Source organism: Sphingopyxis sp. TUF1, from assembly GCF_036687315.1.
Classification (GTDB): Bacteria; Pseudomonadota; Alphaproteobacteria; order Sphingomonadales; family Sphingomonadaceae; genus Sphingopyxis; species Sphingopyxis kveilinensis.
Genome location: NZ_CP144683.1, coordinates 682732 through 740402 on the forward strand (window position 1 = coordinate 682732; position 57671 = coordinate 740402).

General features: G+C 62.7%; 52 protein-coding genes (1 of these 52 running past the window's edge). 30 read left to right on the plus strand and 22 right to left on the minus strand.

The window, feature by feature from the left end:
- Window positions 1–53: the 5' end (the start) of a saccharopine dehydrogenase NADP-binding domain-containing protein gene (locus VSX77_RS03280; protein WP_338426240.1), read on the minus strand. 943 nt of this gene lie to the left of the window's left edge; 53 of the gene's 996 nt are visible here — the first part of the coding sequence; it begins with the start codon at window positions 51–53; its stop codon lies beyond the left edge, outside the window.
- Window positions 54–155: 102 nt separating this feature from the next.
- Between VSX77_RS03280 and VSX77_RS03285 the strand changes: the two genes are divergently transcribed.
- Both VSX77_RS03285 and VSX77_RS03290 read left to right on the plus strand, forming a co-directional pair.
- Window positions 156–731, plus strand: coding sequence for a TetR/AcrR family transcriptional regulator (locus VSX77_RS03285; protein ID WP_338426241.1), 576 nt, complete (start codon window positions 156–158; stop codon window positions 729–731).
- Window positions 732–822: 91 nt separating this feature from the next.
- Complete coding sequence (locus VSX77_RS03290) at window positions 823–1695, plus strand: AraC family transcriptional regulator (protein ID WP_338426242.1); 873 nt, start codon at window positions 823–825, stop codon at window positions 1693–1695.
- Here VSX77_RS03290 and VSX77_RS16430 read toward each other — a convergent pair.
- Together VSX77_RS16430 and VSX77_RS03300 are read right to left on the minus strand one after the other, a co-directional pair.
- A complete protein-coding gene (locus tag VSX77_RS16430; RefSeq protein WP_422397272.1) occupies window positions 1620–2027 on the minus strand; it encodes a VOC family protein in 408 nt (135 codons plus the stop codon). The genes VSX77_RS03290 and VSX77_RS16430 overlap by 76 nt on opposite strands.
- 1 nt (window position 2028) lies before the next feature.
- Window positions 2029–2484 carry a lipocalin-like domain-containing protein gene (locus tag VSX77_RS03300; protein ID WP_338426244.1) on the minus strand — a complete coding sequence of 152 codons (456 nt, stop codon included), beginning with the start codon at window positions 2482–2484 and terminating at the stop codon, window positions 2029–2031.
- Window positions 2485–2684: 200 nt separating this feature from the next.
- Here VSX77_RS03300 and VSX77_RS03305 point away from each other — a divergent pair, with 200 nt between their 5' ends.
- The 3 genes from VSX77_RS03305 to VSX77_RS03315 all read left to right on the plus strand — a co-directional run bounded on the left by VSX77_RS03305 (window position 2685) and on the right by VSX77_RS03315 (window position 4628).
- The gene (locus VSX77_RS03305; RefSeq protein ID WP_338426245.1) at window positions 2685–3245 is read left to right on the plus strand and encodes a DUF2867 domain-containing protein; all 561 of its coding nucleotides are present in this window, start codon (window positions 2685–2687) and stop codon (window positions 3243–3245) included.
- A 61-nt stretch (window positions 3246–3306) separates the two neighbouring features.
- Window positions 3307–3696, plus strand: a complete 390-nt coding sequence (locus VSX77_RS03310) for a DoxX family protein (RefSeq protein ID WP_338426246.1) — start codon at window positions 3307–3309, stop codon at window positions 3694–3696.
- A 110-nt stretch (window positions 3697–3806) separates the two neighbouring features.
- Window positions 3807–4628, plus strand: coding sequence for an amidohydrolase family protein (locus VSX77_RS03315; protein ID WP_338426247.1), 822 nt, complete (start codon window positions 3807–3809; stop codon window positions 4626–4628).
- A gap of 56 nt (window positions 4629–4684) precedes the next feature.
- On the opposite strand, the gene VSX77_RS03320 is transcribed toward VSX77_RS03315, so the two are convergent.
- Window positions 4685–5569, minus strand: coding sequence for a LysR substrate-binding domain-containing protein (locus tag VSX77_RS03320; RefSeq protein WP_338426248.1), 885 nt, complete (start codon window positions 5567–5569; stop codon window positions 4685–4687).
- A gap of 125 nt (window positions 5570–5694) precedes the next feature.
- Between VSX77_RS03320 and VSX77_RS03325 the strand changes: the two genes are divergently transcribed.
- The 6 genes from VSX77_RS03325 (at window position 5695) to VSX77_RS03350 (ending at window position 9720) form a co-directional block, all read left to right on the plus strand.
- Window positions 5695–6021 carry a cupin domain-containing protein gene (locus VSX77_RS03325; RefSeq protein ID WP_338426249.1) on the plus strand — a complete coding sequence of 109 codons (327 nt, stop codon included), beginning with the start codon at window positions 5695–5697 and terminating at the stop codon, window positions 6019–6021.
- Between the two features lie 33 nt (window positions 6022–6054).
- Window positions 6055–6855 (plus strand): MBL fold metallo-hydrolase, encoded by an 801-nt coding sequence (locus tag VSX77_RS03330; protein WP_338426250.1) that lies wholly within the window; start codon window positions 6055–6057, stop codon window positions 6853–6855.
- A gap of 128 nt (window positions 6856–6983) precedes the next feature.
- Window positions 6984–8027, plus strand: coding sequence for an aminotransferase class V-fold PLP-dependent enzyme (locus VSX77_RS03335; protein WP_338426251.1), 1044 nt, complete (start codon window positions 6984–6986; stop codon window positions 8025–8027).
- 20 nt (window positions 8028–8047) lie between these two features.
- Window positions 8048–8746, plus strand: coding sequence for an MOSC domain-containing protein (locus tag VSX77_RS03340; RefSeq protein ID WP_338426252.1), 699 nt, complete (start codon window positions 8048–8050; stop codon window positions 8744–8746).
- Between the two features lie 93 nt (window positions 8747–8839).
- Window positions 8840–9211: a DUF4440 domain-containing protein gene (locus VSX77_RS03345; RefSeq protein ID WP_338426253.1), complete on the plus strand. Its 372-nt coding sequence runs from the start codon at window positions 8840–8842 to the stop codon at window positions 9209–9211.
- An 80-nt stretch (window positions 9212–9291) separates the two neighbouring features.
- Window positions 9292–9720 carry a MarR family winged helix-turn-helix transcriptional regulator gene (locus VSX77_RS03350; RefSeq protein WP_338426254.1) on the plus strand — a complete coding sequence of 143 codons (429 nt, stop codon included), beginning with the start codon at window positions 9292–9294 and terminating at the stop codon, window positions 9718–9720.
- Window positions 9721–9816: 96 nt separating this feature from the next.
- Here the strand turns inward: VSX77_RS03350 and VSX77_RS03355 are convergent, their stop codons facing one another.
- The 12 genes from VSX77_RS03355 to VSX77_RS03410 form a co-directional block, all read right to left on the minus strand.
- Entirely contained in the window at window positions 9817–11484 is a 1668-nt protein-coding gene (locus VSX77_RS03355) for an MFS transporter (protein WP_338426255.1), read from the minus strand.
- A 73-nt stretch (window positions 11485–11557) separates the two neighbouring features.
- Window positions 11558–12457 (minus strand): SDR family NAD(P)-dependent oxidoreductase, encoded by a 900-nt coding sequence (locus VSX77_RS03360; protein ID WP_338427202.1) that lies wholly within the window; start codon window positions 12455–12457, stop codon window positions 11558–11560.
- A gap of 79 nt (window positions 12458–12536) precedes the next feature.
- Window positions 12537–13277 carry a TetR/AcrR family transcriptional regulator gene (locus tag VSX77_RS03365; protein WP_338426256.1) on the minus strand — a complete coding sequence of 247 codons (741 nt, stop codon included), beginning with the start codon at window positions 13275–13277 and terminating at the stop codon, window positions 12537–12539.
- A 5-nt stretch (window positions 13278–13282) separates the two neighbouring features.
- On the minus strand, window positions 13283–14842 hold the full coding sequence (locus VSX77_RS03370) for an AMP-binding protein (protein ID WP_338427203.1): 1560 nt from the start codon (window positions 14840–14842) through the stop codon (window positions 13283–13285).
- Window positions 14839–16476 (minus strand): carboxylesterase/lipase family protein, encoded by a 1638-nt coding sequence (locus VSX77_RS03375; RefSeq protein ID WP_338426257.1) that lies wholly within the window; start codon window positions 16474–16476, stop codon window positions 14839–14841. Before VSX77_RS03375 ends, VSX77_RS03370 begins: the two co-directional genes overlap by 4 nt.
- A gap of 28 nt (window positions 16477–16504) precedes the next feature.
- Window positions 16505–18772, minus strand: coding sequence for a TonB-dependent receptor (locus tag VSX77_RS03380; RefSeq protein WP_338426258.1), 2268 nt, complete (start codon window positions 18770–18772; stop codon window positions 16505–16507).
- A gap of 191 nt (window positions 18773–18963) precedes the next feature.
- A complete protein-coding gene (locus VSX77_RS03385) occupies window positions 18964–19659 on the minus strand; it encodes a 4'-phosphopantetheinyl transferase family protein (RefSeq protein ID WP_338426259.1) in 696 nt (231 codons plus the stop codon).
- Between the two features lie 101 nt (window positions 19660–19760).
- Window positions 19761–26198: an amino acid adenylation domain-containing protein gene (locus VSX77_RS03390; protein ID WP_338426260.1), complete on the minus strand. Its 6438-nt coding sequence runs from the start codon at window positions 26196–26198 to the stop codon at window positions 19761–19763.
- A 26-nt stretch (window positions 26199–26224) separates the two neighbouring features.
- Window positions 26225–29542 carry a non-ribosomal peptide synthetase gene (locus VSX77_RS03395; protein WP_338426261.1) on the minus strand — a complete coding sequence of 1106 codons (3318 nt, stop codon included), beginning with the start codon at window positions 29540–29542 and terminating at the stop codon, window positions 26225–26227.
- Window positions 29539–31440 (minus strand): alpha/beta fold hydrolase, encoded by a 1902-nt coding sequence (locus VSX77_RS03400; protein ID WP_338426262.1) that lies wholly within the window; start codon window positions 31438–31440, stop codon window positions 29539–29541. The genes VSX77_RS03395 and VSX77_RS03400 overlap by 4 nt, the downstream gene beginning before the upstream one ends.
- Window positions 31441–31519: 79 nt before the next feature.
- On the minus strand, window positions 31520–32011 hold the full coding sequence (locus tag VSX77_RS03405; protein ID WP_338426263.1) for a hypothetical protein: 492 nt from the start codon (window positions 32009–32011) through the stop codon (window positions 31520–31522).
- A 76-nt stretch (window positions 32012–32087) separates the two neighbouring features.
- Window positions 32088–32309 (minus strand): MbtH family protein, encoded by a 222-nt coding sequence (locus VSX77_RS03410; protein ID WP_338426264.1) that lies wholly within the window; start codon window positions 32307–32309, stop codon window positions 32088–32090.
- 420 nt (window positions 32310–32729) lie between these two features.
- Here VSX77_RS03410 and VSX77_RS03415 point away from each other — a divergent pair, with 420 nt between their 5' ends.
- From VSX77_RS03415 to VSX77_RS03450, 8 genes are read left to right on the plus strand one after another with little or no spacing between them, the layout of a single operon-like run.
- Window positions 32730–34031: a lysine N(6)-hydroxylase/L-ornithine N(5)-oxygenase family protein gene (locus tag VSX77_RS03415; RefSeq protein ID WP_338426265.1), complete on the plus strand. Its 1302-nt coding sequence runs from the start codon at window positions 32730–32732 to the stop codon at window positions 34029–34031.
- A gap of 8 nt (window positions 34032–34039) precedes the next feature.
- Entirely contained in the window at window positions 34040–35107 is a 1068-nt protein-coding gene (locus VSX77_RS03420) for an NAD(P)/FAD-dependent oxidoreductase (protein WP_338426266.1), read from the plus strand.
- Window positions 35104–37368, plus strand: coding sequence for a class I tRNA ligase family protein (locus VSX77_RS03425; protein ID WP_338426267.1), 2265 nt, complete (start codon window positions 35104–35106; stop codon window positions 37366–37368). Before VSX77_RS03420 ends, VSX77_RS03425 begins: the two co-directional genes overlap by 4 nt.
- Window positions 37365–40727: an amino acid adenylation domain-containing protein gene (locus VSX77_RS03430; protein ID WP_338426268.1), complete on the plus strand. Its 3363-nt coding sequence runs from the start codon at window positions 37365–37367 to the stop codon at window positions 40725–40727. The genes VSX77_RS03425 and VSX77_RS03430 overlap by 4 nt, the downstream gene beginning before the upstream one ends.
- Before the next feature lies 1 nt (window position 40728).
- Entirely contained in the window at window positions 40729–42240 is a 1512-nt protein-coding gene (locus VSX77_RS03435) for an AMP-binding protein (protein ID WP_338426269.1), read from the plus strand.
- Window positions 42237–42491: an acyl carrier protein gene (locus VSX77_RS03440; protein ID WP_338426270.1), complete on the plus strand. Its 255-nt coding sequence runs from the start codon at window positions 42237–42239 to the stop codon at window positions 42489–42491. Before VSX77_RS03435 ends, VSX77_RS03440 begins: the two co-directional genes overlap by 4 nt.
- On the plus strand, window positions 42448–43119 hold the full coding sequence (locus VSX77_RS03445; protein ID WP_338426271.1) for a GNAT family N-acetyltransferase: 672 nt from the start codon (window positions 42448–42450) through the stop codon (window positions 43117–43119). Before VSX77_RS03440 ends, VSX77_RS03445 begins: the two co-directional genes overlap by 44 nt.
- On the plus strand, window positions 43116–44150 hold the full coding sequence (locus tag VSX77_RS03450; protein WP_338426272.1) for a C45 family peptidase: 1035 nt from the start codon (window positions 43116–43118) through the stop codon (window positions 44148–44150). Before VSX77_RS03445 ends, VSX77_RS03450 begins: the two co-directional genes overlap by 4 nt.
- Before the next feature lie 43 nt (window positions 44151–44193).
- On the opposite strand, the gene VSX77_RS03455 is transcribed toward VSX77_RS03450, so the two are convergent.
- Complete coding sequence (locus VSX77_RS03455) at window positions 44194–45108, minus strand: hypothetical protein (protein ID WP_338426273.1); 915 nt, start codon at window positions 45106–45108, stop codon at window positions 44194–44196.
- 188 nt (window positions 45109–45296) lie between these two features.
- Here VSX77_RS03455 and VSX77_RS03460 point away from each other — a divergent pair, with 188 nt between their 5' ends.
- Both VSX77_RS03460 and VSX77_RS03465 read left to right on the plus strand, forming a co-directional pair.
- Window positions 45297–47462: an iron-containing redox enzyme family protein gene (locus VSX77_RS03460; protein ID WP_338426274.1), complete on the plus strand. Its 2166-nt coding sequence runs from the start codon at window positions 45297–45299 to the stop codon at window positions 47460–47462.
- Between the two features lie 14 nt (window positions 47463–47476).
- Window positions 47477–48634 (plus strand): acyl-CoA dehydrogenase family protein, encoded by a 1158-nt coding sequence (locus tag VSX77_RS03465; RefSeq protein WP_338426275.1) that lies wholly within the window; start codon window positions 47477–47479, stop codon window positions 48632–48634.
- 31 nt (window positions 48635–48665) lie between these two features.
- On the opposite strand, the gene VSX77_RS03470 is transcribed toward VSX77_RS03465, so the two are convergent.
- A complete protein-coding gene (locus VSX77_RS03470) occupies window positions 48666–49427 on the minus strand; it encodes an alpha/beta fold hydrolase (protein WP_338426276.1) in 762 nt (253 codons plus the stop codon).
- Here VSX77_RS03470 and VSX77_RS03475 point away from each other — a divergent pair.
- The 9 genes from VSX77_RS03475 to VSX77_RS03515 all read left to right on the plus strand — a co-directional run bounded on the left by VSX77_RS03475 (window position 49354) and on the right by VSX77_RS03515 (window position 55573).
- Complete coding sequence (locus VSX77_RS03475; RefSeq protein WP_338426277.1) at window positions 49354–50358, plus strand: TetR/AcrR family transcriptional regulator; 1005 nt, start codon at window positions 49354–49356, stop codon at window positions 50356–50358. The genes VSX77_RS03470 and VSX77_RS03475 overlap by 74 nt on opposite strands.
- A gap of 105 nt (window positions 50359–50463) precedes the next feature.
- Complete coding sequence (locus VSX77_RS03480; protein WP_338426278.1) at window positions 50464–50976, plus strand: hypothetical protein; 513 nt, start codon at window positions 50464–50466, stop codon at window positions 50974–50976.
- A gap of 7 nt (window positions 50977–50983) precedes the next feature.
- On the plus strand, window positions 50984–51583 hold the full coding sequence (locus VSX77_RS03485) for a LysE family translocator (RefSeq protein ID WP_338426279.1): 600 nt from the start codon (window positions 50984–50986) through the stop codon (window positions 51581–51583).
- A gap of 238 nt (window positions 51584–51821) precedes the next feature.
- Entirely contained in the window at window positions 51822–52646 is an 825-nt protein-coding gene (locus VSX77_RS03490) for a formylglycine-generating enzyme family protein (RefSeq protein ID WP_338426280.1), read from the plus strand.
- A gap of 153 nt (window positions 52647–52799) precedes the next feature.
- On the plus strand, window positions 52800–53573 hold the full coding sequence (locus VSX77_RS03495) for a hypothetical protein (protein ID WP_338426281.1): 774 nt from the start codon (window positions 52800–52802) through the stop codon (window positions 53571–53573).
- Window positions 53574–53791: 218 nt separating this feature from the next.
- Window positions 53792–54121: an ArsR/SmtB family transcription factor gene (locus VSX77_RS03500; RefSeq protein ID WP_338426282.1), complete on the plus strand. Its 330-nt coding sequence runs from the start codon at window positions 53792–53794 to the stop codon at window positions 54119–54121.
- Entirely contained in the window at window positions 54118–54576 is a 459-nt protein-coding gene (locus VSX77_RS03505) for an SRPBCC family protein (protein ID WP_338426283.1), read from the plus strand. The genes VSX77_RS03500 and VSX77_RS03505 overlap by 4 nt, the downstream gene beginning before the upstream one ends.
- A gap of 50 nt (window positions 54577–54626) precedes the next feature.
- Entirely contained in the window at window positions 54627–55322 is a 696-nt protein-coding gene (locus tag VSX77_RS03510; RefSeq protein ID WP_338426284.1) for a DUF899 domain-containing protein, read from the plus strand.
- Between the two features lie 11 nt (window positions 55323–55333).
- Window positions 55334–55573 carry a hypothetical protein gene (locus VSX77_RS03515; protein ID WP_338426285.1) on the plus strand — a complete coding sequence of 80 codons (240 nt, stop codon included), beginning with the start codon at window positions 55334–55336 and terminating at the stop codon, window positions 55571–55573.
- 25 nt (window positions 55574–55598) lie between these two features.
- Here the strand turns inward: VSX77_RS03515 and VSX77_RS03520 are convergent, their stop codons facing one another.
- From VSX77_RS03520 to VSX77_RS03535, 4 genes are all read right to left on the minus strand, one after another.
- On the minus strand, window positions 55599–56252 hold the full coding sequence (locus VSX77_RS03520) for a glutathione S-transferase family protein (RefSeq protein ID WP_338426286.1): 654 nt from the start codon (window positions 56250–56252) through the stop codon (window positions 55599–55601).
- Window positions 56249–56722: an SRPBCC family protein gene (locus tag VSX77_RS03525; RefSeq protein WP_338426287.1), complete on the minus strand. Its 474-nt coding sequence runs from the start codon at window positions 56720–56722 to the stop codon at window positions 56249–56251. The genes VSX77_RS03520 and VSX77_RS03525 overlap by 4 nt, the downstream gene beginning before the upstream one ends.
- 3 nt (window positions 56723–56725) lie before the next feature.
- Window positions 56726–57067 (minus strand): ArsR/SmtB family transcription factor, encoded by a 342-nt coding sequence (locus VSX77_RS03530; RefSeq protein ID WP_338426288.1) that lies wholly within the window; start codon window positions 57065–57067, stop codon window positions 56726–56728.
- A gap of 81 nt (window positions 57068–57148) precedes the next feature.
- Window positions 57149–57667: a PadR family transcriptional regulator gene (locus tag VSX77_RS03535; protein WP_338426289.1), complete on the minus strand. Its 519-nt coding sequence runs from the start codon at window positions 57665–57667 to the stop codon at window positions 57149–57151.
- Window positions 57668–57671 lie beyond the last annotated feature (4 nt).

The window sequence follows — 57671 nt, forward strand, 5'->3', positions numbered from 1 at the left end:
ACGAATCGGCCCGTGTGGCCGCCCGCGCCGAGCACGGCGATTCGAGGAGTCATCTGCAATTTTCATCTCCGCTACCGATCAGTATCGTTTTAGCGAGTGACACCGATCGGTATCGCTGTCAAGACGGAGCGATGCCGGACGCCACACACCAATCCATGACCCCCGTCGGACGCGCGCAGCGTGCCCGGACGCAGGCGCTCACCGTCGCGGCGTCGCTTTTCTATGCAAAGGGCGTGCGCGCAGTTGGCATGGAGGAGATTGTCGAAACGTCGGGGATCGCCAAAACGACGATCTACCGCCATTTCCCTACCAAGGACGCGCTGGTCGAGGCCTTCCTGGAAAAGGAAGACGCCGAATTCTGGCACCAATGGGACGCAGCGGTCGCCTCGGCACCGTCGGCCGACCGGGTGCTCGATTCCCTGGGCGACTGGATCGGGGCGCGCGTCGAACGGCCGGGTTATCGCGGCTGTCCGCAGATCAATGTCGCGGCCGAATTTGCCGACCCCGGCCATCCCGCGCGCACCATCGCGCGGCGGCACAAGGCCGAAATGCTCCGCCGACTGGAGGCGATCTGTCACGACGCGGGCGCGAAACCGGCGGTTCGTGTGGCAATGCAGCTCGCGCTCCTGATCGACGGGGCGTTCATGAGCGACGGGCGTTTGAGCGGACGCGACGCCGCCGCAATATTGAAAAGCGCCTTCCGCCGCATCGCTGCGCCTGCCGAAGTTTAGCCACGCGGGCGATGGCCCCGCCCGCTTCCTTGCGCACTTGCAGCCAAAATGTGAGCAGAATGCACGCCTCGATAGCGATCGCGGCACTAGCATGGGCAGCAAAGCAACCGTATCGATCACCGATGATCGACAAAAGCGCGTCATTCGTACCAGTTCGGCCGCGAACCTTCTTTGCAACCGAGTGGGTGAGGTGACGGGAAAAAGCCCTCTTTCCTGGTGTGCAAGCCCGCTTCGCATAGCGGGCGGGGCTGCCGTTCGCGCGCATCGCGGCGCAGTCGGCACGCTCTGGGTTGCCAGTCGCGGCGAGATCGAGGTGGCCGTGATCGGAGGCGCTGCCGCGCGAGGCGCTGCGGTGATGGTCGGGCCGAACCTGACGCACGCGGTCACCATCCACGCTCCAGCGGCAAGATGTTATTTCGGCGCTCCGCTGATCGCCGACGGGCGCCGCGTCGCTGCAGTGATGACCCCCGCGGGTACGGGATTGTGGACGACCCCAGCGGCGTGGTCTCCACGCGGCGGGTCAGGTGGAGAGGCGACCGCACCGAGCGCGATCGCTGCACGCATCGGCGATGCCGCGCGGCGCGACGGTTGCGACGTTGACCCTCGGGTTGTGGCCGCCATCATGGCGCTGCGGGCGACGCCCTGGCGTGCGCATCGCGCCCGCGATCTCGCGCGCATGACGCATCTCTCCGAATCGCGCTTTCGTCATATTCTGAAGGCCGAAACCGCCCTGACGCTGAAGCGACTCCGGGTCTGGCTACGCCTCGAATGGGCCCTCATGGCCGCGCAGCGCGGCTCGAATCTCACGGCGGCGGCGCATGACGCCGGGTTCAGCAGTTCGGCGCACTTCAGCTCGGCATGCCGCGACGGGCTGGGCCTCACGCCGAGTCAGATTGTTGCAGCACTGCGTCCGGGAGCCGTACAATCATTTAATGGCAGCGGAGCGAGAACCTCAAGCCGATGACCGCTGGGCCCGTCGAAATAGATGCCGCGCACATCTCCGGTTCGATAGACAGCGTCGGGATGGCGGTGAAAGGGGTCGCTCCAGAACATTTGACCGCGAGCGCAAAGGCGCGCGAGCAGCTCGTCGAAAGCCTCGCTGCCGATCCGGAATGCCAGGTGACGCGGTTCGATCGCCCCCCGCGTCGGGAGCAGGTCGATCGACGTCTCGCCCGCTCGTACAACCTGAAATGGCGGCTGGGGCGCCGCTCTCTCCAGCCCGACCACGTCGCACAGAAAGTCGGCAGCCAGATTGGCGTCGGCAACTTCCAGGATAAGATGATCGAGCATGACCATGTCAGCTGGCTTCGCGCTGCCAACGCAAAGTCGAACGGGTTCCGGCTCGCTCGGGCGGGCTGAGGAGAAGGAGCCCGTTCTCGAACCGGTAGTCGCGGCGATGCACGGTGCCGACCCAGTCGGGCAGCAAGGCAACGTCGACATGATGCGATATGATCGCGTTCGCTGTGTCGACCTCGTAGCGGCCCGCATAGCCGATGTAGCCCGCGGCTGCTGCGGTTAAGACAGCGGGCGGGACGTCCGCGATGCGCTCGGTTCCAAATGCCTGACGCCCCGAGCGCATCAGCTGCGCCGACATCCAGCCGTCCGCCGTGTAGATTCCCCACCCTTGCGGAGCGTCACCGAACGGCGCGATGCGGGCGCCATCGGCAAAGACGACCTCGAAGTCGACGAGGCGCCAGCGCCCGACAAGGGCAGCCGCGGTCCCGGAGTCGCTGTGTTGATGCTCGCTGCGCATGACCCTGCCTTACGCCCTCAGAGTGACTGCGCTATCATCGAGCGCCTGCGACGTCGGCAATCGGATAACAGCGACATTCCAAGACGCGTGAATCATCCAGGCGCGGTATAAGCCCTTCCGCGATAAACAGGCGCCTGATGAAAGCCTTTGCGCGCAAGCTCGCGCATAGCGGCGACCGCGCCCACCGGTGCGCTGGATGAGTGTTCGCCGCCAGGAATCCTGCGATGAAAGCCTGTAAAGTCGGTCGTGTCGCACTCCCCCCGGAAACGACCCTGTCGTTGTGGTTTGCCAACGCACAGCTCGCCGACGCCTATGCCATCCGCCTTCCGGCCGCCGCTTCCTCCGATCCGGCGGTCCTGGCTTCAGCCGCGCTGGGCAGCATGCCTCGCGGGGGCAGCGTCATCATGTCCGTTCGCGATATGCTGGTGCGGCCCCTTGGCATCAAGACCACGCCGGCGATCGCCCAAGCCGGGCGGGCGACGCGTCACGCGCTTATCGGCTTTTTTCCCATACTCGAGCGTCTTGAGGATGAGATAATTCTCGGCGAGGACGACCGGCATCTCGATTTCCGGATATCTTTCATGGTGCGCGAACGGGGCGGGCATCGCGAACTGGTATGGACATCGGTCGTCCGCACCCACGGCTTTTTGGGCAATGCCTATCTTGCCGCCGTCCGCCCCTTCCACCGCCTCGCCATCAATCTCTGCCTCATGATGGCTGCTTGGCGCGGATGGCCGGGCGAGCACGGCCGCGGACGCTAAGCCCGATTAACCGATCGTTCCAGACGATGCCCAATCCAACCCACCGCAACAGGAGATTTATATGTTCGACAGCAATGCCGCTATCTGGACGGGCCGGATCCTTTCCGGGTTGGCCATCGCATTTCTGCTGGCCGCTTCGGTCGCTCCCAAGCTCATGCAAGCCAAAACCGCTGCCGACACCTTTACACGATTGGGATGGTCAACCGATTATCTGCTGCTCATCGGGATGATCGAACTTGGCTGCATCTTGCTCTACGCGTGGCCCAAAACCAGCGTCCTCGGCGCCGTGCTGACCACGGGATTGCTCGGCGGCGCAATCGCCACCCAACTCAGGGTGGGCAGCCCGGTTTTCAGCCACACGCTATTCGGCCTTTATGTCGGGTTTTTCATCTGGGGCGGCCTCTGGCTGCGCGATCCGGCTTTGCGCGCGCTTTTTCCCTGGAAATATTGACCGGTCCTCGCACCGCTGCGGAGGAGCGGCGATAAGCACTCGGTGCATATATCGGCTTGCGCCACGACAATCCGCTCCTATACTTCATAGGTGAAGTATAGGAGCGGATTATGAACATCATCGACGTCTGGGCCCAGATCACCACCGAACGCATGGCGAGCCGGCCGTGGATGGAAACGCTGAACCGGTGGACCCGGCGCGACGAGGCCCGGCTCGAGACCGTGGAGACGACGATCGCGGCGATGGACGAGGCCGGGGTCGCGATAACGCTGCTTTCGGCATGGCATGGTCCCGAAGGAAGCCTGGTATCGAACGAAGAGGTGGCGGCTTATGTCGATGCAGCGCCAACGCGCCTGCGCGGGGTGGCGACCGTCGATCTCGAGCGCCCGATGGAAGCGGTGCGCGAGATCCGCCGCTGGGTCGATGGCGAACGCTTCGTTGCCGTTCGCGTCGTACCCTGGCTCTGGAATTTGCCGCCGAACGATCGGCGCTATTACCCCGTCTATGCCGCGTGCATCGATGCCGGCGTGCCGCTTTGTACCCAGGTCGGCCACACCGGACCGCTAAAGCGTTCGGAAAACGGACGGCCACTGCCTTACCTCGAAGATGTGATGCTCGACTTCCCCGAACTCACCGTCGTCGGCGGCCACGTCGGCTTCCCGTGGATCGACGAACTTACGACGATGGCAATCAAGTTTCCGAATTTCTACGTCGATACCTCCGCATACGCGGTGCACCGTCTGCCGCCCGCCTTCGTCGACTGGATGAAGGGGGTGGGCAAGAACCGCGTCATGTTCGGCACCAACTGGCCCATGCTGCGTCCATCGCAATGCCTGAAAGCTCTTCCCGACCTCGGGCTCGATGACGCGGGCGAAGCCGCCTTTCTTTTCGGCAACGCGCGCCGCGTCTTCAATCTCGGCGCCGCATCCTGACGCGTCGACGCGGAACGGGCGACCGAACGACAGGAAGGCGGCCTGCCGCTGCTCGTCTAACGCGGCTCGTCCTTCGCCAGCGTCTTCAACGCGGCAACGAGCGCAAGCACCCTGGGATTTGTTTCACCGGCGCGGGTGACAAGGTGATGGCCGCGATCGGAGACAAAGCCCGGGAGAGCCAGCGGCGTGAGCGACCCGTCTTCAATGGTCCGATATGCCAGCGGAAGGCGGAGCAGGACGATGCCAAGCCCCTGCCGCGCCGCCTCGACCGCAAGATCATAGTCAATGAACCTGCGGCGGGGACCCGCCTCGATATATTGCACCCCCGCGACGCGGCACCACTGCCGCCAGTCGGCGCCATCACCATCGACAATCAGGCTTTGTCCAAGCAGGTCAGAGAGCTCGCAACCCGCAAGCGACTTGGCGACGTCGGGCGCAGCGGCTGGAACGATGCGATCCGCAAAGAGCAGTTCGGATGTCACACCGGGCCAGGCACCCGTGCCATAGCGGATCGCGACATCGGCTTCGCGCTCATCGAGCCGCACGAGGCGATGCTCGGAGATGATTTCAACGATCCCCTGGTTCGTAAGGTCTTCAATATACGCCAGTCGGGGCATGAGCCACAGTCGCGCGATCGAGGGAAGCGCGGAGAGGCGAGCCGTCCCGCGCGATCGCTGCGTGCTGAGCTCGCCCCGCAGCGCAGCGAGCGATGCCAGCGACCTTTCAGCCCGCCGGACGAATATCTGACCCTGCGGAGTCAATCGGACCCCGCGGCCGACGCGCTCAAAGACCGGCGCACCGAGCCAATGCTCGACGGCGGCGATGCGGCGGCTGATCGCCCCATGCGTGAGGCCAAGCTCCGCCGCGGCCGCCGCCATTGAGCCGGTTCGCGCCGCCTCGATCGCCGCGACGACCGCATCCGAAGAAGGAATATCAAGCATATATGCGCTCCCCTTGCCACACAGAAGCCAACCATTCCCGTGATCCCTGTGCACAGCATCCTATCGATCGCTGGCATATCACCGAGCCCGCCCAGTCGATAGTCGAATAGCGATTGGAGGAAAGAATGACTGAACCCAAGGGCCTGACCCCCGTGACATTTGAAAGCTGCGCGCCCGTTGTCGTGGGCCCCGGATGTATCCGCCGCGACCTGCCCTCGCGGCCGGGCGTGCGGACCTGGGTGGTCGAAATGGAACCCGGGAGCGAATGGCCGCGCATCGACGAGCATGACGAGCGGGGCGAGGACGTCTTTGTCGTCGAAGGCGAATTGATCGAAGGCAGCGAGCGTTTCACCGCGGGCACCTATCTGCATTTCGGGCCAAACAGCAGCCACCGACCGCGCACCGAAACGGGTGTGCGGCTGGTCGGCTTCAACCTGATCGGTCAGCCCTAGATGGATGGATTTCGGATCAACCGGCGACACGTGTTGGGCGGTGGCATCGCGGCAGCCGCTCTAACCGCGGTTCCCGCCGTGCGTGCCGCTGCGCCGACGCTCAGGGTTCAGCGGCTGGCATGGGCCGGGATTCGTCTTCAGATCCCCGGCGCAACGCTCTTCATCGACCCGCTGATCGACGCTGGAATATGGGAAAATTCCCTTTCGGACCCACTCATTCCGGTCGACGACGGCCAAGGCGACGTGTTCGTGCTCGTGACGCATCGTCATCCCGATCACAGTGATGCCAAGGCGATCGCGGCTGCCCTGAATCGCGGCGGAACGATAGGGTATCCTGCCGGAACGCCGCCTTACAACGGCCTGGCGCCAAATATTCGCGAACGACCGTCGACATTATGGGAACCCCAGTTCTTCGGCGACTTTACCGCAACGCCGGTTCCGGCGTCGGACGGCTATGGCGACCCGCAAGTTTCCTGGGTGATCTCCGCAGGCGGTCGCCGCATTTTTCATGGCGGCGACACGATGATGCACGGGCACTGGTGGCGCATCGGCCGACAATTCGGAGGCTTCGATGCTGCGTTCCTGCCGATAAACGGCGCCCGCTTTTCCTGGCGCCAGCCGGCCAGCGACGCGCCGGCCGTTCTGACGCCACAGCAGGCACTGTCTGCCGCGACGATTCTGGGCGCCGAGCGGATCGTCCCTATCCATTACGGAATCAAGGGTGCCGAAGGCTATGCCGAGGTCGATAAGCCGCTCGAAACGCTCAAGGCTGTAGCCGGCCGCGGGGGCCCTGCAATCGCTGCACTCGCTCCCGGCGCCTGGCTCGAATGGTAGTGGATCGCGCACCGACGACCGTTCGGCGAGATCCGCAACACTTCGAGCCAGCTGCTTTCCCGGCCCGCACGCTTTTCGACATTCCGCGCGATATCGCATTTTTCAATGTTGCCGCCTTGGGGCCGGTCATGAAAGCTTCGACCGCCGCCGCGAACGAGGCGCTCGCGCGGCGGGGGCAGCCGTGGCGCGTTGCGGCGACAGACTGGTTCACCCTCGCAGAACGGCGGCGCGCGGCGTTCGGCGACTTGCTCGAGACGGCTGCCGACGACATCGCGCTGGTCCCCGCCGCGAGCTATGGCTTCGCCGTGGCCGCAGCCAATCTCCCTGTCGGTCCGCGCCAAGCCATCCTCTGCCTCGATGGCGATTTTCCATCCGGAATGAATATGTGGCGCCGCAAGGCGGCTGATTGCGGCGCCCGGCTCATCCTCGCTCGGCCGGAGAAAGGCGAAAGCTTGACCGAGGCGCTGCTCCGCCACTGGGAGCCAAGCGTCGCGATCGTCGCCGCAGCGCCGGTGCGGTGGACCGACGGCGCGTTGATCGATCTCGCCCGAATATCGGACCGGGCGCGGGCGAACGGCACCGCGCTCGTCGTCGATGCGACGCAGTGGATCGGCGCCGCCCCCTTCGATCTAAAGCGCATCGACCCCGACTTTCTCATATGCGCCCGCTACAAATGGCTGTTGAGTCCCTATGGCCTTGGCTATCTCTATGTCGCTCCCCGGCACCATAGCGGACGCCCGCTCGAAGAAAATTGGATCGCACGCATGGGCGCCGAAGATTTCGCCCGACTCGCCGATCACCACCCAACCTATCTTCCCGGAGCGCGGCGGTTCGACGCCGGCGAGCAGGTCGGCTTCGAACTGGGCGAAGCCGCTATCCACGCCCTCGGCCAGCTTCGCGCTTGGGGGAGCGAGCGAATTTCGGCTCATCTCGGTCGGATGACGGACCATATCGCTGGCCGCCTCGCCGCTCGGGGCTTCGCATTGGCGGCCGACGGTCCGCGCGCCCGGCATATCGTGGCGGTTCAGGCGGGGGACATGGGGGACCGCGATTCCGACCTCGCCGCATCGGGCGTGTTCCTTTCGAAGCGCGGATCGAACCTGAGGATTTCGCCGCACGTTCATATAGATGATGACGATATCGAACGGTTGGTTAGAGTGCTGCGGCCATGACGTTTCGGAGCGCTCCCCTGATGACAAGCGAAAGTGTCGCACCCTCATCCCAAACGACTTGGCCGATTCTGGCGGTCCTTCTGGGCCAGGTGAGACCATTCCGCGGCGATGACGAACCGAGCGCGATCGGCAAACTGCCCGTTGCGCATTCCGTCGACGTCGGCCCAATGGGCCTCGCCGGCGACGAACAGGCCGATCGCACCGTCCACGGCGGCATCGACAAGGCGATCCATCACTATCCAGCCGATCATTATGCGTGGTGGCGTCAGCATCTCGGCAATGTGCCGCTGCTCGATGCACCGGGCGCGTTCGGCGAGAATATCTCGACGAACGGTCTCGACGAAACCACCGTCTGCCTCGGCGACCGTTTCCGGCTCGGCACCGCACTGATCGAAGTCAGTCAGGCGCGCCAGCCGTGCTGGAAACTCGACCATCGCTTTGCGACCAAGGGCGTGATGGCCGCGGTGGTGAAGACGCGGCGAACGGGGTGGTATTACCGCGTGCTGGAGACGGGGCAGGTGCAGGCCGGCGACGCGCTCGACCTGGTCGAGCGCCGTTATCCCGAGTGGCCTTTGGCTTCGCTGTTTGGCCTGCTGATCGGCGGCGAAGCGAAGGATCGCCGCTCAGATCTCCGCGCGCTGCGCGAGGTGCCGGTGCTCGCCAAAACCTGGCAAGTGCGCCGTGCCAAGCTCGCCGAACAATATGGCGCGGATGATTAGAGGGCCTTTTGCGGGAGGCAGCTCCCGCCATTGTTCGCGCGCGGCGCGCAAAGGCCTTCGTACTATCGCCCACTATCCTGTTGGAGACATGAGATGACGTTCAGCGACGATGATATCTGGACCCTCGAAAAGCGGTTCTGGCTCGACGGCGAGCCCGCCTATCGCAAACATATGGCAGAATCGGCAGTGATGCTGTTTCCTGAACCCGTTGGCATTCTCGTCGGCGAAGCGATCCTTGCGTCGCTTGCCGAGGCGCCGCGCTGGTCGAGCATCGATTTGCACGAGCGCAAGCTTGTCCGCGCCGGCGATGCGATGCTCGTCACCGCCTACCGCGCCCAAGCGAAGCGGGACGGCCAAAGCTACCGCGCCATCTGCAGTTCGAGCTACGCGATCATCGACAGCGACTGGAAAATTGTGCACCATCAGCAGACGCCGATAGAGGACGAAGACAGCAGCTCGGCATAGCCGCCGACGGCCAATACGCGTCATCGCCGAGGTATTGGCCCCTATGGCCGCCGCGGCTCAACTGCTCTATCGCGCTGTTCATGTCTGCCGCGCAACTTCGCCTCTATCATCGGCTCCAGCTCGCCGCGCATCGCCTCAAAAAGGCGGCGGATCGAGCGCTCGTCGATGTCGAGGGGGTGACGGCCGCACAAGGCGCCGTCCTCGCGATAATCGCCGCCGAGGGTCGCCCGACGCAGCGGCGCGTGGCCACGCTGCTTGGCCTCAATGAATCGGCGATGACCGCGATGATCGGCCGTCTGCTGGCGCTGGGCGTGGTCGAACGCCTCCCCAGCGCAGACGACAGCAGAGCCTGGAGTCTGGGTCTTACAGAGGCGGGGCGGCTTGCGCTCGGGCGCATCGAGGCCAGCTTCACGGCTATCAGCCACGAACTCGATGCAATTCTCGACGAGACGGACGCAGCAGCGCTGGCCGAATATCTGACACGCATCGAGATAGCCTTCAGACGCTGACCCACAGCTATCGCCCGCACGCGCAGCGGCCTGTTTCGTGCCCGAAGACGGCACATCCTGTCTCGAAGCGTCGACGCCGCTGCTGCTCGCCGGCGCTCAGGCTTCGATGTCGCGCTTGTAGGTTTCGGGCAGAAAGAGGATGCCGACGACCGCCGTGATCGCCGCGATCGCCACCGCATACCACAGTCCCTGATAGATGTTGCCCGACGCCGCGACCATTGCGAAGGCAACCGTCGGCATGAAGCCGCCGATCCAGCCGTTGCCGATATGATAAGGGAGCGACAGCGAGGTATAACGGATGCGCGCCGGGAAGAGCTCGACGAGCAGCGCGGCGAGCGGGCCATAGACCATCGTCGCCAGCACGCCGAAAACGCAGAGGATCAGGATCACCTTGAGCTTGTTCACCTGCGCGGGATCGGCCTTGTCGGGATAACCCGCCGCGTCAAGCCGGGCCTTCGCCGCCGCCGCGAAGGCCGCGACCGCCGCGGCGCGGCTTTCCGCATCCAGCCCCGACGGGTCGGGGACGGCCAGCGTTTCATCGCCGATCCGCACCGTCGCCGCCGTTCCCGCAGTCGCATCCACATTGGCATAGCTGACCCCGGCCTTCGCCAGATAGGATTTGGCGATGTCGCAGCTCGTCCGGTCGAACGTGTTCTTGCCGATCGGATCGAACTGGAACGAACATTCGCCGTCGTGCGCGACGACTGTGACCGGCGCGCGCTCGACCGCGGCGGCCATCGCCGGGTTCGCCGCGACGACCAGCGCCTTGTATAGCGGGAAATAGACGAAGATCGCGATGACGCAGGCGGTCATCATGATCGGCTTGCGCCCGATCTTGTCGCTGAGCCAGCCGAAGAAAACGAAGCTGGGAATGATCAGCATCAGCGCGGTGGCGACAAGGAAATTGGCGGTCGCCCCGTCGACCCGCGCGATGCGCTCGAGAAAAAAGAGCGGGTAAAGGTGCGCGGCAAAGCCGATCACCGCCTGTCCCGCCACCGCGCCAAACAGTGCGATCAGCACGATCTTCAGATTTTTCCACTTGCCGAAGGCTTCTGTCAGCGGCGCCTTCGAGGTCGCACCTTGTGCCTTCATCCGCTGAAACACCGGGCTTTCTTCGAGCTGGAAGCGGATCCACAGGGTGACGGTGAGCAGCACGATCGAAAAGATGAAAGGAATGCGCCAGCCCCAGGCGAGGAAAGTTTCGGCATCCATGACGGTGCGCAGCCCTACGACAAGCGATGAGGCGAGGATCAGCCCCAGCATCGCCGTGGTCTGGATAAAGCTCGTATAGAAACCGCGTTTTCCGGGCGGCGCATGTTCGGCGACGTAGACCGCCGCGCCGCCATATTCGCCGCCGATCGCCAGCCCTTGCAGCAGACGGAGCACCATCAGGGCGATCGGCGCCGCGATACCGATGCTGTCATATCCGGGCAGAAAGCCCACCGCGAAGGTCGACAGGCCCATGATCGCCATGGTGACGAGAAAAGTGTTCTTGCGCCCGACGATGTCGCCGACCCGCCCGAACACGAGCGCCCCGAACGGCCGCACTGCGAACCCGGCGGCAAACGCCATCAGCGCCAGGATGAAACCCGTCGTCTCGTTCACGCCCGAAAAGAAATGGTACGACAGCGCGCTCGCGAGCAGGCCATAGAGGTAGAAATCATACCATTCGAACACCGTGCCCAGCGACGATCCGATGATGACCCGCCGTTCGGTCCGTGCCTTGTCCGCCGCGGTCGGCAGATCATTCGCTTCGCTAGCCATATGTCTCTCCCATTATGACCCGTTTGCGGCGGCGGGCTCTTGTCCGGCCCGCTCGCGACGCCCCCGGGGAATTTCAGTGCGCGACCGCCATCGTCGGCGCGGTAAAGCCCGCATTTGCGAGTTCGCGTTCGGCTTGTGTGAAGCCATAGGCGGGGGCGATCTCGCCGCGGCGATCGGTCACGCGTCCCCATTCGGCAGCCACGCGCGCGGTCGCATCGTCGCCGCGTCCGATGAACGCGCCTTCGGTCAGCGTGATGTGCGCGGCGGCGAAATGACCCGCGCCTGCGCAAAGGATCGCACGTGTCGGGGCGTTGTCGCCCACCAGCGCGAGCAGCCCGGGGCTCACCGCGTCGGGTGCGAGCTCGGCCAGCGCATCGGGGGCGAGCACGCCTTCGGTCATCGCCGTTGCCGCCGTCGGAGCCAGGCAATTGACGCGGACATTGTATTTCTCGCCCTCGATCGCCAGCGTTTGCATCAAACCAACGAGCGCCATCTTGGCCGCGCCATAATTGGCCTGCCCGAAATTGCCGTAGAGCCCCGATGAAGATGTGGTCATCACGATCCGGCCAAAACGCCGTTCGCGCATCTGGTCCCAAACCGCCTTCGAACAGACGGCCGCACCCATCAAATGGACGTCGACGACAAGGCGGAAGTCGGCGAGGTCCATCTTGGCGAAGCTTTTGTCGCGCAAGATGCCAGCATTGTTGACCAATATGTCCACCCCGCCCCAAGCGCGCGTTGCGGCATCGACCATCGCCGCCACCGCCGCCTCGTCGGTCACCGACGCCCCCGCGGCCAGCGCGCTGCCGCCGCCCGCCACGATCTCGGCCGCAACGGCTTCGGCTGCTTCGCCTTGCATGTCATTGACCATCACGTGCGCGCCATGGCGCGCCAGCAGCAGCGCGTGCGACCGGCCCAATCCCCCGCCCGCGCCCGTTACAATCGCGACCCGTCCCGCCAGTTCCACCCCCATCGCGTCTTCATTTTCCATATTAATAACTCACTTGTGAGTGAATATATTGATCGAGGTGATCGGCCTTGTCGCACTGAAATCAGCCCGCGCGGTCTTCGCGGCGCTGTTTGCAGATGTCGCGGAAGCCCGCGGCCATGAAGCGCGCCATGCGCGCCTTTACCGCTTCATAATCGTCCGACCGGCAAAGCCCGTGCGACAATTTGTCGATGCGCCCGGTCCGCGCCAGCGTGAGCATCAGCGCGCCCGTGACGAAATGATAGCCCCAGAAAATATCTTCTTCGGCAGCATCGGGCAGCGCCTTCTTCAATATCTCGATCAGGCGCAGCACGACGGGATCGAAATATTTGTCCATGAATTCGGCGCCTTCGGGGCTGTTCGACGCCTGCGCGCCGAACGCGCCGTAGTTTTTCCAGCCCTCGCCGCCCTGGATATAAAGATCGAGGTCGGTATCCAGGAACGCGTGCAGCGCGCCCTCGACGGTCGGATTGTCGCCCGCCGCGCGCTCATAATCGTCGAGCGCCTGCATCCTTTTGTCGATCGTCACCACCGCGCGGCGCGCAAAGACCGCGTCGAACAGCGTCCGCTTGTCGTCGAAATAATAGTTGAGCAGCGTGTGATGAACGCCGACCTGCTTGGCCACGTCCTTCAGCGTCACGCCGTGGAAGCCGTGCTTCGAAAAGAGCAGCTCGGCGGTGTCGAGGATTTGCTCCATCATCTCGGCACGCTGTTCGGCCTTGGTCGGCCGCTTTGCCGCGATCTTCGCCTTCGACGCCAAATTCGCTTCCTTCTGCACCAATATTTCCGCCGCCGCGCCTGTCATTCGGCCTACACCTGTCCGTATTCGGCCCGCAATTGCAATTTGTCGATCTTGCCCGTGGGCGCGAGCGGCATCGTGTCGAGACGGATGATCGCGTCAGGAACCCACCAAGACGCGACCCTGCCATTCAGCGGTGCGAGCAATTCGGTGTCGCTGACCGAGGGGTCGCAGGTTTCGACGAGCAGGATCGGCCGTTCGCCCCATTTGGGGTCCGATCGTCCGATCACCGCAGCGAGCGATACTTGCGGCAGCGCCCCGACTATGGCCTCGATCTCGGCCGGATTGATCCACTCGCCCCCCGATTTAATCAAATCCTTGGCGCGCCCGGTGATCGTCAGATTGCCCGCCGCATCGAGGCGCGCGAGGTCGCCCGTATCGAACCAGCCGTCGGCATCGGTCGCGGGCTCCGCCTGCCCGAAATAGCGTTCGACGACCGAGCCCCCGCGCACGCGCAAATGCCCTTCCCCGCCGCGCTGTTCGGCAAGCGCCGCGCCCTCGGCATCGGTCAGCAACAGGTCGATCCCCATTGCGGGACGCCCCGAAAGGCCGGGTTTGCGCGCGGGATCGCCGGGCAAAGCCGCGGTGCCGAGCGGCGACAATTCGGTCATGCCCCAGCTGGTCTGCACTTCGACGCCCAGCCGCTTTTCGATCCGGTCCATCAGCGCCGGCGGCATCGGCGATCCGCCGACAAGTATCCGCTTGAGCGAAGGCACCTCGCCGCCTTCGGCCTCCAGATGTTCGACCAGGCCCAGCCAGACAGTCGGCACCCCGACCGCCGCGGTCACCCCTTCGCCGCGGATCAGCCGCGCTAGATGCGCGCCGTCGCTGTGGCGACCGGGCAGGACCAGCTTCGCCCCCACCGCGGGCGCGGTAAAGGGGATGCCCCACGCGTTCGCGTGAAACATCGGCACGACGGGCATCACCGCATCGCGTGCCGTGATGCCAAGGACATCGGCCTGAAGCTGGCGCATAGTGTGCAGGAAGCAGCCGCGATGGGTATAGGTGACGCCCTTCGGCGCCCCGGTGCTGCCCGAGGTGAAGCAGAGGCCTGACGGACTTGTCTCATCGAAGCCGCCCCAGACAGCGTCAGCGTCACACGAGGCAGCCAGCCGATCGAGCGCGCGCGCGTCGTCATCGGTGTCGAGCAGCAGAATGTGACGGACCGACGCCAGGTTGCGCGCCGCATCTTCGGCCAGCGGCAGCAGGTCGGGGCTGACGAGCAGCACCGCAGCCTCGGACTGCGCCAGCATCGATCCGAGCTGCGCCGACGTCAGGCGTGGATTGAGCGTGTGACAGATCGCGCCCATCCCCATGATACCGTACCACGCCTCGACATGCCCCTGCGTATTCCAGGCGAGCGTTGCGACGCGATTGCCCTTCGCAACTCCGACGCCCGCGAGCGCGCCCGAAACGCGCAGCGCGCGGTCGCGCAGCGCGGCATAGCCGATGCGCCGGGTCACACCATCCGCTCCCGCCGACACCACTTCGGCGTCGGAATGCCATTTGGCAGCGTGGGAGAGAAATTTGTCGAGCGTCAACGCATAGGTCTGCATCGATCCGTCGATCATTGGCACCCCGCAACCTTTGACGGTAACGGCGGCGCGATGACGCCGACATTCCAGTTCCACGGAATATCGCCTGCAGCGCGGCGGCGGCAAACCACCGCTTCGTGCAGCGCCGACACGCCGGGGAACAGATTATGCCCCGCGCGCGCGCCACCTGCGAAATGCATGAAGCCGCGATTGTCGGCATAATCGGGCCAGTCGGGCTGACCGTTGGCACGCGGGGTGGCGCTCGCCGCGAAACTCGCCCAATAATCGGTCATCGCGTCCGAAAGCTTCTTCTCGGCGAGCGTGTCGGGGACTTTCGGCCACAGCGGCGGCGTGCGCGTTGCGGTGCCGAAAACATAGGGCAGCTCGGCGGCATGAAAGGCGTGCAGATTCCATTCCTGCATCGCCGGATAGCCATGGTCGAAATAGTAATAATAGGCCCGCTGGCCCAGCGCCGACTGGTTCGACACCAGCCGTTCCGATGTCCAGCCGTACATCGCGTCGCGCGTCGCGGCCAACATGCTTTCGTCAATATTCTTCGCCGGATAACGCGCGAGGAACAGGTCGGCGAGATCGCCGTAACCGGCCCGGATCGCGGCCTCATAGGCCGCCGCATCGGCGGGCGCCTTGGGCAGCAGAAAGCGCAGCGAGCGAATTTCGCCGCTGTTGAACCCGGCCAGGATCGGAACGGGCGCCTGCTCGCCCTTGTCGAACGTCTCGACCAACTGGCGCGGTACCACCTTGCCGTCGACGGTCGGGAAAGGGAAAAACCCCGTCGCAGGCGCTTTGGAAGCAATTTCTTCCGCTGGCATCGCGCGGAGCGCCGCGAGGTCGGTAGCGCCAAGCTTCGCGGCCAGACCCTTGCCCAGCTCTTCGGCGGGGACCATGCCGTTGATCGCACCGCTCAACCCGGATGCCGACACCATATAAGCGCTCTGCGCGATCGCCTTGTGGAACAGGCCGCGGGCCTGCGGCGCCGCCATCAGATACATGACACTGAGCGCACCCGCTGACTCCCCAGCGATGGTAACATTCCCGCCGTCACCCCCGAAGGCGGCGATGTTGCGCTTGACCCATTCGAGCGCCGCGATCTGGTCGAGCAGCCCGTAATTGCCCGACACGCGATCGGGCGATTCCGCGCTCAGCTCCGGATGCGCCAGATAACCGAGCGCACCAAGACGATAGTTGATCGATACGACAACGAGCCCGCGCTTCGCCAGCGCGGCGCCGTCATAGAGCGGCTCCGCGCCAGATCCAGCCGTCAGCGAGCCACCATGAATCCAAAGGACCACCGGCGCGCCGCGTGCATCCTTGGGCGCCCAGATGTTGAGCGAAAGGCAATCCTCGCTCATCGCCGGCATATCCCCGGCGTAGATGCTGGCGGCGCGCGGCTTGGGCTGCATACACGACGCGCCGAACTTGGTCGCGTCGCGCACGCCCTCCCACACCGCCGCCGGCTCGGGCGGGCGCCAGCGGCGCTCGCCGACCGGCGGTGCGGCATAGGGAATGCCTTTGAAGACACGCACCCCGCGATCCTCGCTGCCGCGCACGCCGCCCGCTGGCGCTGCGACCACCGTATCGTCGGCGGCGAGCGCCGGAGCGGGCGCAGCCATCGCCAAGGCCAGGGCCAAATATTTCCAGCGCCGGATCATCGCCCTGCCCTTTCCGTCAGGCCGCGCATCAGAAGCGATAATTGGCGCGGACGCCGATCGTGCGCGGACGCAGCCGGGCATAGCGCGCCTCAAGGAATGCTTCGGGATGGACATAGGTGATCGATTTATCGTCGAGGAGATTTTCGACATAGGCGCCGAGATCAATCGCCCCCAGCTTTGCCCCGGCATACAGGTTCACATTGGTCCACGCCTCAGTGAAATCATAGGTTGGGCTGTTCGCATTGGGATTGCCCGGCACATTCGGGAACTGGTTCGGGAACGACCCGGCGTGCGACACATTGACCGCTGCATAGGCCGTGTCGCCGCCGCCGATCCCGAAATCATACCGCAGCGTGCCCGATCCCTGGAATTTCGGCGAGGCCAGCCGCGTTCCGATCTCGGCCCCCGAAATGGCCGCTTCGACCGCCGTGAGGTCGGTCACCTTCGCGCGGTTGAAGGACCCGTTCAGCGAGAGGCTGAGCCCCTGCACCGGCCGCGCGATAATCTCATATTCAAGCCCATAGCTTTCGGCGCCACCGATGTTCGTTGCGAACTGGATCGAATCCGACACGCGGTTCGCCTGAACCTGAATATCTTTCCAGTCGATATAATAGGCGGCGATATTGGCGGTCAGGTCGCCGCCCAGCCAGCGCCCCTTGAGGCCGATTTCATAGTTGGTGACGCTGTCCGATTTCGCGCCGTCCGGAATGACGATGTCGTTGGGATTGATCGCACTGACCAGCCCCGCGCGCGCGTTGACCACCGGCGTGCGGAATCCGGTCGAGACCGTCGCATAGGTGGTCAGGCTGTCGGTCGGTTTCCACGACACGCTGCCCTTCCACGACAGCCGGTCGTCCTTGACCTTCAATCCTTCGGCATAGTTGATCGGGGTGATTGTCAGCGGGATGTTCGACAGGCCGAACAGCGCCGCCGTCAGATAATTGCTGTTATACCCGCCGCCCCGCGTGAAGCTTTGCACTTCGGTGCTGCCATAGCGCAGGCCGCCGGTGACCCAGAAACTTTCGCTGAAACGGAAGGTCGCCTCGCCGAAGCCCGCGATTTCAGTCTGGTCGGTGTAGGCGTTGAAGCGCTGATAATATTCGTCGGGCAGGCCCGTCAGACCGCGCGCGTCGAGGAATTCCTGCGACGAGCGATAGTCGAAATCGACGGTCCGGCGCTTGTCGTAATAGAAAAAGCCCGCGACCCATTCGAACGGGCCGTCGTGACGCGACACCAGCCGGGTTTCCTGCACGAACAGATCGTCGAACCCATAGGCATCGAGCGCGAAGGGAAAGGCCTGCGCAAAGGTTCCTGCAAGATCGACATAGAAGGATGCATCATAGTCCGACAATGTCGTTGAACTGATAAGCTCGGCAAAATCGAACTCGTAGTTGACCGTGATGTTGTAGTTGGTGAGCTTGCCCTGGAACAGGTCCGGCCGGTCAGAGCGCCGGACGAATTTGCCGAGCAGCGGATTGGTCAGCGCCGAGTCCGCGGGCTTGCTGTTTTCATAGGAAGCGAGCAGTTTCACCTTCATCCGGTCGGTCGGCTGGAGGAGCAGGATCGCGCGGCCGCCATAGGCTTCGAGGCTGTTCGAATCCTCGACGCCGGTGCCGATATTGTCGACCCAGCCGTCCTCATTACGATAATAGCCCGTGACGCGCAGCCCGATCTCATCCTTCATCAGCGGGACGTTGACCATCCCGTTGTAGCGCTGGCGCAGGGCATCTGAGCCGGTCAGCCCCAGGTCGACGCTCGCCGACGCCTCGAAATCGTCGAGGTCGGGGCTTTTGGTGATGATGCGCATCGCACCGGCGAGCGAGTTCGACCCGAACAGCGTCCCCTGCGGCCCGCGCAGAAACTCGACACGCTCGACGTCATATAGATTGGGGTCGAGGATCGTCGAATTGCCGTTCGCCGAGATCGGCAGTTCGTCGACATAGATGGCGACGGCGCTTTGCAACCCAGCCGAATAGCCATTGGTGTTGATGCCGCGGGCTGTGAAATTGTTGAAGTTCTGGGTGGGCCGGTTGACGACGATGCCGGGGGTATTCTGCGCGATACCTTCAAAGCCCACAATGCCCAGATCGTCGAGATCTTCTTGACCGAACGCCGTCACGCTGAGCGGAACATCCTGCAACCGTTCGGTACGGCGCGTGGCGGTAACGATGATGTCTTCCCTGTTTCGCACCTCTTCGTCAGCGGACGGCGCGACATCGGTCGATTGGGCCTGGACGGAAACGGGTTGCATGAACATGGCGACCGCCGAGGCGGACACGAGCAGCTGTGCCTTCATAATAGCTCTCCCTCCTGGACGACATTATCGGCGCCGTCTCGGGGGTGTTTATGCAAGCGACTTTGCTTGCTGTCAATGTTCACTCACACGTGCGTGAATAAAATACCAACCAAGGGATCGCAGGCCTGCCACGCGTTCCCGCCGCACCTCAATGCTCACGATTAGCAAGCCAACCCTGCAACCGGTGCCAATCATCCCAGTTCTTCTGGCGAAATGTGCCGGCTTACGACCCTGAGGGTGTCCGCGGATGGCCGATGGACGGCAAGCGCCAGACGATGATCGGCTGTCGGCACATATTCATGAACCTGCCACTCCGACGCCGTCTTTGCCCGCGCCAACTGCATTTTCGATGTTTCGGGCTCCAAAGTGAAAGCGAACTCTTGCAACGGCGTCGCGAGTCCGGTGCCCACCGCCTTCAGCATGGCTTCCTTCAGGGTCCAGAGGCGGAAGAATATCTCCACACGCTGCTGTAATGGCGCTTCAAGGATCAGCTGATATTCCTGAGGGGCAAAATGTCGCTCAGCCAACCATTCGACATCGACGCTGCGATCGATCGCTTCGACATCCACCCCGACGGGGTGACCGCGGCAAATGGCGCAAACCGCCATCCCGCGGGTATGGGAAAGGTTGAAATGGATGCCATGCTCATGATCGAGGTCGAGTTCGGGCTTGCCGTAGGCGTTGGCGCGAAAACAAATGGTGTCGCCGTCCAGCATCGGGGCCAGTGCGTGTCGAAGCAGCGCGTGGGCGACGACAAAAATGGCCCGATCCTTTTCGAAGGCGAAACCAGCCGCGCGGCGCTGTTCATGATGGTTCAGCTTCGCGCTCAAACGGCCGATCATCGAAGGAGAGAGCGACGGTATTTCGGCGCAATAGAGGAAAACCACGCGCGGTCGGGGTGTCGTTTCGGGGCAAGCGGTTAGCATATCAAAGCCGTCCAACCGTCCGACACTCCCCCTGTTCTCCCTACCCCGGCTCAGGGAGGGCGTTATCGCGTCAGGCTGTGGGCAGCCTCGTCCGGCATTTGCTCGATATCGGCGAGCAGGCGCGCGATCTGATCGTCACCGCGCTTTTCGAGCATCGATTCGACGATTGCCAGCGCCAGCGCTTCGACCGTCGGGTTATCGAACATAAGGCGGACGGGCAGGTCGACTCCAAAATCGTCCCTGATCCGCGAAACCACGCGCGTGGCCAACAAGGAGTGTCCCCCCAGTTCAAAGAAATTGTCCTGAACGCCAACGCTCTCAACCTCGAGGATTTCGCTCCACAGGCGCGCCAGCGCAATTTCGACCGGGGTTCTCGGAACGGCACCGGTGATCGAACGCGACGTTGCCTCGTTGGGATCGGGCAAATTGCTGCGGCTCAGCTTGCCGCTTGGTGTAAGCGGCAGCGATTCCATGACGACATATGTCGCCGGGATCATATGTTCGGGCAAAATGGCCCGAAGGTGCGCCCGGAGGTCGTCCGGCGACACGGGCGATTCCGGATCGGCCTGAATATAGCCGACGAGACGAAGCTCCCCGCGGCTTTCGCGGGCCACGACGACGGTTTCCTGAACCGACGGGTGCGTTCGCAGGGCGACTTCGATCTCACCAAGTTCGACACGAAAGCCGCGAATTTTAACTTGCTGGTCCGTCCGGCCCAGGAACTCAATCTCTCCGTTCGCCATAAAGCGCGCGCGGTCGCCTGTGCGATACAGTCGTTCCCCTTTAACGCTTTGCGCATCGGGGATGAAACGCTCGGCCGTCAGCGCGGGTCTTTCCAGATAGCCGTTGGCCAGCGCAGAACCCCCGATACAAAGCTCCCCTGGAATCCCGATCGGGCAAAGCTGTCCATGCGGGTCGAGGATCTGGATCGCCGTATTGGGAAGCGCTCGGCCGATCGACGGGCGGATCGGCCAGCCGTTCGCCGCGCCGGTCAACTCGAGTTCGGTGACGACATGCGATTCGGTAGGCCCATATTGGTTGCACAATTTCGCGCCGAGCCGCGTCATCATTTCGGCAATCTGCGGCGTGATCTGCAACTGCTCGCCGGCCGTCACAAACTCCGTCAACGAATCCGGAAGGGCCGCGGCATGCCGGGCGTGCTCGGCCAGCTGCTGGAGCGCGACATAAGGCAAGAACAGCCGCCGCACTTTTTCTTTGCATAACAAGTCCCACAGCGCGAACGGATCGCGGCGCTGGTCCTCCGTTATCAGGACGAGCGTTCCGCCGGCGCCTAGGGTCGCGAAGATTTCCTGAAACGAGACGTCGAAGCTCAACGAGGCGAATTGCAAGGTCGGCGCGGCAATCGGCAGGGCCGATCGGGCGATTTGCCAGCGGATCAGCGACGCGAGCGGACCGTGCGACATCGCGACGCCCTTCGGTTTGCCGGTCGATCCCGACGTGTAGATGACATAGGCGGGGCTGCCGGGCGCAACGGGCACGTCCGGATTCTCGTCGGCGAAGTTGCCGGACCCAGGGTGATCGATGGCGAGGAGCGCGGCGCCCATTTCCGACAATTCGCTGCTCCGCGCGCTTTGCGTCAGCACGAGCGCGACGCGCGCGTCCGCCGCCATGAAGGCGATGCGCTCTTTGGGGTAAGCCGGGTCTATGGGAACATAGGCCGCCCCGGCCTTCAGCGTGGCGATAAGGGCGACGATCATGTCCACCCCGCGTTCGATGCAAATCGCCACGCGGGACCCCGGCACGACGCCATGCGCGATCAGACGGCGCGCGAGAATATTGGCGCGCGAATTAAGCTGCGCGTACGTGATCTTTTCATCGCCCGCGACTAGCGCGACCGCATCCAGCGACAGCGCCGCCTGCCTCTCGAACAGACGATGGCACATCTCGGCCTGGGCGGTGTCTTCGGTGTCGTTCCAGTCCGCAAGCGCCTTCGTTTCGGTCGGCAGCAGCATCGGCAGCGACCATATCGGACGATCGGGTTCGTCCATCGCGGCCGCGAGCAACGCGCTATAATGCCCTGCAAGGCGCTCGACCGTCGACAGATCGAACAGGTCGGAATTATATTCTATTCCGGCACGAAGGTCGCTCGCTGTTTCCGACAAGAACATCGTAAGATCGAATTTGGACACGCCGGCGCTAAGCGTCGGCACATCGTCGTCGCTAGCGCCGCCGACGTCCGCGGGGCGGCCGGTATTCTGCAACGCGAACATGACCTGGAAGAGCGGATTGTAGGAGAGGTTCCTGTCCGGCTGGATTTCCTCGACCAATTTTTCGAACGGAATCCCCTGATACGTAAAGGCTTCCATCGTAACGTTGCGCACCTCGGAAACCAGCTTGCGAAAAGTAAAATCCGCCGAAAACTGGGTACGAAGCACGAGCGTATTCGTAATAAAACCGATCAAGCCTTCGAGCTCAGGGCGCACTCTGTTGGCAATCGGAGAGCCCACCACCAGGTCTTCCCGGCCGGTATATCGATAGAGAAGAATATAGAACACGGACAGCAATGCCGAAAAAAGAGTCACCTGCTCCTGCTCGGAGAAATCCTTGACGCTCTTCAGAATTGATGGGGGCATAGTGAACATATACATGCCCCCGGTGAACGACTGCATCGCGGGCCGCGGCCGATCCGCTGGCAGGTCGAGCAGCGGAGGCATACCAGCGAGCTTGTCCTTCCAATATTTGGCGTCGCGCTGCAGCATCGGGCCGGACAGATAGCGGCGCTGCCAGCAGGCAAAGTCGGCATATTGGATCGGGAGGTCCGGCAACGATGGCGACCTCCCATTGCGACGAGCCTCGTAAAATTCGACAAGCTCGCGGGAAATTATATCCATCGACCAGCCATCGGCGGCGATATGATGAATCGTAACGAGAAGCAGATTATTATTATCGTGCAATATTATGAGTTCGCCTCTCAGAACCGGTCCATCTTTAAGATCGAATGGCATCTGCGTCTGCTTTGTGATCAAGCGTTGTAATTCCGCCTTCTTATTCTTCTCCGACATCTTGCGAAGGTCGTGGATCGGCATCTTGATTTGCAGCGAGGGAGAGATCACCTGTACGGGGTTGCCATCAACCGTGGCAAAGGTTGTTCGCAGCGTTTCGTGGCGCGCGATAAGGTCGTTGAGGGCGCCTTCCAGCATAACCGCTTTGACGGGCGCTGCGAAGTGCACGGGCAGTGCGATGTTGTAAACCGCGCTATCCGGATCGAACTGGTCCAGGAACCATAGGCGCTGCTGCGCAAAGGAGAGCGGGATCGGCCGATCCCGGTCGATGCGGGGGATCGTGGCGACCTGGAGTTGCGGACTCGCGCCGACCAATGGCTTGATAAGCGCCGCCAACTGTTCGATCGTCGGGGCCTCGAACAGGTGCTGGAGAGGTATCTCCACCTGCAACGTATCGCTAATCCGGGCGACGATTTGCGTGGCGATCAGCGAATGTCCACCGAGCCGAAAGAAATTGTCGCGGATGCCAACCAGGTCCGTGTGGAGGACATCCATCCATATCTGCGTCAGATGGACCTCAAGATCGTCGCGCGGCGCGAGATATTCTCCGCCTCCCGATAACGGGGCATCGAGCCGGGCGACAAGTTCGGCCAGCGCACGACGATTGATACCGCCGTTGCGCTCATAAGGAATAGTTCGTCCCGGTTCGAACGTCGAGGGCACCAGCGGCACCGGCAGCCGCTCGGCGAAGTAACTCCGCAGTTCGGATATGGGGACGTCCTGCGACAGCTTAAGATATGCGGCCAACCCCCGGTCAGCCAATCCCTGGCGGATTCTTGCCGTAACGGCGGCCGCCTCCACCGCCGGATGGGCGCAAAGAACAGCCTCGATCTCGGCGTAGTAAATCTTCAGCTGTCGCTCGATCAGCGCGTCGTTCATGCCCCCATGGAGGACAAATTTCCCGTCTTCGAGCCGAGCAAAATCATCCGTTCGATACCCCGGCTCAAGGTCGGGAAGATCGGGGTTTTGCACATAAAGACTGCCGGGCACGCGTCCCGGAACGGGTTCAAGGTCGCCTCCCAAAAGGCCGATCTGCACGTTCGCGACAGGGATGCCGAGGGGAACGACCGCGGCATCCGGTTCAAGACGCGCCAGCGGCTGCATCAAATAGAACCCACCCGCACCCGGATCGCCCGACACCATGACGACCCGTTCGATTATCTCCGGTGCGAGCGCATCCTGAACCTCGGCCCAATCCAGCTGACGTTCGGCAGAAAGCACAAGCCGAACGCTTCGCAGCGATCGCGGAAATTCCCGGGCGAGCCTTTCCAGGTCCGCCAAAGCGAGCGACATGACGGTAACGGACGCTTCCTGCAGCAGGGCGGCAAATCGCCGCGAGCGAAACGACAGTTCGGGCGGCACGAACATAATTGCCGCTCCGGCGACCAGCGCACCGAAGATTTCGTATCGGGCGCAATCGGAGCCGATGTGGGAAAGTTGCGCGACCCGATCCTCTGGTAACAGGTGCAGGACAGGGTCACGTGCGGTCCCGGCAAGCATCGCGTGGCTAAGGTATACAGCGGTTGCCTCCGCGGCGCCGTCGGCCCGGACCAGCGCCACGGCAGGCAAGTCGGGCGTTATGCAGACTTCGAGTTCATCGTCCTTTTGCGCTTCCGCGTCGGCCCAAAGCTCCGCGAACCGGACGACTTTCGCTCCCGCGTTCCGGAAGCAGGGTTCGGCCGCCTCGTCTGCGATGACCAATGCCGGCCTAAGCGCCGACAGGATGCGCTCGGCCCGATCCGATTTCAGCGGGGTTCCATCGGTTGCCAGGATGTCGGCAGGGTCGATCGGAGCCCATACCAGCCCCGCCTTCAGAATTCCCAGTACGACCGCGAGCCATTTCGATTCCGGCGCGGACGCGACCGCTACGGTGCTGCCCGCGCTCAGTTGCCCCAGAAACGATGTGCGCGCGACCCGGTTCGCCCACTGGTTCAGCTCAAGATAGGTCAGCCCTCCCTTTGCCTCGATCGTGGCGAGCGCGGTCGGTGATCGGGCCGCATGGGCCGCGACGAGCGCTCCCAGCGCGTCTTCCGGCACCGCCGCCGCTTGGGGATCGTCGATTGAATCCGCGACCGGGGGCGCCTCGTCGGCGATCCATATGGAAAGGCGGGAAAGCCTTTCGTCGGGATTCGCGACGATATGGTGCAGTAATGCAATGTAGCGTTCGATCATGGTTTCGACGGTCGAGGCGTCGAAAAGATCGGTATTATATTCAAGAAAACCCTGCGCGCCCGCTCCGGTGTCGACCACGGACATCGTCAAATCGAACTTGGCGGTCCCATTGCCGACCGAACCGGCCAGGATCTGGGAGCCCAGCGGCTGGATAGGCGCCGCGCTGCGATCGATTGTCCCGATATTTTGAACGCCGAACAGAATCTGGAAAAATGGATTGTGGCTGAGGTCGCGGTTGAGCTGAAGCTCGTCGACCAGCTTCTCGAACGGCATGTCCTGATTGCCATAGGCGTCGAGCGCCACGTCACGCTCGCGCACGAGCAACTCGACAAAGCTGGGATCGCCCGAAAGGTCGGTCCGCAATACCAGCGTGTTGACGAAGAAGCCAATCAACCCTTCCAGTTCCGATCGGGTCCGGTTGGCGATGGGCGATCCGACGGCGATGTCGGTTTCTCCGCTCAGACGGTGGAGCAACAGCTTAAATGCGGCGAGCAGCGTCATGAACAGCGACGCGCGGTTGGCGTTGCCGAGCGCCTTGAGCGCTTCGCAAAGTTTCTCGTCCAGCGTAAATCCGCGCACCGACCCGTTGCTGGTCTGCACGGGCGGCCTGCGACGATCGGTGGGCAAATCGAGCACGGGGCGCAGATCGCTGAGCTGATTGCGCCAGTAGCCGAGCTGCTTTTGCAACAGCTCTCCGCGAAACCAATCGGCCTGCCACACCGCGAAGTCGGGATATTGGACCGCCAATTCCGGCAATGGCGAGGGGCGCCCGTTCAGAAATGCCATATATATGGCGGTCAGTTCGCGATTGAGCACCGACATCGACCACCCATCGGAGACGATGTGATGCATCACCAGCATCAAAAAGCTTTGGCTGGAATTAAGCCGCACCAGCGAAGCATTCAGTAATGGGCCTGTTCTGAGATCGAACGGCCGCCGGCTTTCTGCATAGATGAAACGCTCGACATCCTCTTCGCGAGCCACTCCCGATCGCGACCGCAGATCCACCTTGTTGAGTGGAAGTTTCAGGGACGCCTTGACGACCTGCGCGGGTTGCCCGTCGATCACCTCGAAAGTCGTCCGCAAGGCTTCGTGCCGCCGCACGATCTCATTGATGGTTCGCTCGAGAATCCGCTCATCGACGCGGCCGTACAGCGGCACCGATGTCGCAATATTATACGCCGGATTACCCGGCTGAAACCGGTCGAGAATCCACAACCGGGATTGCGCAAAGGACAAAGGGCAAACGCGCCCCTCGCCGTCCTTCGCCAAAGGGAATATGGAACCGGGCCGTTTGGCAGCCATCTTAGAGATCGTGGACAATTTTTCCCTCACATGTTGCGAAAATCCCGACCATTGAGCCCAGGGTCAGATCCGTTTATTGTGTGGTTGCGCCCCGGCTTTGCGAGCGCCACTGCGCGGACGAGATCGGCAACTACCGGATTTTCGAACAGGTCCCGGATCGTCAGCGACACGCCGAACGCCGCGTTCACGCGATCGATCGCGCGGATGGCCAGGAGCGAGTGCCCCCCAAGTTCGAAAAAGCTGTCATTCGAACCGACCTGATCGATGCTCAATATCTCGGCAAATATCTGCGCGACCTTTTCCTCAGGGTCGGCGGCGGGCGCGATTTCCCTTGGTCCATCGGTTTCCGCTTCGGTCCACTCCGACAATTTTCGACGGTCGATTTTGCCGCTCGCGCCGCAAGGGAGTCGGTCCAAAATTGTGATGACCGCCGGGACCATATATTTTGGAAGATATCGACGAAGATATAGGAGTAAATCCTGGCGGATGGTCGCCGCTCCGCCGTTGACCGCACAAAAAGCCGCGAGCTGCGATTCCTCGCGATACGATCGCTGGATAACGACCGCGGCCTCAGCGACTTGGGGATGCCGCGTCAGGGTTGACTCGATTTCCTGCAACTCGATCCGATAGCCGTTCAATTTGATCTGGTTATCCATTCGGCCAAGGAACCCAATATTGCCGTCGGATTGCATCACCACGCGATCACCGGTCCGGTACAGCCGACTGCCGGGCTCGCCGGAGAAGGGATCGGGAATATAATGCTCGGCTGTGAGACCGGCACGGTTCCTGTATCCGCGCGCGACGCCGGCGCCGCCGACATAGAGTTCACCTGGAAAGCCGCACGGAAGCGGTTCGCCAAGACGGTCGAGGACATACGCCTGGGTTCGCGACACCGCGCGGCCAATCGGGGGTATGGCCTCGGTTCCCGAACATGGGTGGCAAGTCGACCAGATTGTCGCTTCGGTCGGTCCGTAGCCGTTGATGACGCGGCGACTGGAATTCGACCAGCGCGCCGCCACTTCGGCGGACAGCGCTTCGCCGCCGGCCATGATCACATGCAGATCCGGCAAATCCGTCGTCGGAACGGCACTCAGGGCGGACGGGGGGAGCGCCACGGCATTTATCCGCAATTCGCGCAGCGTAGTCGCCAGAGGTTTCCCGGGTACCAAGGCATCGACCGGCGCCAGGCATAAGGTGCCGCCGCAACCAAATGCCATCATCAGGTCGTAAATCGAAATATCGAAGCTCAGCGAACCGAACTGGAGTATGCGGGAGCCCACGGGCAAATGCAGCGCATCGACGATCGTTTGCATCGTGTTGCAAGCGCAGCGATGCGGCACCATCACGCCCTTGGGCCATCCTGTCGAACCCGAGGTGTAGATGATATAGGCGAGACTGTCGGGAGAGACCGCGATTTGCGGCGGCTGCGGCGGAAGCTCCCCGATCCGCGGCCACTCACGATCCAAGTACCAGATCGTGCCGGCGAAGGCAGACAGCCGACTGCCCAAGGAGTCGTGGGTCAAAATGATTCCCACATTCGCATCGGCCAGCATGAAAGCGATGCGCTCTGCCGGGTAGGACGGGTCAAGCGGAAGGAACGCCGCGCCGGTCTTCAACACGGCCAGCACGGAAACCACCCAGTCGGGAGACTTGTCCATGCACAGGCCGACGACCATCTCCGGGCCGATCCCGAACGCGCAAAGAGCGTGCGCCAACTTGTTGGCATTCGCATTGACAGCGTCATAACGATAGATTTCATCGCCGAATTGGAGAGCCGGCGCGCCGGGCGTCGCCTGTGCCTGAAGCTCGAAAAGTGTGTGCAGCGTCGATGCGCGAGGCATGGAGCCCGAAGTGGCCGATGCGTCTATCAAAAGCTTGCGGCCTGGACTTGATACGAGCGAGAGCCTGTCGATCGGCAGATCGGGAAATGATGCTGCGGTCTCGATCAGCAACCTGTAGGCATCAACCAATGAGTCTATTGTTTCTTTAGAGAAAATTTCCGTGCTGAATTCGGCATCTAAAGAGATAATTTCCTCGTTTTGAACAATGTTCACGGAAATATCGAACTCGGAAGTTTCCTTATCGAAGAAGGAAAATTCCGTGCCGTTCAGTGACGACGAATTGATATCATCAAATGAAAAATATATCTGAAACAAAGGATTATAGCTAAAATCCCGTTCCAGGTTCAAATTTTCAAGAATGGTTTTCAATGGTAAATTTTGATACCCATACGCATCATTGGTCGTATCTCGAACCCGTTCCAGCACTTCACGAAATGATGGATTTCCGGAAAGGTCGGTCCGCAGGACCAGCGTGTCGGCGAATAATCCTATGAGGCGAGCCTCCTCAGGCTGTTCCCTGTTATGGACCGGCGCTCCCATAAGAATGTCTGGAATACCGCTGAACCGGTGAAGCAGGACGGCGAAGAGCCCCAGCAGGGCCATAAAGGGTGTCGCGTCCTGTTGTTCCGCCAGCTTATAGAGCGCGTCGGCCGCGCTGCGGGGATATTGTCGAACAAGCGAGCGGCTCTGGAAGGTTTGCGACCGCGGTCGCGGATAATCGGTCGGAAGATTGAGCAGCGGCGCCGCGCTCTCCAGCTTGCGGGTCCAGTAATTTGTCAGTTTCTCCCGAACATCGTCCCGCAGACACGCCTGTTGCCGCACTATGAAATCGCCGTACGTCGTTGTCAGCGGCGGCAGAGAGTGCGCGCTTCCGCGGCATAAGGCGTCATAAATCGCGTTGAACTCGCGGGCGAGCACGCCCAGCGACCATTTGTCCGAGACGATCTGGTGCATCGTCACTATCAACTCATACTCGTCGGGATTGAGGCGCAACAGATGGGCGCTGATGAGGGGGCCGCGCTGAAGATCAAAGGGGGCGCAGGCGACGGCAAGGGCACACCCGCGCGCTTCGGCTTCGCGCCTTTCGGCGGTGACAGCTTCGAGGTCGGTGACCTCCACACTCACCGTCAAATCGGATCTGATTTCCTGAACCGGACCGCCTTCCTCGAGCGGGAAAGTCGCTCTGAGACTGTCATGGCGGCGAATAATCTCGTTTATCGCCTCCTCAATCTTCCGAGGATCGACCGGCTCGCTGAAGTGCCTGGTCATTGAAAGATTATAGAGCGAGTGTCCGGCTTCCAGTTGTTCGAGAAACCACACGCGCTGCTGCGCGACCGAAAGGCCGAAACGGCGAACATCCGCAGGGCGTTCGGTTGGTTGAGCAACCGCGATCGGCGTCGCGGCTCGAAGCTGGCGTTCCAGCAATGCGCGCTTCTCGGGAGACAGGGCCGCAAGGCGCGCAGCAAGATCGGACGAGACCCGGTCCTCGCCCACCATATTCATCTGTCGGCGACTCGGTGCGATCCGGCCGTATCGGCTAAAACGCTCAGTTTTGCGGCAGTCATATGGCCATCGCCAGGTTCGGGCATATCGTCGCCGGAAACAAACCATTCGATCATGCGCGCGACGACGTCCGCCCGATCATAGAGGAAATAATGCGTTGCTCCCGGAGCTTGGAGCAGGCGAGCACGAGCAAATAATTCATGTGCCCATTTCGACGCTTCAGGCGCCGCAATACGGTCGTACTCCGATGCGAAGATCAGGATCGGGACGTCAATCTGGTCCGCGATGTCGTTAACGTCATAATTCCAAAAATCGGTCATCTGGCGCGCAAATCTGATTGTCGAGTTTGCGTCGCGAAACGGCCGCAGAACCGGCATCCGCAGATCGCCGTTCATCGCGGCGAGAATGGCCTCCGCCTCGTCGCCGTCGGCTTCTGTTATCAGATCCAGCCCGGCCTCGGTTCCCTGGGAGGTTAGGGAGGTGGCTATCCACGACGCCGTCGATGGCCGTTGTTGAAGGTCGCTGAAAAGGGCTTCGAAATCAGTTTCATAGGGTGTGTCGAAACCGGGCGGGGTATCGAGGCTCTTCACCTGCATATTCAGAAACGTCATCGATCGCACCCTGTCGGGGTAGCGCAGCGCGAATTCGGCCGCGATTTTGGGCGCCGTGCACCACGCGACCAGATGGACGCCCGCGGGCGATTCCTGTTCGACGATCGCCGCCAGATCGGCAACATGGTCGAGCAGCGAGAGCTCAGCTTCCGAGTCCCCGAGCCCGCGGGGCTCCCAGCTCAGAACCCGAAAGCGCGGACCCAGATGAGCCGTCAGGCGCGACAAGGGCTTCGGACCCTGGCCGAGGGCATTTAGGAGCACCACCACCTCGCCGTCGCCGGTAGCACTATAGGACAATTCCCAGCCACCAGTGTTCGCCTTGCGGATCTCCAGCGGCTTAGACGCATCGCAATTGCGTGCGTTATAGTCCGACTGCTGCGCCTTGCATGTCCGTTCGACCAACGCGTCGAACTGGACCGGCGCCAATCTGAACCCGGTCGAAGACATGCCGGCAGCGGCGTAAGCATGTTCGATCGCTTCGCGGTCCGGCTGGCCCAGATGTTCGGCAAAATTCATCAACCGCCGATCGAACAGCGCGTCGATGGCACTTGGCTGCCGGGAAAACAGCGCCTTGCCGTCCAACGGCAGCAGGCTTACGCCGTAAATATCCCCTACCCGCTCGAGAAATTCCTCGCCCGACAGGTTCTCCGGTCCCGCGACGACAAAGTCCCCCGCCTCGGTTCGATCGGCAATCGCCATGATGATCGCCGCCGCTTGCTCCGTCCGGATCAGATTCACCCGGGCGGTCGGCGAAATCGGGCAGCGAAGCCCGCGATATTCGAACAGATCGTCAGCCCTCTCTTCGATCTCGGTCTTGAGATCGAAGAGCGTGGACAGGAAATGGAGGATGCCTTCTTGCGCGATGTCGTCGCAAGGCGCGGCATCGAGCGTGAGCGTCGTGCGAAACGACCTCGCCACCGGAAGATCGATCATGCCCGGATTGTCGTCGGCAACCGGCTCGCCCCGCGGCAGAATCCAGCGCCAGCGCTCACCACCGCAATAGGGGGTGGTCACCAGATTCAGCGCGCCGATCGGTGCCATACGACGGGCGTCAGGCGGTGGTACGGAAATGGATCCGCGGCCGCTCGGCGAAAAATGCCACGCCTCCGCGCCGGCGGCGTTATCCAGCGAGCACAAGCGCTCCATCTGTGCGGCCGCGCCCCCAAGGTCGCGGCCGAGCGAAATGCGCCGCACCAGCGACTGAAAGCGCTGGTAAACCCCCGATGGAGCCACGACGCCGATACGCTGCGAACGCGACAATCGCTCGGCGGCGATGAAGGCCGCCAAAAGGCCCGGCGTTCCCGTAAATACAGCATCCATGTGCGACATGCCGAGCTCCCCGCCATCGTCCGCGCGTCGATCGTGTTCAGGCGGCTCCGCTTGGGGGCGTGAAGGGATCACTGGCGGCCGCGGCATCGGAGCTCGGCGGCGTGAAGTTCATTGCGGTCGCCGAAACCGACAGCAAGCTTTGACCCAGATAACGCATATCCATAAAGCCCAGGTCGCTCATGTCATGTTCGGTGAGCAGGCGTTTTACCTCCGCCTTGTACCTGTCATACGCATCGGCATATTGTTGCGGCAGCGTCGGATCGCTGTAAAGCGACTGCATCTTCTGTTGATACTCGTCCTGCGCGGCGCGGAACAACTCGGGTTGCTGGCTCTGATAGGCTTTTTCGATCCCGCGTTCGAATTCGGTCTGCACGCTGAGATACCAGCTTTGCGAATCCGCACAGGCGTCGGCCACATCGCGAAAATATCGTTCGTGCATCAACTGCAGCGCCCGATACAGGGGCACAGACGCCCTTTCTTGATCCGAGTACACGGGTTCGTCCGGGTTGCTTTGGCTTGGCTGCTTCATAAGAAACTCCTTTGCGCTCGGATGCAGTGACGAACCCTGAATATTTCATTTTATTGGCCGAAATATCTTAGTTATATTATTGCGCCGATTTTCTTCTTTTATTCTTTTTCGGTTCAGCGTTTAATTCATCCATATATTTCCTGAGACTCAACGGACGCATGTCGACCCATATTTCCTCGATATAGGCCAGACACTCCGCTTTCGATCCGGCTTTGCCTGAATCATTCCACCCGAGCGGAATTTCCCGATCAAATGGCCAAATTGAATATTGCTCTTCATGATTGACAACGACCTTCATTTTTGAGTCATCAAACATGTCGATCCACCGAAAATGCACCTTCGGAAATATAGCGATCTATTTTGCGATGCAATTTCCAAGGTAAAATAATGAATTGATATTTTTTATCTCTTCGGGATCGAGCACGCAAATCGCGATTCATCTGTTTCGGACCAGAAACGTCCGTGCCGATGATTTGCATGACTTTCATATTGTGCCATCTGGGTGGCTCGTCGCGTGCAGGATGGCACGAACGAGGATTACGCCAAAGAATCAGAGATTTGAGGTTCCGATCGTTTCTACGACGCGCCCAATATCCCTGAGATCCGTGGTCAAAAGAAGATGACGGCTCGCCGGTTTCAGGTCCGTTTGTCCGGTGCGCGTTGTTCGTCGAATGCCGAGTTCATAAGGCGATTTTGCCCTTACCATCGAGGGAGGCCCATGATCCATCAGTGCGTCGGTATCGGCATCGGGCCGTCCAACCTCAGTCTCGCCTCGCTGCTCTATCCCTATAGAGGCGTGTCCTGCGCTTTTTTCGATCGAAAGCCCGAATTTGCGTGGCATGACGGGATGTATTTCCCTGGAGCGACGCTTCAGGTCGCCTTGTTCAAGGATCTGGTGACGCTGTCAGATCCGACAAATCCCTTTTCCTTCATTTCCTACCTCGTTGCCGAGGGAAAGATTCATCACTTTCTGAATGCCCAATTCGATGCGGTTCCGCGGCGAGAGTTTCGCAACTATCTCAAATGGGCGAGCGACCTGAATGAAAATGTCCATTTTGGAGAAGAAGTCACCGAGGTCCGTTTCGACGGGCATTTCGTGGTGGAGACCCAACGACGCCGTATCCTTGCCGAGAATATCGCCATCGGCGTCGGGACCGAGGCGCATATTCCCGATTTCGCGCGAAAGCATCTGGGGCCGACGCAGTTCCACATCAGCGATTATGGCACCAAGGCCAAGTCGCTCAAGGGCAAGCGGGTCGTTATCGTCGGCGGCGGGCAGTCCGGCGCCGAAGCCTTTCTGGACAGCATCTCCTGCGAAAACGACTTGCGGCCTCGGCAGGTCATCTGGATTTCGCGCCGCGAGAATTTCCTGCCGATGGACGACTCCCCCTTCGTCAACGACTATTTCATGCCCTGCTTTTCCGATTACTTCTTTGGACAACACGCCGAATTCAAAAGGGCGTTTCTCGGCCGAAACATTCTGGCGAGCGACGGAATCTCCGAAAAGACGATCCGCGACATTTATCAACGGCTCTACACGCTCCGCTTCATCGAGAATTGCGGCGACATGCCCGTCCTGATGCCCGGCCGAACGGTCGAGCAGATATGGGCGGACGGCCAGCAGTGGGGACTGTCGGTTGCGCATGATGCGACGGGGTTGGAGGAAAAGCCCGTCATTGCGGACATTGTCATTTGGGCGACCGGCTTTCGCAGCCACTCGATGCCGTTCCTCGATCCAATTGTGCCACGCCTTGAATATGAAGGCACCGAAGTTCGGATCGACGCCAATTTCGCGGCGGTCTGGGACGGTCCGGCCGATCGCCGCATTTTCATGCTGAATGCCGCGCGGCAGCAACGCGGACTGGCGGAGCCCAATCTCAGCCTGATCGCCTGGCGCAGCCAGTGCGTGATCGACGCGATGCTGAAAGGGGCCAGCGGTAATCGCGCCGCCCACAAGCGATCCTTCGTTACCTGGCAGCCGATCGACGCCTGGACCGAGCGTCGGCATCGCGCGGTGTGAGAGAGCGGATGCGCGAACGGGTCGTCGTCGTGGGCGCGGGGATTATCGGCGCCGTCATCATCCGGGAGATTCTGGCCGCGCGGCCGGAAACGGAGATCATCGCGGTCGATCGCGACTTGGTCGGATCGGGTGCATCGCGGCGGTCCGCCGGGCTGCATTTTGCGGCTGGCCGAACTGAACGCACGCGCGCCATGGCCGCGATGAGCGAAAGTTATTATCAAGCGCTCGCAGCCGGCGATCCGAGCCTGCCAATCTATCCAGTGGCACTGGACGCAGTCGCATTCGGCGCAGCCGCACCGGCGGCGTGGGGTAATTTTGTCCATGCGGGACCGATCGAAACGGCTCCGACCGGCCGCCAGGCAGCAATAGCCCAACCGCCGGGTGCTTCCGTCTGGTCGGTCCCCGCCTGTCACTATTGCGATGTCGAGGCCTTTGCAGCGCGCCTAGTCCGCGATGTCCGGAACGCGATCTCGCTGCTCGAGGGCGTCGCCGTCACGGCTGTTCGCGAGGAGAGCGGAGCCGTCGTTCTGCTGCTCTCCACCGGCGAGACATTGCGGGCGGACAAAGTGGTTCTGGCACCGGGCCCATGGGTGAATGCACCAGCGTGGCGTGCGCTGACTGCGCCGCTGGGCGTCCGCGTGAAAAAGGTCGTTGCCTGTCATCTGGACGCGGCGGTCGACGCGGCGGATGTCGCAGTCCTGTTCCCGGAGGAAGACGCGTTCCTGCTGCCGCTGCGGCATCGCGGCCATTGGCTTTTCAGCTATACGTGCCCCGACTGGGACGTCGATCCCGACGCACCGCCGCGGGGTATCGATCGGCGCAATCTCGACGAGGCGCGGGCAGTGCTTCGGCGCTACGCACCCGAGCTGGCCGGGCGATTGCAGTCCGGCCGCCTATTCTGCGACGCTTACAGCCCGTCGCGCGAACCGATTGTCACCGCGCTTGGCGCAAGCGGGCGGATCGTCTTCGCCGGCGCGGCCAATGGATCGGGCTACCGTCTGGCGCCCGCCATCGCCGCCGAAACGGTGGCGCTGCTCGATGATTGCCCCCCTGCCCCAGGAGCACGCGCGCGATGAAAATCATCACTCTGGATGAAAGCGTCTACTCGGCGGCGTTCGGCATCGAGATGGCCCCGATCAGCAGCCTGGCGGGCCCCGGCGGTGCCGCAAGCTTTGGTCGCGTGCTGCCGGGGACCGCGACAACGCCGCACCAGCATGACGAAGCCGAGGCCTTTGTCATCCTCAAGGGGGTCGGCGAGCTGATCGTCGATAACGTCGTTTATCGGGTCGGCCCGGGCTCGGTGGCGGTGTTCGAGCCCTTTGAAACGCACATGCTGCGCAACCGGGGGCGCGAGCCGCTGGAGTTTCTGGACCTTTTCGGCCGCGATCCGGCGCGGGCGGCCGAAGCGGGTAAAAGCAGGAGCAGCGGCAAGCAACGCTTTGCCGATCGGCCGGTCTTCGTCTTTTCCACGCCGCCGACGCCGAACGGCGACCTGCATCTGGGCCATCTCTCCGGACCCTATCTCGGCGCCGACGTCTTCGTTCGATTCCAGCGCATGAACGGGGCCCAGGCCTATCACCTGACGGGGAGCGACGATTTCCAAAGCTATGTGGTCGCCCGCGCCCGCCAGGAAAACAGCGATCCCGCGCAGGTTGCCGCGCATTATGCCGCGGAGATACGCGCGACGCTGGCGCTCATGGACATCATCGTCGACCAGTTCACTGTGACCGGCACGGACCCGACGTACCGCGCGGGGCTGCAGGATTTCTTCTCGCGCCTGGTTCGCTCGGGCGGGGTGCAGCGGCGAAAGGATGCGGCGCTGTTCGATGCCGGCACCGGCCAATATCTCTACGAGGTCGATGTCGGCGGGCTATGCCCGAGCTGCTCGGCGCCTGCCGGCGGCAACATCTGCGAAGAATGCGGCGAGCCCAATCTTTGCGTCGATATGGTCGAGGCAAAGTCGAGGATTTCCGGGACCGAACCCGCGCGCGGAACGGCCGATCGCTTCTCGCTGCCGCTGCACGATTTCCGCGAAACCGTGCTGGCGCATCACCGCATCGGCAAGGTTTCGCCGCGGCTTCAAGAACTTGCGCGACGTGTCTTTGCGCGCAAGGACTTTCATTTGCCGGTTACCCACCCTGCCGAATGGGGCGTGCCGCCGCTGGAGTCGGTCGAAGGGCGGCAGGTCATCTGGGTCTGGCCCGAAATGGCCTATGGCTTCCTGCACGGGATTGCCGAGCTGGGGCGCCGCCACGGGCGCGACTGGTCGGCGGATGCGCCCCAGCGCGACTGGAAAATCGTCCATTTCTTCGGTTACGATAACAGCTTCTATCACACGATCCTGTATCCGGTGCTCTACGCGCTCGCCCACCCCGATTGGGCGTGCGACATCGAATATAATGTCAACGAATTCTACCTGCTCGGCGGCGAGAAATTTTCAACCAGTCGGCGGCACGCGATCTGGGGCAAGGACATATTGTCGCCCGAAACGGTCGATGCGGTGCGCTATTATCTCGCCCTGACGCGCGGCGAAACCGAGCGGACCAATTTCGAACTGGAAAGCTGTCAGGCCGCGATCTCCCGAACATTGGTCGGGCAGTGGCAAAGCTGGCTGAACGATCTGGGGGAGCGTATCGCATCGCAGTTCGGCGGCTACGCCCCCGATGCCGGGGTGTGGTCGCCGATCCAGAGCGCCTTTCTCGCGCGGTTGCAGGCAAGGCTGGACGCGATCACGATCCATTATGGCGCCGACGGCTTTTCGCTCAACGGCGTGATGCGCGAACTCAATGGGCTGGTCGAGGATGCGATCCGGTTCGCGGCGACGCACCGCTGCCTGTCGGGCGATCGCGATGCCCATGACGAATGGCGCACCGTCATCGCGCTCGAACTGGCCGCCGCGCGGCTGCTCGCGCAATGCGCCGCCCCCGTCATACCGCGCTTCGCGGGCAGGCTGGCGGAAGCGATCGGCGCCGACGGGGTCGCGGCGCATTGGGCGGACGGGGTCAGCTTGCTGCCGCCCGGCACCGAAATCAGGCTTGCGGGCGCATGTTTCTTCGCCGTTCCGGAGGCGGCATCGCTCACCCTGCCGCGATCGGGTCCGGATGCGATGCTCCGCGCGATCCTGAACCTCGCGCCTGACGTGCCCATCGGATCGAAGGCGCCCGCCGATCTTGGCCTCACCTCGCTCGGCGCGATCACGCTCCAACACAGGCTGCAAACCGAATGCGGCGTCGAGCTTTCGATCGGCGACATATTGGAAGCCGCGACGATCGACGCGCTCTTTGCCGTCGTCGCCGCGCGAAACGCATCGCGTCAGGAGGAGGGAATCACGATATGAATGCCGAAAGCATTCTGAAAACGGTCGCCGAGCGCGGCCTTGTCCTGTTGCGGAGCGGCTCCAACCTGCGGCTGGAGGGACCGCGGTCGGCGATCGACCCGGCGCTCGTTGGGCTGATCCGGGGCGCCAAATCCGAACTGATCGAGCATTTGCGGAGCGCGGCGGCGGATGACAGCGGGGGCATCGCGCTGACCCCGATGCAGGCAAGCTATTATTATGGCCGGCAGGATCATTTTGCGATGGGCGGCGTGTCCTCGCATGTCTACCGCGAGATCGAAGGCGTGTTCGATGCCGCCCGGCTCGAAGCGGCCTTTTCCGCGGTCGTCGCGCGGCACGGGATGCTGCGCACCCGCTTCGAAGACGATGCGACGCAGGTCGAGGTTGGTGCCGCGGAGGCGTCGCCGGTGCAAATCGCCGTGGCGGATCTGCGCGAGCTTCCGCGCGCCGCCCAGCTAGAAGCGCGGGACCGGACGCGGGCCGAAATGGCGCAGCAGGTGCTGCCCGCCAACGATGCCCCGCTCATCGACGTGCGGCTGACCATCTTCAGTGACGCCGACATGATCCTTCATGTCAGCCATGACGGGCTGATCATCGATGGCAGCAGCGCCTTCCTGTTCTTCGAGGATTGGCGCCGCGCCTATGAGACGCCGGATGATCCAGGAGTGTGCAACGCATTGCAGGTGTCGTTTTTCGATTATGTTCGCGCGCTCGCAGCTGCGCAGGCTGCCCCGGAATATCGGCGCGCGCGCGATTACTGGCTGAGCCGGCTGGACGCCATTCCACCGCATCCGCAGCTGCCGCTGTCCGGCAACCCCGCGACGATGAAGGCGCCGGTTTCGGTGCGCCACGAATTTCGGATCGAACCGGAGCGCTGGTCGGCGCTCAAGGCGCAGGCGGTCCGCGGGGCGCTCACACCGACGGCCGTGCTCGCCGCAGCCTATGCCGAGGTGTTGTCGCTATGGGGTGCTGGCGAGCGCTTCACGCTCAACGTCACCTTGGCGAACCGCTTGCCGATCCATCCCGACATCGACCGCGTCATCGGCAATTTCACCGATTGCATGCTGTTGCCGGTCGAGATCGATGTCCGCGCCGATTTTGCGGAGCGCGCTACCCTAATTCAGGCGAGGTTGCGCGAGGGGCTGGACCATCGCCAATTCTCCGGCCTCGACGTCATGCGCGAAATCGGCCAGCGCGCCGGCACTGGGCAGGCGGCGCCGATGCCGTTCACCTTTAACAGCACGATAGGCGCCATTCCGGACGGTTCGGCGATCAGCGCCTGGGGGCGCGAAGTCTATTCGGTCAGCCAGACACCGCAGGTGTGGCTGAATGCCTTCGCATCGGAGAGCGACGGCGCGCTCCTAATCCAGATGGATTCGGTGGACGCGCTCTTCCCCGACGGGCTGATTGCCGCTCTGACGGGGAGCTATGAGCGGCTTCTCGTCGCGCTGGCAGAGGGCGACGCGGCGTGGGGACGGATCGATCAAGAACTTTTGCCGCCGGACCAGCTTGTCCGGCGCCGGGCAGCCAATGACACCGCCACCGCCATCCCCCCTGAACAGCCCTATGCCCGCTTTCTGCACCATGCGGCGGCAGCGCCCGACTCGGTGGCGATCGATTGCGGCACCAAGCGCCTCAGCTACGGCGAGTTGTGCGCCGGAGCCTGCGCGGTGGCGCGCTGGCTGAAGGGCAATGGGATCGGCCGCGACGATCTGGTCGGCATCGTGATGCACAAGGGGTGGGAACAGATCGTCTCGATCCTCGGCACCTGCCTCGCCGGCGCCGCCTATGTGCCGATCGAGGCGGGGCTTCCAGAGGCCCGGCGCGAAGCGCTGTTGTCGAACGGGTCGATCCGGTGCTCGCTGGTGCAGGATGCCGCTGCAGTGGAGAGCCGCGACGGCGCGGCGAGCCTGATCGTCGATGACGCCTTTCTGGAGCAGGCGCAGCATGGCGAAGCAGAAACGCGGCCCGACGAGTTCGCTCCCACCGACTCGTCGCAAGTCGATCTAGCCTATGTCCTCTACACCTCGGGCTCGACCGGCATTCCAAAGGGCGTGATGGTCACACGGCGCAACCTGATCAATCTGGTCGCCGATAAGACAAGCCGCTTTGATATTTGCGCGACGGACCGTTTCTTCGCGGTCAGCAGTTGCAGCTTCGATTTGTCCGTTTTCGATATATTCGGAGCGCTCTCGGCCGGTGCGGCGCTCGTCATTCCCGAGGCGGCGCGCGCAACCGATCCCGGCCATTGGCTCGACCTCGCGACGCGGGCGGGCGTCACCGTATGGAATTCGGTGCCGGCGATCGTGGGGTTGCTGGTCGACGAGGCGGCCGCGTCCGGCCGCGCGCTGCCGCCGACATTGCGGCTCGTGATGATGAGCGGGGATCGCATTCCGACGACGCTGCCGGGGCAGATCGCCGCATTGGGGCCCGATGTGCGGATCGTCAGCCTGGGCGGCCCGACCGAGACGACCGTGTGGAACATTCTCTACCCGATCGACGATCCCGCTGCGATCGACGGACCCATTCCCTACGGCAAGCCGAACGCCAACAACCGCGCCTATATTCTTGATGCGCAGCGCCGCGAATGCCCCGATTGGGTGCCCGGCGAACTCCATGCCGCCGGCGAAGGGGTCGCCAAAGGCTATCTGGGCGACCCCGAACTGACCGCCGCGGCCTTTTTCGACCATGAGCCGCTGGGCGAACGGCTCTATCGCACCGGCGACAGCGCTCGCTATCGACCCGACGGCAACATCGAAATTCTTGGCCGCGTCGATTTCCAGATCAAGCTCAACGGGTATCGCATCGACCCGGCGGAGATCGAGGCGATCTTGGTCCGTCAGCCGGGGATCGCGGCGGCCGCCGTGGTGGGTTGCAGCACGCCCGATGGCCCTCGCCTCGTCGCCTGTCTGGTCGATGCCGATGACGGGACCGCGGTGGCGGAATGCCCATTGATTGCCGCGCTGGAAGCAGCTCTGCCCAGCTATATGGTGCCGCGGCAGTTCGTCTGGCTGGATCGCCTGGCGTTGACCGGCAACGGCAAGGTCGATCGCGCCTTGCTTGCCCGGACGGTGATAGCGGACACGCCCGACCCGGCCAGCGAAGCCGCGCGCGCGCCGTCAACCGAACTCGAAGCGAAGATTGTCGACATCTGGTCCGATATATTGCGAACCAACGCAATCGAGCCGGGCAGCGAATTCTACCAGCTGGGCGGCACGTCGCTGTCGGGCGTCCGGCTCCTCGCCCGTATCCGCAAGGAATTCGGCATATCGGTGCCGATTTCCAGACTGCCGCGGCTCGACACGCCGCGAAAAATGGCAAGCCACCTCGATCAACTGCAATCCCATGCGCAGACCTCCTGATATGGACCAGATCATCAATCGCGTCGCGAACGGTCGGCCCTCGCCCGCGAAGTCGTTGATCATCTATGGTCCGGGCGGGCGAACCATGATTTCGCTGTCGGAACTCGACCGGCTTGCCCGAAAGACCGCCGTCTATCTTCAGCGCCTTGGCATTTGCGCCGGGGACCGGATCGGCATCGTCGCCCGAAACCGGCTCGAATGGCTGTTGATCGATCTCGCCGCATTGAAGCTCAAGGCCGTCACCGCCGGTTTCGAGGCCGGAAAATTCCCCGTGACGGCCGCCCTTGCCGAACGATATGCGCTCCGCATCATCTTCAGCGACGAAGCGCCGGGTGCGCCCTGCATTCGGTCGATGGACGGCCTGATTGGCGCGCTGGACGCGCTGCCAGACGATCCCGACCTCGATCCCGTCGCCTTTGCGCCCGACGACGTGACGACGATCAAATTCACGTCGGGGAGCACCGGCGAGCCCAAGGGGCTGGCGGCCACGGTCGGCAGCATCGACAGTTCGATCGCCGCGACACAGGCGCTGTTCGCGCATTCGCCGGACGACAGTCTGTTCGTTTTCCTGCCGCTGTCGCTGTTGCAGCAGCGATACTGGATCTATTCGGCCCTCGCCTATGGCCATGATGTCGTGCTGTCGACGTACGAGCTGGCCTATTATGCGCTGGGGCGCGAGGCGCCGACGGTGGTGATGGGGGTTCCCGCCTTCTTCGAAACGCTGCGCAAAGCGATCGCGGCGCGGGCCGGGAGCGACGATCCGGCGGCGCTCCGCCGTGCGGCCAGCGAGGTTATGGGGCCGCGCATCCGCTATCTCTGGACCGGCTCCGCCCCCGCTGCCCCCGACATGCTCCGCTTCTTCGAGGATTGCGGCACGCCAATCTTCGAGGGCTATGGCATGAACGAAACCTGCATCGTCACTAAAAATGCTCCGGGAGCCCATCGACGCGGCAGCGTGGGCAAGCCGATCAATGGCAAACAAGTTTCGATCGATGCGGACGGCATCGTCGTTGTGCGCAGCGATTTCCCGGTCAATACCCGCTATCTGTTCTGCGCTCCGGGCGAATCGGAACGCATCTTCCAGCGCGACGGATCGGTGCGCACCGGCGATCTCGGCCGCTTCGACGCGGACGGATTTCTCTACATTCTGGGCCGGGCCGACGATATTGTCGTCCTCACCAATGGCCGCAACGTCCTGGTCCGACCGATCGAGGAAAAGCTCCGGTCCTGTCCCGAGGTTGAGAATTGCATCGTCGTCGGTTCGGGCGACGACCGCCTTTCGGCGATCCTCTGCGCACCGGACGGCGAAGCGGCGCGCGGCGCCATCCAGCGTCATATCGCCGATCTGAACAACAGCAGCGGAGCGGACGAACGGATCGGCAAGTTCCTGATCGTCGATGAGCCGTTCAGCATCGAGAACGGGCTGCTGACCTCGCAATATAAACCAAAACGCAGGGCGATCATGGCCCGGTTTGCGGATGAAATATCTCGCGTAACAAGAGGATTTATATGAACAATCTTGAAGCCCTAGTTCGAAAGAACCTCTGTCGACTGGTTGATCTGGACATCGATCGGATCGCTCTCGATGCCAGCCTTGCCGATGAATATGGGCTGACATCGCTCAATCTGGTCGTGCTGGTGACGTCGCTCTGTGAGGAGACGAACACTCCCGTTTTCAACTTTACCGACAGGCATATCGCCCAGCTGAGGACCCCGCGTGATGTCGTCACCCTGTTTGCAAATGCCGCCGACCAGCCGGCTTGATTGGTTCGGCCAACTGGCCGAGGTGTCGCTGGAAAATGATCATGCCCGGCTGCGGCCGATCGCCCCCACCGATCGTGCGGCGCTCGCCGACATCGCGTTCGACCGAGATATATGGCGCTATTTCGTCCAGCGGATCGACACGGACGAGGATCTCGACCGTTTCATCGAACAGGCCGTCGAGGACACCGCCGCGTGTCGGCGGGTCGTCTTTGCCGTCATCGACAAGGCGAGCGGCGCGGTGGCCGGCAGCATGGCCTACGGCAATCTGGCCGAGGCCGACCGGCGGCTCGAAATCGGGTGGTCGTGGCTTGGGCGCGCGCATCGGGGGAAGGGCCTCAATCGCTGGGCGAAATTTCTGTTGCTGCAACATGCGTTCGAGCGGCTGGAATGCGAACGGGTCGAATTCAAGACCGACGTGCGCAATCTCCAGGCGCGCAAGGGCTTGCAGAATATCGGCGCGACCGAAGAGGGCGTGCTGCGGAGTTTCAACTATATGCCCGATGGGCGCCGCCGCGATGCGATCTATTACAGCATCCTGCGGCGTGAATGGCCGGCGGTTCGGTCTGGTCTGCTCAAAGAGCGGAAACTGACCCGGCCAGCCAGCGAACTGATCGGGTGGGGGCCGTGACAAAACTGTGCATCGAGGGCACGCCGCGCGCGCTTGGACACGCACATGGCATGGCGCTCCGCCAGCAGATCCGCGCCTTTCTCGATGACGATCTGGCGCGGCTCAATCGCGTCTTGCCGCAGCCAGTCAGCCTTGCGGCACTGGCGCCGGAGATTGCAGCCTATCGCCGGGAGATCGCCGAGGGCGCGCCGTCGCTTGCCGAAGAGATCGAAGGGCTGGCCGAAGGCGCCGGCATCGCGCCCGACGAGGCGATGCTGTTGCAAATGCGCCGCGAAGTGATGGGCTATTCGCGGTTCCGCACGGCGGGCGACTGCACGACGCTGTGCCAGCAGCGCGGCGATGGCCCCCTGCTCGCCCAGACGATCGATCTCAATGGCAATCTGGAGGACCAGATGGTCATTCTGCGGATTGCGCATCGAGCGAGTCCGCGCCGCGTGCTGTTGCTGAGTTTCACGGGGCTGCTCGGATACCTCGGCCTCAACAGCGACGGCCTCGCCATCGGGCTCAACCTTGTGCTCGGCGGCGCATGGCGGCCGGGCATCCCGCCTTATCTCGCAATCCGCCACCTGCTCGATACGTGCAGCGACATCGAATCCTGCCTCGATTGGTTGTCGAGGACGCGGCTCGCGAGTTCGCGTTCGCTGCTGCTGTGCGATGCACGGCGCAGCGTTATCGTCGAACATTGCGACGGGAAGCTCGCCGTCCGCGAGGGGCGTAGGCTGGTGCATAGCAATCATTTTCTGTCGCCAGACTTTATCGCGATGGATCAGATGAACCCATTTGCGCGCAATTCCTCGGTGCAGCGGCTGGACGCCTGTGCCGCGCAGCTCGATCGGCTGAGGGGTGACGCAGGTCCGGAAGACTATATGGCGCTGTTGTCGCGCGGGCCGATCTGCGTGCCCGACACGGGCAACATAGCCCGCGAGAAGACCGTCGGCGCGGTGGTCCTGTTGCCGAAGGCGGGCGCGCTCCATGTCCGGCGCGGCAACCCCGCGCTCGCGCGAACCGAAATATTCAGCCTGGCGGGGTGAGATGACCCATTGCCCCGCCCTTTCAGCCGCAGCCTGCCGAAATTCAGCGCCTGCGCAGCAACGCGCCGAAGCGGGCGCCGGAGACGCTCGATCCCAGGGCCAGCAGCTCGCCGGACGCCACCAGATCGCGTGCCGCCAGATCGATCATGTTGATCAGCGGATCGCAGGAAAACACGTGACCGAGGCGGGGAATATTGTCGAGATAGAGCTGGTCGCGGCGAAACCCGGCCTGCTGTTCCTTCAAGAGCAGGATCGGCTTCCACAGATTATTGTGCGCGAGACATTTGATGTCGCAGAGGTCGACCCCGGCCCGCGCGAGCAGCTCGGCATTCACCCGCCGCGTCAGATCGGCCGAGATTTCGCCATTGGGCGTCATCGATCGGCTATCGACCGCCGCGGCAGTACCAAGCAGCTGGAATTCGCCGCCGGCTTCGGCGCTGACGATGCAGCTTGCCGCCCCGTCGCTGAACACCGCGAAGGGACGCAGCCGGTCATCCTGCGCGCCGATCGTATCTCCGGCCACCGCCAGTATCGCCGCGTGCCGCCCGCTGCGGACCAGCGCCTCGGCGAGGCCAAGCGCCGCCGTCAGCGTTGCGCAGCGATTGAGGGTCACGCCGTAGGGGATGGCGTGGTGCAGGCCGAGCGTATCGAGCAGCCGACCGACGACATCGGCGTGCCCATCGACATCGGCGGGAAAGCGCGTGGCGCACAGGATGACGGCATCGACCTTTGGCGCACCGTCGCCAAAATCCGCCAGGCTTCGGCGCGCGGTTTCGGCCAGCAGGTCGAGGATCGGCCTGCCCGTCACGCGAAATCGATCCCAACCCCACAGACCGGCGTCGTCGATCATCTGATGTTGCGCGAGCCAGTCGGCCAGACCCGGAAGCTCGCTTACGCGCCGCTCTTCTTCGCCAAGCGAATAGTGGCAGCCGTGAAGATTTATCGTCGATTTTTCCATGCCGCGCCGATCCGCCAGTGGGTGTGATGGACGTCACCGAAGCGAGATGTGAAATGAAAGGCCTGCCGCAAGCAATCGATATTGCACCCAAATCGCATCCTAGTTTGGATGACTTTCAGCGCCCTCCCCCACGTCGCTTCCTTGGCAGCATGATCGGGCGGTTTCATTTTAGTCCGACGGCCCGGCCGTTGGCCGATGCGGCGCTTGCGGCCGAGCCCGCCGAGATCGCCGCCCACCTGTTGAACGATGGCGAAAGCGAGGCGATGCTGCTGGTCGCCAAGCAAATACTCGATGCGACGCTCGCCCTTCCGGAGTGGGACGATGGCGCGATGGACATGGTGGCGCAGGCCCCCGCCCTCCGCAGCGGCCGCGTCGATCGGGACGCGCTGCGGCGCTCGCTCGAAGACCAGCGCGTTGCCGCCGCCGCGATGCTCGACGGCGCGGCCGCGCTGGGAACCGCGGCGCGACAGGCGCTCCTTCGCGGACGGGCCGCGCTGTCCTTGCTCGGCGATTGCTGGCTCGACACCGTTTCGCAGCCCGCGACGCAACCTGCCGCGATCGTCAACGGGCTGTTCGGGCAAAGATGGTCGCTTCTTGGCGAGGGCCGTCCCGCCCGGTCCTGTGTCGCCATGCGTCGGCGATCGCTCGAGGCGGCGGGCATTTTCCTGCCCGCCCTCTCCGATCCGACCTTCTTTCGCGAGGCCGCGAGCGATGCGATGACGTCGTTGCACGCGGCGTTCCTGCTGTCGCTGTCCCGCTATCCGGCGACTTATTTTCCGGAACTGATCGGAATCCACGCCGCCTGCCACGCGTTGGGGATCGACGACCGAATTGCGGGGCTCGACCCCATCGTGCCCCCCGAAGCGGCGTGGGAAATACTCGACGCCTACCTCGATGCGCTGGACGAGGACGCGGCGGCCGAAGCCCTGTCGCGCCGCCTCGTCGATGCGGTGCGCGTCTTTGTCTGCCTGGAAAGGCGCCATGCGGCGATGCTCGCCGACCGGGCGGCACGATCGGCCGGCCAGTCGCTTGATCTGCAAGTTGCCGAGATCGTCCGGCGCCACGCGCCCTTTGCCGGAAAGCAACATCAACGCGTGCGGATCGGCGGAAAGCCGCTTTCCGAAACTGCGACCGAAACCGATCAGGACCTTGCCGCCTTCCTCAAGGATTTCAAGCGTTCTGGCTATCTGCGCGCCGATAAAAAAGGCAGTTGCCGCTTTATCGACGCCATCAAATTCGGCGGGCCGATGTTCGGCATATTTACCGATGAGGAAGCGGACGTCCTCAAATCCTGGTTTCATAGCACGGCACAAACGATCGACGCGCCGATAAACCTGCCGGAGGGGCGCGAAGAACCGGTCGCGCGATTGTGGCTGGCCAATATCCGGGAGCGTCCACCCCGCGACACGGTGTTTGAATCGGCCGCTGATCTCGATGACCGCACCCTATTCTATCAGCTGGTGAATATCGAAAATTTCGCGAACATCTTGCCCGTTGCGCTGGAGCGCGTTCAAGCGGGTCTCGCTCGATCGGAAATGCTTTTCCACAGCGAGGATACGGGGCGATATACCGATGCCCGCTTCTTCGATTATTCGCCCGAAGCCCTCGTCGATCGGATCGAGTCCATCTATTGGCACCAGCTCGTCGAACCCTATGCGCCGCTCACCGACATTCCGCCGCGCGATGAGGTTGTCTTCGGCCAGAAATATTTTGCCCTCGGCAATCTGATCGACGGTTGCTGGGCCTTTCGCAGCGGCGGCACGAGCCGTTTCGGGCAAATCGCCGATGTGAAGCTGTTCGGCATCTATGCCGATGAGATGGGATTGGGCGATGTCGAGAAAAACCATATCACGCTGATCCATCGCGTGCTCGGCAGTCTGGGGATCGACTTGCCGCATATCCGCGACGAAGCCTTCGTCGATCAGGACGAAATTCCCGATATATTCTATACGTTTCCGTTGAATCAGCTGTCGCTCGGTCAGTTTCCGAAGCGCTTCCATGCAGAGATTCTGGGCTATAATCTGGGCTCCGAGATGCTTGGCCTTGGCGAGTTGCGGATGCATGAAATCCAGAAGCTGAAGCATTGGGGTTTCGATCCAATCTACGAGGCCGTGCACCTCTCCATCGACAACATGTCGGCCGGCCATGCCCGGCAGGCGGCGGAAATCATTCAGGCGCATCTCGCCGAAACGGCGCAGCAATATGGCCCGGATGTATGCGCTGCCGAATGGCGCCGCATCTGGAATGGCTACGCCTCATTCGCCTATTTCGTGGAAGGCGGGACGCTGGAAGCGCCAGCCCCGGTCACGCACGGCGACGAAGCAAACGCCGATCGTTGCGCTTTGACGCTGTGATCGCGGCCGCTGATATGAAAATATTCGATCCCTCGGTTCTTCGACTGCCGCTGTATGAAGAACGGCATCGGCAGCTCGCGGACCGAATTGAAAAATGGGCGGACGAGATCGCGTCCGAACCGGACGAGATTGAAAGGCGCTCGCCCGCCGAAACGGGACGCCATCTGACGACGCTGTTCGGGCGAAACGGGTGGTACGGCGACGCCGACGCGCCCCCGGATTTTCGCAGCATCTGTTTGGTTCGCGAGGGGTTCGCATTCGTCCATGACTTGTTCGACTTCGCTTTTTCGATTCAGGCCCTCGCGGCTACACCGCTGATCCGATACGGCTCTGCCCAGCAGCGTGCGGCGCTGCTTCCGGACATATTGGCCGGGCGATCGATCGGCTGCCTTGCCATATCCGAACCCGATGTCGGTTCGGACATCGCCCACGTGTCCCTGCGGGCCGAACGCCGCGGCGACTCCTATGTCCTCAACGGCACGAAGACCTGGATCTCCAACGCCGACATTGCCGATTTCGCGATCGTCCTGGCGCGCACGGCGGACGAGGCCGGGCCGCTTGGGCTCAGCCTGTTTTACGTGCCCGCGGCATCGCCCGGTATGCGGGTATCGGAAACGATCGAGACGATGGCGCCGCGCTCTTTTGGCAGCCTGAGCTTTGAAGGATGTGTCGTAGCGGCCGACCAGATGATCGGGAAACCGGGGCATGGCTTCGCGATCGCGGGCGAAATTCTTGAACAATATCGAGTAACGGTCGGCGCCGCCGCGACCGGTTTTGCGCGCCGGGCACGGAGCGCGGCACTCCGATGGGCGCACGCCAGACGCCTTGGGGCCGGCACGGTGTGGGACATGCAATTGACCAAATCGAAGCTCGCCGACAGCGAGGCGGCGCTGACCGCCAGCGCATTGCTCGTCGCCCAGGCGGCGTGGGAGATCGACCACCAGATCCGCGGCTATGGAAAGCATTGCAGCATCGCGAAACTGTTTGCGACCGAACAAGCGCAGCGGATCGTCGACGACGCGGTGCAGATTTTCGGCGCCGCAGGAATTGTGAAGAATGCTGTGCCCGAACGTCTCTACCGGCAGATCCGGTCGCTGCGTATCTATGAAGGAACCTCCGAGGTTCAGCGCCTGATCATCGCCGGCCATCTCCAGAACCCTGAAACAGCATAATCCCTCGATCGCGATGAGGCCGTATCCAGCATCAAGATCGCGATCCGACAAGAAAGCGATTAACAGTTTCGGAAAACTGGTCGGGATTATCGGTCATCACCGCGTGACCGGCGCCCGAAATTTCCTGAAGCTCCCCATCCTTCAATATTTTTACAATATCCATCGCCTCTTTCTTGCTCAAGATCGCAGACCCTCGTCCCCTTATCAATAGCGTCCTGCATAATATTTCGGACAATATGGACTTATAATCCTCTTGAAATTTCGATACATTGTTTATTATTTTCTTAATCGCGGGATCAACTTTCAGCACGAAGCGTCCCTCGGGCGTTTCGCGCAAAGCATTGCTCACGATATGGGGGATCATCCTGGGATGCGTCAGTGGTCGCTTGTCCGATAGCCATCGGGCGTACTCGGCGGGGGAACCGAAGCCATCGCATTGCTCGCGGAATTGCGACATGATATTTTCATGAATAGCCGGCTTGGCGCTCAAGGAAAAGTCCACGAGGACCAAATTCCTTATACGATCCGGTATATTGGAAGCGACTTTGATTGCCACCGATGCGCCAAGGGAATGGCCTATCAATGATATATTGTTCAAATTATATCTGCAAACCATATCTACAATATCAGACGAATATTTGATGATATTATAGTTATTTTTATCCTCTGCGAAATAATCTCCATGACCACGGAGATTAATGATTATCGCACGATATTGCTTGGGCAAGCGCGCGGCAAAATCATACCATATAACCGCCTTCACCGAAACCGTGAAGAAGTATACAAATCGCATCGCCGTCCCCGCACTGCTCAAAGTGGAAAGGCAATTGATCTTCCCCGGAATCGCGTGTGCTTGGTCCGAATCGCTCTTTCATGATTACCGCCATATTTGTTTGGCGAAGCTTATACATCATCCTCCGCTCCGTGCAGGCCTTGTCGGACCCATCCCTTGCCGTTCGCCGCCACAGGCGCTGTTCGATTACCGGTGTCGTGCCGGCCATTCCTTCGATGTTGATCGCACCAGCCGATCGGATAATGGACAAACGTCCCGAACCCCGGTGAATGGCTTTGCACCGGGCCGCGGCGGAGTCCGGAAAAGCCGCAAAGGAACCAGCATGGCCATCGATCGCCGGATCGCGCGAACACGCACCGCTCTGTACGACGCGCTTGTCGCCTTGATCGGCGAGCGCGATTATGATGCGATCCGCATCGACGACATTTTGGCGCGCGCGAATGTCGGCCGTTCGACCTTCTACACCCACTTCAAATCCAAAGACGAATTGCTCGCGCGCAGCCTCGATCGCCTGCGTTCCGAGCTGCTTGGCGCCATAGCAGCCCTCCCGGCCCCGGATGCCGGCGTCGTGTCGCAAACGCTGTTTCAGCATATCGACGGACACAGGAATATTCAGGCGTCGATCGCAGGCGGGGCGGCGAATGCGATCGTGCGTCAGGCGATCGTGGCCAATTTCGCCCAAGTGATCCGTCCGCTGTTACCGCAGCGCGCCGGGGCCATCCCGCGCGAGCTGGCGATCGGGCATATCAGCGCGACCCTGCTTTGCGTCCTCGAATGGTGGCTCGATCGCAATCCGGCGACACCGTGGCAGGAAGCCGAGAGCCTGTTCCGGAAGCTAGTCCGTAACGGGCTCAACGACCAATGGCCGGCCCCGGACGGTCCCACTGCACAGCGCGGCGCTGCGCACCAGATTTTACAGAAGAATATATAGGTTCATCCAAAAATGGATTTCGGGACCATAGTGTCCGAAAAAGCCGGCCCCCGAGCCGCACGCACGCGGTAGGACCGATCATCGCTTACCACCAAGGCTTTCCCGATGTCCGAATCGATCCTCTATCACGCGCAGCCCCGCCATCTTCGCCTGACGACGCTTGCAACACTTGGCGTTCTCGTGACGACGGCGGCGCACCATATTTATGGCGCCGACCTTTTTTCGACCCCTTGGCGGCTCCATATCGTTTATATCAGCATCCCGGCGGCGATCCTGATCCTGGGTACGATTCCGATCGCGCGCGCCGATGCCCGGCGTTTGAGCAGCCGGATCGCATCGTGGGTTTATTTTTTGGTGTCAGGCGGGTTCGCGGTGGGAATGATCGGATTTTACGAAGGCGGCTACAACCATCTTCTTCCAAACATCCAATATGTGCTGGGCGCCGAAACAACGCTGCGCGAGGGGCTGTACCAGCCGCCGGACGACCCGATATTCCAGCTCAGCGGCATCGCACAATTTTTCATCGCGCTTTTCGCCGGCTGGGGCCTTGTCGGCCTCGCGACCGGGCGAGGCGCGCGCGCCGCGGCGGCATCTCTCTCAGGCCGCCGCGGCGCCTGACGCCCCCATGTCCGACCTTCTCAACTTCACGCTTGGCGCCGCCGCGCTGCTCGGGTCGCCCGGCCCGGGCATCGCCGCTCTCGTCGCGGTCGGGCGATCGCGGGGCATCGCGCGCGGTCTTCCCTTCCTCGCGGCGATGCAGCTTGGCCTTGCGCTCGCCGCGGGCCTGTGCGCGGCGGGCCTGACGGCACTGATCGCATCCAGCCCGACGCTGGCGACGGCGCTCACTCTCATTTCCCTCGTCTATCTCGGCTGGCTTGCCTGGTCGATCGCCTCCGCGCCGCTCGCCGGCGAAATCGCCGGAGAGCAGAATTCGGGCGGCTTCCCGCTGGCGGGTGCGTTCCTGCTCGGAATTGCCAATCCCAAAGCCTATCTGGCCTTCGCGTCGCTCCTGGCATCCTTCTCGATCGCGGTGCCCGCCCACGGAACGCACGACAATTTCCTGAAATGGCTGATCCTTGTCGTCGTGATGATCGTGGTCGATGCGGCCTGGCTCGCGACCGGAGCAGGACTGGGCCGCATCCGCATGGCCCCCGCGGCGGAGCGGACGATGAATATCGCGATGGCGCTGATGATCGTGATAGCGTGTCTTGCAACGCTGCGATAACCGCAGCGGCCGCTTTACGCGCTCGAGCTTTCCTCTGGTCCGCCCGGGACGTTAAACATTCGGCCGCCCGGACTGCGCTTTGCACAAGATGGAGACAGGCGTCATGAAGCTAGATTTACTCATCCTCTTGATTGCATCTGTCCTCATTGGGGGTGCAGCAGCGGAATATTCCTCGGCAAGCGTCACTCCCCCCATGACGCCGGGCGCCATTTTTCGCGACTGCGAGGGATGCCCCGAGATGATCGTCGCGCCGACGGGAGTCTTCACAATCGGGTCGCCCGACGACGAAAAAGGCCGGCGCGACGATGAAGGGCCGCAGCGCACCGTTCGCGTGACCCAGACGCTGGCGGTCGGTCGCTTCGAGATCACCCGCGATCAGTATCAGCGGTTTCTGGATGCAACCGGCCGTCCCGTGCGCGGCATGTGCGTCACCGACCGGCGAAAATCGGGGACATGGGAACCCGATCCCGATACCAATTTTTACGACCCGGGCTTTGTTCAGGCCGGAGATCATCCCGCCGCCTGCGTCAACTTTTTCGATGCCGAGGCCTATATCGCGTGGCTGAACGCCCGTACGGGGGGCGGATACCGCCTGCCGAGCGAAGCCGAGTGGGAGTTTTTGGCGCGCGCCGGTTCGACGTCCGCCTATCCCTGGGGAGCGGATGTCAACGATGGCTGTCCCTTCATGAACGGGTTCGACGCGACGATCGTGGCGCAAAAGGGCGATCTATATGCCGGCGAGCCGGTTCCCTACGCAACCTGTTCGGACGGCCATCTGAACACGTCGCCGGTCGGCGCGTTTAAACCCAATGCGTTCGGCCTTTACGACATGCTCGGCAATCTCGCCGAATGGACCAGCGACTGTTCGTCTTCCTCCCATGCAACACTTTCCGAAGACGGGATGCGGACCGAACAGGATTGCAAGACGCGCATGGTGCGCGGTGGATCGTGGGGAACGCAGCCGCGCCAGCTGCGAAGCGCCGAGCGCATCCGCTACGCGCCCGAGGCGCTGGACGACTCGATCGGCTTTCGCGTGGTAAAGGAGCTGCCTTCCGCGAAATAACGCGGGCGATGAATTCTGGCGCGGACGCAGACGCGATGGCGCTCGCCGCCGACCCGCCCGCCACAGGCGCACTCTTGTCAAAGATAGGGTGCGCCTCTATCCCTGCGGACGCCGCCCCGGGGCGCGCCAACCATCCGACGCCACCACCAAAGATTGCTTCAGCTGAGCCTCGTTCCAGCCACCCCCTATGTCGAACAGCTCAGCATCGGGCCGGGCCGCCGCGCGCTTGCGCTGAGCCTGGCCGTGCTGATCCCGGCTTTCCTGCTGCTCCTGCTGCTGTCCTTTGGCCCCGAACCGCGGCCCAAATTCAAGGCCGAGAGCGTCAGCGTCATCAGTGTCAAGGCCACCGAGACTGCGGACGAGGCGCCGGAGGCGGCCAGCGCGGAGCCCGCACAGGCCGACGAGCGGCCTGAGCCCACGCCCCCGCAGCCGGCCACCGAACAAGCGCGGCCGATGCCCACCGCTGAACCGAAGGCTGCCCCGATCCTGCCCGCACCGACCGCGCAGCCGCCATCGCCGGCACCTCCACGGATCGGCGTTCGTCTGCGCGGCGACCAAGCTCAGGGGCCACCCAACAGCGGAGGCTCGGCATCGCGCGATACCGAGCGTGTCGGAACGGCGCCCAATGGCGAGCCGCTCTATGCTGCGGCCTGGTATCGCGAGCCGCGGGAGGATGAGCTGCGCGGTTATCTGTCGACCGCCAGCGGCCCCGGTTGGGGCCTGATTGCCTGCCGCACGGCGCCCGATTATCGCGTCGAGGATTGCGTCGGCCTCGATGAGTATCCGAACGGATCGCAGATCACGCGCGCGGTGCTCGCCGCTTCATGGGCTTTCCGCGTGCGGCCGCCGCGCCTTGGCGGACAGCCGCTGGTCGGCGCGTGGGTCAGGATCCGGATCGATTATGGCGTGAGCCGGCGCGGCCGCTGATATGGATGTCGCCGCCGAGCGCGGTTCCAGCAGCGCCGGTTATCGGCGGACACGACCGGCGTCGCGCGCCCGGCGCTCGTCCCCCGCATCGAGCGCCCCCTGTGCCATCATGGCCGCGGCCGCCGCGCCGAGCCCACGCGGCTTCGACCACGAACGGCCTATCAATCGTCAATCAAATTAGTGTTGACTAATTAATTAGCGTGCGCTAATCATTTTGCATGATCCAAGCTGCCGCCGTCGATACCGTGTTGCGTGCCCTCGCCGATCCCACGCGGCGGGCCGTGTTCGAACAGCTCGCGCGCGGTAACGAAATCAATGTTGGCGAGTTGACCCGGGCCAGCGGGGTGTCGCAGGGCGCCGTATCGCAGCATCTGAAAGCGCTGAAGCTGGCGGGCCTCGTCGTCGAGCGGCCGCAGGGGCGGAAAGTCTTCTATCGCGCGCGGCCCGAAGGGCTCAGCCCGCTGTCGGACTGGCTCGGATATTATGAGTCCTTCTGGCGCGAACGGCTCGACACCTTGCATGATCTTTTGAAGGAGATTGACCCTTGAGCGAGAATATGGTCGCGGCGGATGTCCGGCAAATCGTCATCGAAGACGTCTTTTCCCATTCACCCGAGACGATCTGGAAGACGCTGACATCCGGCGAGCTGATGGCGCGCTGGGCGGGCATGGCCCCGGCGGGCTTCGCGCCGGTGGTTGGCAATCGTTTTACCTATCAGACGACGGCCGCGGGCGAGTGGGACGGCACGATCGAATGCGAAGTGCTCGAAGTCGTTCCCAACGAGCGTTTCGCCTATTCGTGGCGGGGCGGGCACGAGGGCAATGTGGGTTACGGCTCGCGGCTCGACACGATCGTCACATTCACGCTGGAAAAGACGGACGGCGGAACGCGCCTGCGGCTTGTTCACTCGGGCTTTGTGCTGCCGCACAATGAGGGCGCATTTAGCCGCATGAGCGGCGGCTGGGTCCAGGTCGTCACGCGCATCGGCACCATGGCGTCTTGAGCCAACAAACAGGACACCTCCCCCACCTCTCCCAACACAAGGAAAACAGTATGCAGTTGACGAACCACCCGCCGATCGTGTCGCGCGAAGAATGGGACGCCGCCCGCGAGCGCCTGCTCGTGCAGGAAAAAGCCCTTACCCGTGCCCGCGACGCGCTCGCCGCCGAGCGGCGGCGGGCGCCGTGGCTGGAGATCGATAAGGACTATAAATTCCTGGGACCGAAGGGTAAAATGAGCCTGCTCGACCTGTTCGACGGCCGCCGCCAGCTCGTCGTCTATCGCGCCTTCATGGACCCCGGCGTATCGCGCTGGCCCGATCGCGGCTGCATCGGCTGTTCGATGGTCGCCGACCATGCCGTACATCCCGCGCACCTCAACGCGCGCGACACCAGCCTCGCCTTCATCTCGCGCGGATCGCAAGAGGATTTGGCCAGGGTGAAGGCGCGCATGGGGTGGGACCATATCCCCTGGTATACGATCACCGACGATTTCGACGCCGATTTCGGGGTCGACGAATGGCATGGCACCAATGCGTTCTTCCGCGATGGCGAGCGTATCTTTCGGACCTATTTCATCAACGGTCGCGGGGATGAGCAAATGGGTAGCACGTGGAACTACCTCGATATTACGGCGCTTGGTCGCCAAGAGAAATGGGAGGATTCGCCGGAGGGCTATCCGCAGACCGACCCCTATGGGTGGTGGGTCTGGCATGACAACGCGGGCACCGACGCTGGGCGCGACGGGTGATCGCCGGATTGATGCCGAAAGATCATTCGGGTCTGGGACGCGCCGCGACGTGGCTGAGCCTCGCCGCGGCGCCGGCCTTTGCGGTCATGGCGGTCCTGACGGCCGCCGAAGGCGATGGACTGGCGCAGCGGCTGTGCGGCGGCGCGAATAGCCCCTTCGGCGGCATGGTGCCCATGTATCTTCTGATGAGCGTGACCAACTCCGCCGCCTGGCTGCGTCTCCTCGACAGGCGGCGGCGCCGGATCATCTGACAGCCAGGCTTTGCCTGGCCCTCCCCTAATCGCGGTCGGGCGCACCGAGCGGAAAATAGTGACGAAAGCGCCGCGCTTCGTCGACGGCGCGGGCGAAGGACGGCCGCGCCAGCAGGCGCGCGCGATAGGCGATCAGGTTTTCGTAGCGCTCCGGAATTCGGTGCGTCCAGTCGGCGTAAAAAAGCGATGGCGCGGCAGCACAATCGGCAAGCGTGAACGTTTCACCCACCGCCCATGTCTTGCCGCGCATATGCTCGTCGAGCCAGGCGTAGCTGGTGTCGAGCAGTTTGCGCGCCTCCTCGACACCGTGGGGATCGCGGCTTCCCTCCGGGCGCAGGGCGTCGAACACGAATTTGCCCTGCGGCGTCATGACATAATTGTCGAACACGCGGTCGAGCATCCGCACCTGCCAGGCAAGGTCGGGATCCTCGGGAATCAGCTTCACCGGTCCCGGATGATGGACGCCCAGATATTCGATGATGGTCGTCGCCTCCATCACCACGCGACCATTTTCGCGCAAGATCGGAAACCGCTTCATCGGCCAGAGCGAAGCCAGTTCGTCACCGACCCCGGGCTCCTCGAGCATCCGTTCGGTGAACGCGATGTCGTTTTCGTAAAAGGCGATCAGCGCCTTCTGGCAATAGGAGGAAAACGGATGGGAAAATAGTTCGATAGTCATGCAAAAGCTTTCAGTTCGCGGCCCTCGATCAGGGCGACCAGATTGTCGATGTGCCAGGTTGTGCCGTGTTCGCGGCCTTTGACGGCCTCGTCACCGCCGCTCAGATAGCTTCCCTGCTCGGTGTGGATCAGCCGGGTCTTGTCGCCCTCGGCGCGAAGTTCCAGCGTCAGCAGCGATACCGACAGCTTGTCGCCATTATGGAAAAGATCATAGACGAGGATGATCCGCTCATTCTCCACAATGTCGTGATAGGTCGCCTGGAAATCGGTAACGAGCCCGCCGGGCCAGCGCGCGTGGAAGCGTTCCTTTCCCCCAACGCGGAAATCGAGCTCGCGGTCCAGCGTTTCGATGTCCGCCGGCGCCTTGAACCAGCCGTTTTTGGCTTCGAGGCTGCTGTAGGCCGCAAAGACCCGCGCGGGCGGCGCGCTCAGCACCCGTTCGATCGTGAAGATGGCATTGGTGACGGCCACTAATTACTCTCCTTCCTGGGAATTTTGGGACAAATAGGCTTCCAGCTGGTCGTATTGCTGGTCCCAGAAGCGCTTGCGTTCGGCGATCCAGCTTTCGAGTTTCGTCATGGCGGCGATCTCCAGCGTGCAGGTCCGCACTCGGCCGGTTTTCCGGCTGCTGACCAGCCCCGCCTCCTCCAGAATCTTGAGATGCTGGACCACGGCCGACAGCGTCATCGGCAGCGGTTCGGCAAGTTCGCTGACCGAGGCGGGACCGCGGCTCAGCCGTTCGACCATCGCCCGGCGACCGGGATCGGACAGCGCCTGGAACGCAAGGTCGAGCGGCTGGGCTTGATACTGTAGCATTGACTTAAGTATTGTTGCGAGACCCACGAAGAGTCAACCGGTATTTTCCGACCGGCCGGCTATCGCCCTGTTTCGAGGTTTTCAGGAAGCGTGATCGGGCAGCGTGCGCAGCCAGTTTCGGCGCGCGATCAGCTGCATGACGGCACCCTCGACCGCCCATTGTTCATAGGGATCGTCGAAGGGCTCTGCGCCCTGCAACGCCGCGATTTCCTGTTCGGTTCGGGCCAGCCACCGGTCAATGATCCGATCGCGCTCGCGCCACGTCAACAGCGCCAGAAAGTGACACCTCGTTCGGATCGGATCGGGTGCCGCGGTGACGATGCCCGACATATCCGCGACGATCCAGCCATGCGCCTCGGCGAGACCAACCGGCGTGAGTTGAAGGCGCCGCGTTCCGCGCCGATCGCTGCCGATCGCCCGGGCGACAATCAGGCCGCGCCTCACCAGGCGTTCGATCAGGGGATAGATCGCCCCCGCGCTCGCCCGCCAATGCGCGGTTCGTGATTTCTGAAACTCACGGCGGACCTCATATGCCGTGCTTTCGGGGTGCAAGGCAATCAGCCCGAGGACGGTCCCTTCGAGTTCGGTCATCTCCGGCATAGGC

Coding starts and splice junctions, on each gene's coding strand:
- VSX77_RS03420 (WP_338426266.1), top strand. CDS start 34,040: ATGCGCGAACGGGTCGTCGTCGTGGGCGCGGGGATTATCGGCGCCGTC.
- VSX77_RS03290 (WP_338426242.1), top strand. CDS start 823: ATGGGCAGCAAAGCAACCGTATCGATCACCGATGATCGACAAAAGCGC.
- VSX77_RS03380 (WP_338426258.1), bottom strand. CDS start 18,772: ATGAAGGCACAGCTGCTCGTGTCCGCCTCGGCGGTCGCCATGTTCATG.
- VSX77_RS03500 (WP_338426282.1), top strand. CDS start 53,792: ATGATCCAAGCTGCCGCCGTCGATACCGTGTTGCGTGCCCTCGCCGAT.
- VSX77_RS16430 (WP_422397272.1), bottom strand. CDS start 2,027: ATGGTCATGCTCGATCATCTTATCCTGGAAGTTGCCGACGCCAATCTG.
- VSX77_RS03415 (WP_338426265.1), top strand. CDS start 32,730: ATGATCCATCAGTGCGTCGGTATCGGCATCGGGCCGTCCAACCTCAGT.
- VSX77_RS03520 (WP_338426286.1), bottom strand. CDS start 56,252: ATGACTATCGAACTATTTTCCCATCCGTTTTCCTCCTATTGCCAGAAG.
- VSX77_RS03365 (WP_338426256.1), bottom strand. CDS start 13,277: ATGACAGGCGCGGCGGCGGAAATATTGGTGCAGAAGGAAGCGAATTTG.
- VSX77_RS03300 (WP_338426244.1), bottom strand. CDS start 2,484: ATGCGCAGCGAGCATCAACACAGCGACTCCGGGACCGCGGCTGCCCTT.
- VSX77_RS03375 (WP_338426257.1), bottom strand. CDS start 16,476: ATGATCCGGCGCTGGAAATATTTGGCCCTGGCCTTGGCGATGGCTGCG.
- VSX77_RS03355 (WP_338426255.1), bottom strand. CDS start 11,484: ATGGCTAGCGAAGCGAATGATCTGCCGACCGCGGCGGACAAGGCACGG.
- VSX77_RS03285 (WP_338426241.1), top strand. CDS start 156: ATGACCCCCGTCGGACGCGCGCAGCGTGCCCGGACGCAGGCGCTCACC.
- VSX77_RS03340 (WP_338426252.1), top strand. CDS start 8,048: ATGACAAGCGAAAGTGTCGCACCCTCATCCCAAACGACTTGGCCGATT.
- VSX77_RS03490 (WP_338426280.1), top strand. CDS start 51,822: ATGATCGTCGCGCCGACGGGAGTCTTCACAATCGGGTCGCCCGACGAC.
- VSX77_RS03345 (WP_338426253.1), top strand. CDS start 8,840: ATGACGTTCAGCGACGATGATATCTGGACCCTCGAAAAGCGGTTCTGG.
- VSX77_RS03425 (WP_338426267.1), top strand. CDS start 35,104: ATGAAAATCATCACTCTGGATGAAAGCGTCTACTCGGCGGCGTTCGGC.
- VSX77_RS03435 (WP_338426269.1), top strand. CDS start 40,729: ATGGACCAGATCATCAATCGCGTCGCGAACGGTCGGCCCTCGCCCGCG.
- VSX77_RS03470 (WP_338426276.1), bottom strand. CDS start 49,427: ATGCGATTTGTATACTTCTTCACGGTTTCGGTGAAGGCGGTTATATGG.
- VSX77_RS03430 (WP_338426268.1), top strand. CDS start 37,365: ATGAATGCCGAAAGCATTCTGAAAACGGTCGCCGAGCGCGGCCTTGTC.
- VSX77_RS03440 (WP_338426270.1), top strand. CDS start 42,237: ATGAACAATCTTGAAGCCCTAGTTCGAAAGAACCTCTGTCGACTGGTT.
- VSX77_RS03405 (WP_338426263.1), bottom strand. CDS start 32,011: ATGAAGCAGCCAAGCCAAAGCAACCCGGACGAACCCGTGTACTCGGAT.
- VSX77_RS03485 (WP_338426279.1), top strand. CDS start 50,984: ATGTCCGACCTTCTCAACTTCACGCTTGGCGCCGCCGCGCTGCTCGGG.
- VSX77_RS03515 (WP_338426285.1), top strand. CDS start 55,334: ATGCCGAAAGATCATTCGGGTCTGGGACGCGCCGCGACGTGGCTGAGC.
- VSX77_RS03370 (WP_338427203.1), bottom strand. CDS start 14,842: ATGATCGACGGATCGATGCAGACCTATGCGTTGACGCTCGACAAATTT.
- VSX77_RS03445 (WP_338426271.1), top strand. CDS start 42,448: ATGTCGTCACCCTGTTTGCAAATGCCGCCGACCAGCCGGCTTGATTGG.
- VSX77_RS03325 (WP_338426249.1), top strand. CDS start 5,695: ATGACTGAACCCAAGGGCCTGACCCCCGTGACATTTGAAAGCTGCGCG.
- VSX77_RS03480 (WP_338426278.1), top strand. CDS start 50,464: ATGTCCGAATCGATCCTCTATCACGCGCAGCCCCGCCATCTTCGCCTG.
- VSX77_RS03535 (WP_338426289.1), bottom strand. CDS start 57,667: ATGCCGGAGATGACCGAACTCGAAGGGACCGTCCTCGGGCTGATTGCC.
- VSX77_RS03310 (WP_338426246.1), top strand. CDS start 3,307: ATGTTCGACAGCAATGCCGCTATCTGGACGGGCCGGATCCTTTCCGGG.
- VSX77_RS03395 (WP_338426261.1), bottom strand. CDS start 29,542: ATGAATATGGTGGGCGAGGACCGGGTCTCGTCCGATCTTGCTGCGCGC.
- VSX77_RS03455 (WP_338426273.1), bottom strand. CDS start 45,108: ATGGAAAAATCGACGATAAATCTTCACGGCTGCCACTATTCGCTTGGC.
- VSX77_RS03350 (WP_338426254.1), top strand. CDS start 9,292: ATGTCTGCCGCGCAACTTCGCCTCTATCATCGGCTCCAGCTCGCCGCG.
- VSX77_RS03315 (WP_338426247.1), top strand. CDS start 3,807: ATGAACATCATCGACGTCTGGGCCCAGATCACCACCGAACGCATGGCG.
- VSX77_RS03410 (WP_338426264.1), bottom strand. CDS start 32,309: ATGAAGGTCGTTGTCAATCATGAAGAGCAATATTCAATTTGGCCATTT.
- VSX77_RS03390 (WP_338426260.1), bottom strand. CDS start 26,198: ATGGCTGCCAAACGGCCCGGTTCCATATTCCCTTTGGCGAAGGACGGC.
- VSX77_RS03335 (WP_338426251.1), top strand. CDS start 6,984: ATGAAAGCTTCGACCGCCGCCGCGAACGAGGCGCTCGCGCGGCGGGGG.
- VSX77_RS03360 (WP_338427202.1), bottom strand. CDS start 12,457: ATGGGGGTGGAACTGGCGGGACGGGTCGCGATTGTAACGGGCGCGGGC.
- VSX77_RS03465 (WP_338426275.1), top strand. CDS start 47,477: ATGAAAATATTCGATCCCTCGGTTCTTCGACTGCCGCTGTATGAAGAA.
- VSX77_RS03510 (WP_338426284.1), top strand. CDS start 54,627: ATGCAGTTGACGAACCACCCGCCGATCGTGTCGCGCGAAGAATGGGAC.
- VSX77_RS03320 (WP_338426248.1), bottom strand. CDS start 5,569: ATGCTTGATATTCCTTCTTCGGATGCGGTCGTCGCGGCGATCGAGGCG.
- VSX77_RS03530 (WP_338426288.1), bottom strand. CDS start 57,067: ATGCTACAGTATCAAGCCCAGCCGCTCGACCTTGCGTTCCAGGCGCTG.